Origin of the sequence: Thermovenabulum gondwanense, assembly GCF_001601575.1 — a bacterium.
Lineage (GTDB): Bacteria > Bacillota > Thermosediminibacteria > Thermosediminibacterales > Thermosediminibacteraceae > Thermovenabulum > Thermovenabulum gondwanense.
The window spans coordinates 115343-173013 of the sequence record NZ_LOHZ01000015.1 but is presented as its reverse complement, the minus strand read 5'-3'; the positions used below and the strand labels follow the sequence as shown (position 1 = coordinate 173013).

Genomic DNA, 57671 nt, shown 5'->3' with positions numbered 1-57671 from the left:
CATATCCATAATACATCCCAGTAAAAGCAATAAAATGTTAATTATAAATAAAATCACATATTTATTGTTGGAAATTGATAAAAGGGCTTTGGTCGCCAGGGCAGGGACCTTTAAATAAGCCAGCATCCACCCAAAAGCATTAGATGTAGCAATTAGAGCCATTACTATCGCAAGGGTTTTCAAACTTTTCATCAAGATATATCCCATTTTCGTTAAAGGTATATCTCTGTATACAAAAAATGTAATAAAAAACGCATATACGGCTGCTACTGCAGCTGCTTCCGTTGCTGTGTAAAAACCAGTGATTACGCCCCCAACCACTATGACCGCTGTAAAAAGTCCGAGAGCCGCATCCTTAGTAGCTGCTAATGCATCTCTCAACGACACCGGTTCCCCTGCAGGATACCCTCTTTTAACCGCGATAATGTATGAAAGGAGCATAAGGGCAAGCCCCAGTACAATACCCGGTATCATTCCAGCAAGAAACAATCTGCCTACCGACACACCACCGGCAACTAAGGAGTATATAATCATATTATGGCTTGGGGGTATCAAAATCCCCTGGGTAGATCCAGTAATCGTTACCGCCACGGAGTAATCCACATCATATCCTTTTTTCTTCATCATAGGGATTAATATCGAACCAATAGAAGAAGTATCGGCTACCGATGACCCGGAAATTCCACCAAAGAACATACTCGCCAGCACATTAACCAGAGCCAGGCCACCTCTAATTCTACCGACTATCACGTTTGAAAAGTTAATGAGCCTCTGAGATATGCCCCCTTCACCCATAATTTCTCCTGCAAGAATAAAAAATGGTATGGCCAGGAGCGAAAAGGAATTAATACCTCTTACCATTGCTTGTGCTAACATAGCCAAAGGTATGTTAAGGTATGCTGCAGTTATTACAGCAGAAATTCCCAAAGAAAAAGCTATAGGCACTCTTATTAGTATCAGGGCAGCAAAGCTTCCAATAAGTAACGTTATCGCTGGTGTGTTCACCGGGTGGCCTCCTTTCCATATATTTCTTTAATAAAGGATGAGACTAAGTAATAAATAATAGCAAAACCCGATATGGGTACCACCGCATATAAAAATGCCGAATTTATTTTAAGACCGGGCATGTAGTTGCCTGTAGCTACCTGGCTCATTCTAATGCCTTCTTTTATCATAAATATAGAAAAACCAAGAATTAAAATTTTACCAATCCAATTTAATATGTTTTTTAATTTATCCGATAAAAATTGATCTAAAATCGTAATGCTCAAGTGAAGATTATCCCTCACTCCAATAGCCATGCTTAAAAATCCAAACCAAACCATACAGAGCAGCGAAGCTTCTTCACCCCATGCAGGGGTTTTATGAAGAAAATACCTGGAAAATACTACCCAGCTAACGATAACGGTCATTAAAACTAAAAGACTCATACTTAATACCTCAATGATATAATTAATAAACCTATCCAGCTTTTTAAGCACCTACTCCCCTCCCCTGTCTTGCTCGAACGGGAGGGAAATTCCCCTCCCGCTTTTTTAAATTCTTATTTTGCAGCTTTGATCCTTTCAATCAAATCTTTGTAATCAGCGCCAAATTTATCATACAATGGTTTTACGGCATCCTGCCAGGGTTTCAAATCCGTTACTTCGGTTATTACATTTCCTTTTGCTTTAACAGCTTCTATAGCCTTTTTCTCGTATTCTTTCCAGGCTTTCCTTTGAACTTCTTCCGAAGCTCTCGCAGCTTCCTTGATTATCTTTTTATCTTCATCGCTTAATTTATCCCATACCACTTTGGAAGCTATTAAAACCTCAGGAGTTCTTGTATGATAATCCAATGTATAATATTTTGCAACTTCATAATGAGATGTGGAATAATAACTTGGCCAGTTATTTTCTGCTCCATCAATTACTCCCGTTTGTAATGCACTGTATACTTCTCCATAGGGCATTGGGGTTGCGGAAGCGCCTAAAGCTTCTACAAGAGATATCATAAGTTCTGATTGCTGCACCCTGATTTTTAAACCTTTTAAATCTGCTGGAGTTTTTACTTCTCGTTTGCTGTTATAAAAACTCCTGGCTCCCGAATCATAGTAGGCAAGACCTATCATCTTTGCATCTTTAAGCGTATCCAAAATTTCCTCCCCAATTGGTCCATCTAACACCTTCCAAAGATGTTCTTCATTGTCAAATAAATATGGAAGTGAAAGAACCCTCAAGGGCTTAGCAAAATCAGATAAGGGCTGTGCATTCACCCTCGCAAAATCTATTCCACCCATTTGTATTGCTTCAATTACACTTTTCTCGTCACCAAGCTGTCCACCGGCATAAACTTCAATCTTTATCCTTCCATTGGTTTTCTCTTCGACTATCCTGGCAAATTCTTTATCTCCGATAGTTGTGGGATAGTCTTCCGGTTGGTTTTCCGCAAGCCTGAAAACCATTTGAGGCTTATTTTGCTCTTGAGTTTGTTGATTGGCTGAATTACCCGTTTTTTGTCCACAACCAGCGAAAACAAAAACTAATAAAGTGAGGCAAAGTAAGACAACAATCTTCTTAGAAAAAAAGCGTGACATTTACAAAACCTCCTTTAAATTTTAATTTAGTGAAGAAAATAGAAAGATGATCGCAATAAAAATTTATTACTTATTTCATCACCTCCTTAAATTCCTTCACTTTGGATTTTTTTCCCTTTTGACTGTATAAAATCTACAATATCCGAATTAGATCTAAAAAGTTCTCTTAAAGCCAGTGCACAGGCTCCGATTACTCCGGAATTTTTCCCCAAGGAGGATACTTTTATGGATGTGGAAATTGCTATTTCTGGAAAAGCATGAGAATAAACCGTTTCCTTTATTACATCCATAAAAATTTCTACCACCTTTGACATCTTGCCGCCAATAAAAACGGTTTCCGGATTATAAAAGTTCACAATATTAGCTATTGCAAGGCCAACGTATTTTGCCATTTGCTTTAAAAGATCATGAGCGTAGGATCCCTCTATCATTGCACAATTTAAGATATCATTGGTTCCAACTTTACCCTTTTTTTCCCATATTTCCTTTAACGGATCATCGCTCTTAATAAGGGGAAGCTCGGAATTTACCCTTCGTAATATTGCAGGAATACCGCATATACTCTCAAGACAACCTCGATTTCCGCAATTGCATAACGGGCCATTTTCCATTATCACCATATGTCCTATTTCACCCGCATGACCCTGAAACCCCTGTAAAATGCGGTCCTCTAAAATTATGCCTGCACTAATACCTTCTCCGAGATTGATATATACAAGGTCTTTGTAAGATATCGCCCCCCCAAACCACCTTTCTGCAAGAGCTGAAGCATTAGAGTTATTTTCAACAAATACAGGCAAACCAATTTGTTTTTCAATAACTTCTCTTATTGGAAAATTATTCCATTTTGGTCCTAAGTTTACCGATCGTTTCACTATGCCCTCCTTTACGTTTAAAAGTCCCGGGAAAGCAATGCCTATACCCAAAAAAGTTTTCCCTTCGGATAAATCCCTTTCAATAATACTTTTTAAGGAGTTGATTAGCATGGGAATTCCCTCTTCGGGATCGGTCATATCTATTTCAACCGAACTAATTTCGCCGGGAACATTTTTTAAATCTCCAATCCCTATGGAAGTTTCAAATCGTGTTACTTCGATGCCGAGAACATACCCCGCTTCCGGATTAAACTTAATTTTTACCGGCCTTCGCCCCCCGCGAGATTTTGCCAGCCCCACTTCTTTTACAAGGCCAATTTCTAACAGTTCACGGATTATCCCGGTTATAGCAGGCGGTGTTAGGCCCGTTTTTTCCGCCAGCTCGTATCTCGAAATTACTTCATGCTGTTTAATAATGTTCAGAACTGTCATTCTATTTATTTTTTTAACGTATTTACTATTTCCCGGTATTTTTGACATGGTAATCACCCTTTATTGCAGTATTTGAAGACATTTTTATATAAATTATAGATACTTTTTTAACTTAATTAATTAACTATTGTAATATTCGATAAAACTTTTTAAAATCCTCTTTTTCTTTTAACAAAATTTTAATGGTTTAATATTAAATGAAGGTCGTAAAAAATTCATTTAAAAAAAATAAAACCACCTTTCGCAATAAAGCGATCGGTGGTTAAAATTTTTTCTGACATGGCTGGGGCGGCAGGATTCGAACCTACGATGCAGGATCCAAAGTCCCGTGCCTTACCGCTTGGCTACGCCCCAGTATTTAAAATGGGGTGGATAGTGGGACTTGAACCCACGACTTCCAGAGCCACAATCTGGCGTTCTGACCAGCTGAACTATATCCACCACAAAATGGCGCGCCCGAGGGGATTCGAACCTCTGACCCACGGATTAGAAGTCCGTTGCTCTATCCTGCTGAGCTACGGGCGCATTATTAATTTGGAGCGGGAAACGGGAATCGAACCCGCGACACCCAGCTTGGAAGGCTGGTGCTCTGCCAACTGAGCTATTCCCGCATAATTATGGTCGAGGCAGAGGGACTTGAACCCCCGACCCCATGGTCCCAAACCATGTGCGCTACCAACTGCGCTATGCCTCGAAGCCTTAAGGACAATGTATAGTATACAATAATTTTTTTTTTGAGTCAAGATACTACAAACCATCAATAAAATAAATTTTAGCTTTGACGATATATTTTTAGATCTCTATAATTTTTGATGTAATCTCTTCCCCTTGAATTTCTAACATACCGCAGGAAGGAGAAAATCCCCCTCTCGGCAAAGCGGGACTTCCGGGGTTTAAAAAAACAATATCGTCAATTTTTATATTTAACGTCTTGTGGGTATGTCCAAACACCACAGCATCTACTTTTAATTCTTTTGCCTTTTTTATTAGCATACCCAGATCTTCTTTAATATGAAAGTAATGTCCGTGAGTCAAAAAAATGCTTTTGTTTTGCAGTTTCAAAACTTTCTCGAATTCTCCTTCGGAAGTATAATATGAATCGCAGTTCCCCAAAACCCCTATAACTTCCTTTCCAAAAATTGCTTTTATGTACTCTACATCTTGATATAAATCTCCCGCGTGAAGTATTATATCCGAATCCTTTAGTTTATCCACAGCTTTTTCGATAGATTTAATATTTCCATGAGTATCACTTAATACCCCAATTCGCAAAGTATGTGCCCCCTTAATTTCTCAAGAGCATTACCTCTATGACTTATTTTATTTTTCTCTTCTTCATCCAGTTCAGCCAGGGTTTTACCTAATTCGGGTACATAAAAAACAGGATCATAACCAAATCCTTTGCTGCCGCAAGGGGTCAAAGTAATATAGCCTTTCAGTATTCCTTTTTCCGTAAAACATCTGCCATCAGGTAAAGCAAAACATAAACAGCACACAAATTGAGCCATTCTTTTCTCAAAAGGTATTCCTTCCAGTTCAAAAAGCAGCTTTTTTATATTTTCCTCCGATGTGGCATTTTCTCCAGCATACCTTGCTGTAAAAATACCCGGTCTTCCGTTAAGAGCCTCTACTTCCAGCCCTGAGTCGTCTCCAAGAGATGGTAATCCCGTCTTTCTGGCGGTCTCAAGAGCTTTTAACATTGCGTTTTCTTCGAAGGAGCTTCCCCTCTCATCAATTATAATACCGGGGAAATCCATTAAAGAAAGCAATTGCAAAGGCAAATCGGATAGCATTTTTTTAAATTCCTTAAATTTTCCCTTATTCGATGTAGCGATTACAAGCTTCATTTATTTTCAACCTCTTTATTTTCTATCTCGTTTAAAAGATCTTTTAACACATTTTTTTGTACCAATATAAGCTCATCTATTCCTTTTTTTGCCATATCCAAAAGTTGGTTTAAATCTTCTCTGGTAAACGGAAATGCTTCGCCCGTCCCCTGTATTTCCACAAACTGACCTTTTTCTGTCATAACAACATTCATATCTACCTGAGCCCTGGAATCTTCATCAAACTTCAAATCTAAAAGCTTCTCTCCTTCTACAATTCCTACACTTACTGCAGCTACAAAACTATCCACGGGGATAGAATTTATCATTTTCCTATCTTTTAAATGTTTCAAAGCATCCACAAGCGCAACAAAGGCTCCGGTTATTGAGGCAGTTCTGGTACCTCCATCCGCTTGAATAACATCGCAGTCAATCCAGATGGTCCTTTCTCCTAAGTCGTTTAAATTTACTACCGACCTTAGGGCTCTGCCTATTAGCCTCTGGATCTCCATCGTTCTTCCACTGGGCTTCAAGGTTTCTCTAACATTTCTAATTTCCGTAGCCCTTGGCAGCATCGAATATTCTGCTGTAATCCACCCTTGTCCCTTTCCTCGCAAAAAAGGAGGCACCTTATCATCCACCGTAGCAGTGCAAATGACCCTGGTATCACCGCATTCTATCAAAACAGATCCTTCAGCGTATTTGTTGTAATGACGAACAATTTTGACCGGTCTTATTTCATTATTCTTTCTGCCATCGGTTCTTACCAATATTACCCTTCCCTTCTCATGGTTATTATATTATTTTATATGCTTTCTGGATTTACATAAAGCGGTTTTAATATGGGAGTGTCCAAAACCGTGCCTTCTGAAAGCACCGTTTTCTCTCCCTCTACCTGGATTGTGACTCTATCCACCCCTTTAAAGGAAGTAAGGGTCAATACTATGGAATTAACCACCGCTTGTTCGTTTTCCAATCCCCCTCCGAAATTTTCAAGTTCCTTAGAAAAATTCGCTATAACTTCGCTGTCTTTCTTTTCAACGCTCAAAACCTTTGTATCCCTTGGTATAACCGATGATAACCCCATTTCAGGTTTTGGGCCTTTTATCAATTCTTGAAGAGCTGTCTTTAATAAATCATTTGAATTTTTTACATACCTTGTTACCGGGACGAAGTAACTAAAGGTGCCTTCTTTATTTGTTCCTCTAAAATACAGGGTAACTTTTTGCATGTTATTTATATTTTGCCCTTCCGATTCAAGATTAATATTTTCTCTTTGAAGCGGAGCATCTAATTTTGTTCCAAATGTACTCTTCTTTATACTTTTCCCTTCCACCATTAATTCCACTTTATTTATTGTGGGAAATTCGGTCAGGGTATAAACCAGAGAAAGTAAGGCAATTTTCTCTCCCATCTTATCCTTGAAATTTAAAAATTCTTTACTGAAATCCACCCTTGCCACACCGTCTTTTATGGTCATCCCCAGGATCCTCGTATTTTCAGGCAGAGTGGGTTTTAACCCCTTACCGGAAAGCTGCATCCTTATTTCTTCTCTGTCAATAAGATTTTCAATTGCAGCTTTGGCTATGCCCTCTACCCTTGGAATACTTTTGGTAACGGGAACCAGTAAGTTATTCTCGTTGACATAGTATAATACGGTTTTCCTTAAGTCCTCACTCTTCCCCTGGATTGCTTCCTCTTTATTGCTATCTTCCTTTTTAAAAAAAGTTAATATATTGCATCCCGTCAAACTGACTATCAAAAGGAAAATCAAAAGCCCTGCAATGAGTTTTTTAGGCATAAATCTACCTCCTCCAAAATATATCTAATTTTATATATATTTTGGAGAAGGATAAATATGATTTATTTATTCTGTTTAAAATAACCACCCTTTGCCGATTTGGTATCGAGAACCGTTATAAAAGCTGTATCGTCTTCTTCCTCGATCAGAGAAATTAATTTGGGCAGGTCTTTTCTTGCAGTGGAAATCATTAAAACCTCTCTAATCCCCTCTTTCCCCATACCATTTAGTGTTGTTACGCCGAATCCGCAGTTTCGTATTTTTTCACATAACCGTGACCTTTGAGTTATCACCTGAACAGTAGTGTATCCTAACGCTAATTTTTCTTCAATAAAACTGCCCACAAAATTTCCGGTGGCAAAGCCCAAAGCATAGGAAAGCAGATTTAAAGGATTATTTAACTTTCCTACCACCTGTGTTAATGCAGTTATGTAAATAATTACTTCAAAAAATCCGATGATTGCAGCCTGTAACCTATGACCTTTTACAATCATTATGGTCCTGATAGTAGCGAGGGAAACGTCTGCCACCCGGGCAAAAAATATAAATAAGTACCCTGCAATTGGTGACATTATAAGACCCCCCTTACTTAATCACAAGTATAATATCAAACCTCCTCTTGTCTGTCAATAAACTAAAAATTTGAGGATGCCTTTAAATATACCCTCCGCAGCTTTCTGCCTGAAATTTGGGTCCATCAAAAGGGAAAGGTCATTTGGGTTACTCATAAATGCGACTTCAATAATGCAGGAAGGCATATTTGTCTCTCTTATTACCACTAAAGCCGTCCTTTCAACAATGCCAAGATCTTTCAGGCCCAGAGCTTCCACCAAACTTTTTTGAATTACCTCTGCAAACCTCTTTTTTTCCATAGTAGGAAAGTACAGGGTCTGTATTCCCGAAGTCAGAGGGTTCAAACTGGAATTACAGTGGATACTTACGAACAAATCGGCATTTATTTCATTTGCCATACCAGCACGAGCGTACAAATTAACATATATATCACTTTCTCTCGTCATCAGTACTTTTGCGCCATTATCCTCCAATACCTTTTTTAATCTTAAAGCTATATCAAGATTTATATCTTTTTCATAAACACCCTGATATACGGCTCCGGGGTCATTCCCTCCATGTCCCGGGTCAATCACAATCGTTTTTCCAAAAAGTGATAAAGAAGAAAATTCAATAATGATTTTATTATCCAAAGTTAATATATTATGCTGAAGACCGTAATCACCCTTATAAATCCTCGCTTTAAGTTTATTGTTATTTACATCTTCCTCAAAAATTACGTTTCCTTTCATTCCGTTAAAAAAGGTAAAATCCTGTGTTTTTCCCCTGTATATTAAGTCGGTTTTATCCATTTCGATTACTAAGGTATTTCTTAAAACATCCTCATTTATAGAATATGCAGTTGTTTTATCGAGCCCAAAAATAACTTGAGTTTTTCCATCTTTGTTTTCTATGCTGACATCTAATAACTTTGCATTGTTTCTAAACTCTACAACCAGTCCTTCTTCCTCTTTTTTCACAAGGAAATTAAAGTCTCCTTTCATATCGAAAACTATTCTCGTTATATCCGGGTTTATGGAAAACTGGCTGGATCTAACGCTTGTTACAAAATTATCACCATCAATCCTGGGAATGTGGAAGGCCGGACGAGAATTATAAAGGTCCACCACCAGCCTGTAATCATTACTGTTTACCGACCCAAGGGTAAAGTATTTAAATTCAATGTTAGCCGGCACTTTAACAGTGAATTTTGAGCTTTCCGTACTTTTTGCGTACTCCAGTCCGTCAATTACAGTAAAAAACTTTAATTTTAATACGCCATCTTTTTCAAAGTATTCATTTAAAAACCCTTCTTTTTTTTCAAGAATAAGACGGATTCCTGCATCCGTGAAAGATATTTGTGCGTCTTTCAAAAACTTGCCGTTATATACATAAAAATTTTGATTTTCCTTAACCTTTGCGGTTAAATCCAGAATAATCGAATTTTCCTTTTCCTGAATTGAATATTCCGGAGGATTTTCCGCTTCAATATTTAAAACCCCTTCATTTTCGTCCCAGTAAATATTTTTTATCTCGTTGTTCTTTTTGTATATCCTGACAATCCTGTTTTGTCCATCCCAGATAACCTTTGCTTCAAAATTTTCCGCTATAAATCTTAACGGAACAAAAACTCTGTTACTTATTATCATTGGCGGAATTTGTAACTTTGTTTTTTTGCCACCCACATAAGCGTATAAATCGTTAACTTTTAAAATTATTGTGTTGTTTTTAAAAGAAAGGGTAATCTTTTTTGAAACGCTCTCGTAGTTTACCTTAGCTCCTAAATTTTCAGAAATCACCCTTAACGGAACCATTGTAGTATCTTTGTAAATAAACGGCATTACATCAGAAATCACCTTTTTATCATCAATAAAGACTTCTATTGAATTTTTAGACGGAGCTGCAAAAATTGGAGCTTTAATTAAAATAAATAACGCTAAGAGAATTATTACGATTTTTTTCGTCAATTTACTACCTCCTCAAAACCTTTTTAAAAATAAAATTCTATTTTTATTCCAATAAATCCTTTTAAAAACCAATTTTTAAAGTAAATGTAAATTTGATGTAATAAAAACAAAAATAAATAAAATTAAAAAATAAAAACCGGTTTAAACCGGTTTTTATTTTTTAATTTACGGAAGTTTTTTTATTATTTTTTCTTTTACTTCAAACCTCTTGCTCTTTTGTTTAATTAGCCTTTCCATTAGTTTATTTTCATTTATTTTATAACTTAAAGTAAATAAACTATCTATTAGATGTACATTTTCCACCATAATATGTGGTGGCACTTTAATCTCAATTGGTGCAAAATTCCAAATACCCTTTATTATAGTACCGCTCAATACATCAGCTACCTGCTGGGCATTTTCTTTCGGAACTGCTATTATCGCAATATCCACATTGTTTTCATTAATAACATAGGATAATTCCTCTAAATCATATACCGGAACTCCGTGAATTCTTAGCCCTGTCAATCTCGGGTTTATATCGAACATGGCAATTATTTTGAATCCGTGAGACTCAAAATCCTTATAATTTGCCAGTGCCTGTCCCAAATTACCTGCGCCGATTATAACCATCTTGTGTTCCGTATGCAGTCCCAAAATTTTTGCTACTTCATTGTATAATTGTTCCACATTATATCCATAACCCTGCTGTCCAAATTCTCCAAAATTATTCAAGTCCTGTCTTACCTGTGATGCAGTAAAACCCAGCATCTGCCCCAGTTCCTGGGAAGAAACTTTTTCCACATTATTTCTCAAAAGTTCCCCCAAGCATTTATGGTATTTGGGAAGTCTTCTTATAACGGCAAGGGAAATTTTCTTGATTTCTTCTTCCGCCATAATATCACCCAAAATTCTTATTTGCATTTGTTTTTGATATTATCATAAATTATTGATATTGTCAAAAATTTATTTTAATCATTGTTGAAATAAATTTTAAAAAAGGGGATTTCTCCCCTTATAAAATTTCACTATTTAAGCATTTTTTATTTTTTCTATTTCCTCTGCATATCTTGCTTCCCCGAACAACTTGTGCATCACATATACCACACCGAAGAATAGGGCTACGGTAATAACCCAAACCACAAAAGCATTTTTATAAAAACCTAAGATTAGAAAGCCAACAGCAGAACTTATTGCAGCGGTAAGCGCATATGGAAGCTGAGTATTTACGTGTTCTATATGAGGACAGGCTCCCCCGGTAGAAGACATTATTGTCGTATCGGAAATAGGAGAGCAGTGATCACCAAAAACACCACCGGATAAAACAGCAGCAATTACGGGGAGTAAATCAATTTTCATAGCAACTGCCAAAGGAACTACTATGGGGATCATTATTGCCCAGGTACCCCAGGATGTGCCCGTAGAAAAAGCTATAAATGCCGAAAGCACGAAAATAGTAAATGGGACAGCCCACGCAGGGAAGGTTTCCGACATAATACTTGAAACGTAAATACCTGTCCCCACTTCCTTACATATCGAACCAATGGTCCAGGCGAGCGAAAGAATGAAAAGAGCTACCATCATGGATTTTGCTCCTTGAATTACTGCTTCCATTGAATCCTTTAACCGGACAACTCCCCTAACCGAATAAAACACTGCGGTTAACAGCAATGTCAGCGAAGCACCCCATACAAGTGCAGTGGCAGAATCGCTGTTCATGACAGCGGTGAAAAATCCAGCTTTTCCATCAAAAAACCCACCGCTATAAGCCATGCATAATACTATTATTACAATCAGCCCCAATAGTGGTGCTACCATATCTATAGCAGAACCCTTTTCCGATTTTTCCAGGTTTTCAAACTCATCACCGGGCGGATTTTTCATGATCGAAGTGTCCCATAACCCGAGACCAGCAAGGGCTCTGTATTCGGACCTTGCCATGGGGCCGTACTCCAGATCGGTAAAAGAGGTCATAAGCACCATAAGAACAATAAGCCATGGATAAAAGTCATAGGGGATCATCTGCACGTATACCGTGTACGGATTGAGGTTAAGTTTAAACTGATCAAAAAGCGGAACCAGCAACGAAGCTACATAAGCCACCCATGTGGATATAGGTACCAGTGTACATACAGGAGCTGCAGTGGAATCTATTATAAAAGACAATTTGGCCCGGGAAACTTTGAATCTATCGGTTACCGGCCTTAAAGCGGTACCTACCGTCATGCAGTTGAAGTAGTCATCCATAAAAATTAATACCCCGAGGCACCAGGTAATAAATAAAGCTACACTCCTGCTTTTTATATGTTTTTCTGCCCATTTCCCAAAGGCTTGCGGACCGTTTGCCCTGGAAACCATACCTACCAGAGAGCCCAATAATGCGGTAAACAGTAATACCCTGAAATTCCACGATGGATCTCCGGCGGTATTAATAATGGTTTCCATTGCTTTCTTAAATGCTTCCCATATATTACCGCCTGTTAAAATTAAAGCACCGCTCATTATGCCTATAATTAAAGAACTCAACACCTCTTTTGTAATTATGGCAAGGCTTATAGCCAGCACTGGAGGTAAAAGAGATAATGCACCGTAATGTGCGGGTTTTTCTTCTTTCTGGCCCTCATCAGCCATAATAGGTAAAGTAAAAGCCAGTAAAAGTAAGATTATTAGTAAAATAATAATTCCTTTTTTTGTCAAGATTGATCCTCCCTTCAAAATAGTAAGTTATATATTATTTTAAAAATCTTTTAACACCTCCTTGGACAATATAATAGTAAACCATTTTTTAAAAAAGCAAATTTTATGCCATTTTATAACTTTGTTACAATTTTTACAATTCGTAGTTTATACAGCCGCGAAAATTAAAAAATTTTATCGTATGCCCATTTTTTTGCTTATTGCCAAATGTTATGCATTTATTTTATCAATTTATTTTAGTTTTGACAATATCAATTAATATATAAAAAAAACGCCCAATTCAGGGCGTTTTTGATATTTATATTATCAAATATTTTTAAAATAAAATTATTTCTTAAATAAAATGGTGGACGTGACGAGACTTGAACTCGTGACCCCCACAATGCCATTGTGGTGCTCTCCCAACTGAGCTACACGCCCACTGCTTTATAAGAATAGCATATAAAGCGATTTTTGTCAATATGGAGTGATATGGTGGGGAATTAGGGATTCGAACCCCAGACCTCTACGATGTGAGCGTAGCGCTCTAACCATCTGAGCTAATTCCCCACACTTTCAAAATGGTGGACGTGACGGGATTCGAACCCGTGACCCTCTGATTGCGAACCAGATGCTCTCCCAGCTGAGCCACACGCCCACAACTTCAACATTTTATATTATACATTACAAATTGAATAATTTCAATAACAAAACCATATTTTTTACTTTATCCTACCTATTCTATCCAAGGGCCATATTCTAAAGACAGCTTTTCCCACGATGTATTTTTTTGGCACGAACTTGTTGACCCAGAACCGGCTATCTTTTGAGTTATTTCTGTTGTCTCCCATCATAAAATAATACCCTTCTGGCACTTTGTAAGGACCAAAGTTTCCCACTATTGGTTCATTTAAGTAATCTTCTTTATATTCCTTTCCATTAATAAAAAGCACACCTTCTTTTATCTCAATGACATCTCCACCCAGTCCTATTAACCTTTTTACGAAGGTTTGAGATGGATCATCCGGATATTTAAACACTACTATATCGCCCCGCTGCAAAGGTTTAATACGATAAATGTATTTATTGACCAGTATTCTATCCCCAATATTTATAGTTGGTATCATCGATCCCGTTGGTACTATCATTGGTTCAATGATATAAGCCCTTATTGCTAAGGCAATTACTAATGCAATAGCAATGGATTTTATCCATTCCATTAACTCATTTTTTAACCTGTTTTCCATGCTACCACCTTTTCAATTTAGCTTTAACAAAAATACTTTTATATTATACCATAAAAATTTGCGTTTTGAATAATTTAAAAATACTCTATCAACGCGTTTTTAATTTCTCCGGAAATTAATTCCTGAAAATCTGAAGTTTTCAATAATTGGCGGTCCTGGGAATTGGTTATAAAACCTACCTCGATAATTACACCCGGAATCCTCGTGTTGCACAGAAGAAAAAGCGATGAATTGGGATAAGGAATTCTAAAAGGAACCCTTTGCCCGGAAGAAATGTAAGCTTTTTCTAAATGTTTTTGAAGGATTTCGGCCAATCGCCGGCTTTCATAACTTTCCCTGTAGTAAAATACCATTGGACCTCTGACATTAGGCGCGCCTTTTTCTGAATTAACGTGAATGCTTAAAAAGATATTTGCGCCGGAGTTATTAATGATTTCAGCTCTTTCAATCAAATCCCTTCTATGTCTTGAACTGCTCTTATTATTTCTGGCATCTAAGGATTCATCTTTAGTACGGGTCATTATAACCCTGGCTCCTTCTAATTCCAGGGCTCTTTTCAATTTTAAAGAAATTAAAAGATTAATATTTTTTTCAAGGGTACCATCCTTATGAAAAGCACCGCTATCAATACCCCCATGCCCCGGATCAATGACCACAACTTTTCCCGCCAAAGATTTTTTGATATGAAATACGCTCATTATTTGCGCTCTATGGAATTGAACGTAATAAATTAAAAAAATTATTAGAAGCATTAATAATATTTTTTTACCCTGCCCCTTTTTAATTAAATCTTTCATGAAATTCCTCCCCTGGTAACTCACTTTATAATAAAAAGATATTTACCGGGGAGTAATCTTATGATTTAAAATCAGCCTTTTTCTTCATTCCTTCCTCTTTTGGACGAAGCCAAAAGGCATACGAAATCTATTAGTGCTGCTAACAGCAAAGTGTCTTTTATACCGTAAATAAAGGCTAATTGGGTGATATTCGAACTACCGGGCATAATTCTGAGATGATAATTTTGCCTTATGGAAAGTAATCCTCCCGACAACGCCGTTCCCAAAACCATACCAGTATTGCGCATAGTAGCCAGCACCCCGGAAGCAACACCCTGTTTATCCCTGGGTGCGCTTCCCATAACCGAACTGTTATTGGGTGTTTGAAAAAGTCCATTTCCTATACCGAAAATTATTAATCTAATAATAACATCGGTGGCTTTAATATTTAATGGCATTTTCGAAAGAAACAAAAGGGCTAAGGTGCATATCCCTGCACCGGTGGTGCTCAGGATTAAGGACCCCAACCTATCGGATAAAATTCCGCTAATTGGCGCTACTAAAAGAACGGTTAAGGGAAAAGCCGTCATTATAATACCTATTTCCCTTGATGAAAAACCTGAACTTGAAAGATAAAAAGGCATTAAAAAGATCATCATATACTGAGCTGTAAAATTCAAAAGACAGCTCAGGTTGCTTGCCGCAAACATTCGGTTTTTGAAAAGGGCAAGATCCAGCATAGGATGGGAATAACTCTTTTCTCTTAACATAAAAAATATAAAAGAAAAGATTGCTAATAAAATTAAAATTACAGATTTTAATGAGCTTATTCCAAACTCCTGTCCTTTACTCAAAAGGGTGAGCGTAGAAAATAAAAATACGAAAGCTAAAAAGGCACCTTCAATATCGAAGGGCTCCTTTTTACTTCCTTCAAATACCGGTAATACATTGTAGGATAAAATCATCCCTGAGATGCCTATAGGAATGTTTATCAAAAAAATGGAACTGTGCCCGTAATAAGTAAGCAAAAAACCTCCCAGGGAAGGGCCAATGGCTAAGCCCACCGCAACAGACATTGCATTAAATCCTAAAGCTTTTCCCCTTTCATTTTTAGGAAAGATGTTAGTTATTATTGCAGGGGCCACCGCCATCATCATCCCCGCCCCTGCGGCCTGTAATGCCCTGAAAAGAATTAGAACATAAATGTTCCCTGCAAGACCGCAAAACAAGGAAGAAGCGGTAAAAATACCCATTCCCAAAATGTATAAGCTTTTATAACCCACCAAATCTCCCAGGCGTCCAAAGGTTAATAAAAGGCTGCTTAGTACCAATAAGTAAGACATAGAAACCCAGCTCACGGTTGTAACCGGAGCGTTAAACACCTTTGAAAAAGTAGGCATTGCGATATTTACCACACTTGCATCTATAGGTCCAAGCATACTTCCTATTAGTACCGCAAAAAGAATCCTGTATCTATTTTCCAATATTTTTGTGTTTTCCATTCGATCTCCTCCTCGTCATTGTGAAAAAGATATTTTTCTTATTTTCTTAATTTTCTTGATTTTTTATCTTATTCAGTATATATTTATATTAGAAAATAATATTTTTAAGAATTTTAATTACAATAAAAAAGATTATTATAATTTTCTTTATTTGCCAGCATTTATCTTTTTCGTGAAAGGAGGTATAAATTATGAAAGTTCCCGAGAAAAAAGATTTTACTCAGATAGCGGAATGTCCTTATTTAAAATGCGAAGAAACGTGTTACGGCATTGCATGTTATTGTTCACTGGAAGCTGCAGGGAATAAAGAAGCCTGTTCTTTTGAGGTAAAAAAAGCATGTGAAGAAGAACACCAATGCACCGTTTAATTTAGCGGTTTAATACCTTTTTTTACAATAAATTTTACAAGACCGTTATCCCTATATCGATGAACCCATGTGGGAATTTCTTTTACATCTTTTACATCTACCTTATTATCTTTTTTGTCTACCTCCAAAATTATTTTTAGTATTAAACCTTCATCGGTATAGGGGAATTTTTGTGCCGAAATCAAATTACCCAATGAATACCGTATGTATTTTTTTTGAACCCCATTGTTATTTTCGAATACCACAAATTCTCCGGGCTGAACCACATGGGGATGACTGCCCAGTACTATATCCGCACCTTGTTTTATTACCTTTTGGGATAAATCTTTTTGAAATCTCGAAGGTGTTCGCTGATATTCGTTTCCAAAATGAAAATATACAACTAAAACATCAACTTTTTTCTTTGATCTGCTTATATCATCCAGAATATTATTTTCATCAATTATATTTACCAGAAAAGGTTTTTTAACGGTTATCCCGTTGGTACCGTAGGTATAAGCCAAAAATCCAATTTTTACGTTTTTAACATCAATTATTCTCAAAATATCTTCTTGTTCATTTGAATTTGTACCAACGTTTATAAGACCTCTTTGTTTTAATACCTGAATGGTCCGCAAAACCCCTTCTTCTCCTCTATCCATAGAGTGATTATTAGAGGTTACAATAATATCAAATCCGGCGTTTTTTAAAGCATCGGCTATTTCATCGGGAGCATTAAAAAGGGGAAAACCGGTATATCTTCTTTCTTTACCTGCAAGGGTAGTCTCTAAATTCGCTATTGCTACATCTCCCGATAAGATATCTTCCCTTACCTCGTCAAAAAAATAATCAAAATTATACTTTTGAGTTTTTTCGTCATATCCGGAACGTATCTGGGGAACATGCATCATAACATCCCCCGCGGCAATTAAAGAAATTTCTACGGTTTTAGAAGTTTCTTGTATATCTTCTTCTGCTGGAACATTATTTTCCTTTTCTTTATCACTTACAGCAAAAACCGCCATTTCTTTAAAAATTCCTATCTTAAAATGCCACAATATAAAAAAAGAAAAAAACAATAAAACTGGTATTAAAATAATAATAAACTTATACGATCGCTTCATTTTCCGACCTCTCTTATAATAAATCTTCTCTTCCCATCTTTTTCAATTGCTCTACCACCTTTTTTACATCCTGGGCTTTTCTCTTGGGACATACGAGAATTGCATCCTGAGTTTCCACAACAATCATATCTTCCAATCCCACCGCAGCCACCATCCTGCCGTTAGAAAAAATGATGCTATTTTTTGTTTCTATTTCCACATGTTCTCCTCTGATTATATTACCGTTTTCATCAGGAGGAATGACACTCCCGAGGGAATCCCAGCTTCCCACATCACTCCATCCAAAATTGCAGGGAATTACAGCCACATCAAGGGCTCTTTCCATAATCCCGTAGTCTATAGAAATATCTGGGAGGTCTTTGTACACCTTCTCCAATTCCTGGTAACCCATATTGTTATAAAGCAAATCTATAATAGACTTTAATTTATAATAGATCCTGGGAAGGAATCTTTCAAAATTATTTAAAATTACCCGTGTTTTCCATACAAACATACCGCTGTTCCAGAGATAATCACCACTTTCAATATACTGCTTCGCCTTCTGTACGTCGGGTTTTTCAACAAATTCCTTCACTTCATAAGCCGTTTTTACTTCATTAATTTTTATAGGACTTTCTTTGTCGAATTTAATATAACCGTAACCCGTGGAAGGAAAAGTGGGATTAATTCCCATGGTTATTAGTTTATCCGAATTTTCAGCAATGCAAAAAGCAGCATCCAATACCTTCTGAAATTCATAAACATTTTTTATATAGTGATCCGAAGGAAATACTCCCATACAAGATTCCTTATCCCTTTTTTCAATTATCATTGATGCGTAGGCAATGCAAGCTGCTGTATTCCTGCCGAAAGGCTCTACCAGAATATTTTCTTCAGGAATTTCCTTCATCAGTACCTTTTTTAAAGTACTCTCCTGAGCCTTATTGGTAACAATAATTATTTGTTCCGGTGGTACCAAATCCATTATTCTTTTTATTGTATCATTTATCATGGTATCTTCGCCAGTAATATTTAAAAATTGTTTGGGTTTGGATTTTCTGCTCAGCGGCCAGAATCTCGTTCCTCCACCGCCGGCCATTATCACACCATATCTTTTCATAATATCCCCCCTGGATTATTTGAACGTTTTTATTATTTCCAATCTAAATTAATATTTATCTTTAATAATTAATATATCATAAAATTGAAAAAAGGCGGTAATATTTTCCGCCCAGTCATTTATTCGAAAATCTTTCTAATATTCTCTTTGAAAGGAGGATATATAATACCTTTTTCGGTAATAAAAGCGGTAATATTCTCATGGGGAGTAACATCAAAAGCAGGATTAAATACCTTAATCCCATCGGGAGCGGTTTTTTTTCCAAAACTTTGAGTAACCTCTAAAGGGTCTCTTTCTTCAATCGGTATTTCTTCTCCGCTTTCGGTGTTAAGGTCAATAGTTGGTGTTGGTGCCGCTACGTAAAAGGGTATCCCAAAGTATTTGGCTAAAATAGAAAGCCCTAAGGTGCCGATTTTATTTGCCGTATCTCCATTTGCCGCTACCCTGTCGCAGCCGACTATGACCGCATTAACCCATCCCTTTGACATTACACAGGCAGCCATATTATCGCAAATTAAAGTTACATCAACTCCGGCTTCTTTTAACTCCAACGCAGTCAAACGGGAACCCTGGTTTACCGGCCTGGTTTCATCGGCAAATACTTTTATTTTCCATCCCTTTTCGTACGCTAAGTAAATTGGAGCAGTCGCCGTACCGTATTTTGCGGTCGCTAACTGCCCCGCATTGCAGTGAGTTAGTACTCCGTATCCGTCCTTTAATAATTGCAAACCGTATTCTCCGATTTTCCTGCATATATTTTCATCTTCCCTGTGGATTTTTTGAGCTTCTTCTTTTACAAGGTCTTTAATCTCCCTGATGGGCCTATCCTTGGATTTTGCAATTCTGTTCATTATCCTGTTTAAAGCCCAGAACAGGTTTACAGCAGTAGGTCGCGAAGTGGAAAGGTATTCGGCTTTATTTTTCATATAGTTGTAAAAACTTTCAAAGCCATCCCCGGGAGCGCTTTTTGCCGCAAAATACATGGCATAAGCCGCTGCAATCCCTATCAGCGGTGCTCCTCTAACTTCCAGGGTCTTTATACTTTCCCATACTTCTTCGGGAGTACTTTTTTTATTATACAGTATTTTATCAGGCAGTTCCCTTTGATCCAGTAAAAATAAATTTTCCCCATCCCATTTTAACGGCAATAGTCCTTCTTTTGGCATAAAAATTCCCCCGTCATGATTTTTATGAATATTTTATCATGGCGGGGGATTTTAAACAAGTTTTATCCGATATTATATTTATGCAGCCTTTAATTTCATCCTTGAGGCAATTTTATCCACAATCAATGCTATGGCGTTATCTCCAGACACATTGCAGGCCGTGCCGAAGCTATCCTGAGTGAGGTAAAGGGCTATCATCAATGCAAGCTGGGCTTCTCCAAAACCGAGCATGCTCTGCAATATACCGAGTGCTGCCATAACAGCTCCGCCGGGAACGCCGGGAGCCGCAACCATAGTAACACCCAGCATTAAAATAAATCCAGCCATTTTGCCGAGAGTTACAGGCATGCCAGAAAGCATCATAACTGCTATTGAACAGGTGGTCAATGTAATTGTACTGCCCGAGAGATGAATCGTAGCACAAAGGGGCACTACAAATTCTCTAATACCTTCGGATACACCATTATTTTTGGCACATTCCAGATTTACCGGTATGGTAGCTGCCGAAGACTGAGTTCCGATAGCTGTTAGATATCCCGGTATCTGGTTTCTCAAAGCCATTATCATGCTCTTTCCACTGTAAAGGCTTGCCACAAAGAATTGAAACAAAATAATTGTAAGGTGCATAGCTATTATGAGAACGAAAACTTTTCCGAAAACGCTTAATATCCTCGCTACTTCTCCCGCATGAGTCATGTTGGCAAATATCCCCGCGATATGAACGGGCAAAAGTGGAATAATCAGCTTTTCAATAACCATCTGTACAATTTTCTGGAATTCGGAAACAACGTTGTATAAATTCTTTTCCTTCAATGAAGCCATACCTATTCCAAGGATGAATGCTATAACCAGAGCCGACATCACACCAAATAGAGGCGGTATCTCGATAGTGAAAAACGGCTTCAGGAGTTTTTCTTCGGGATTTGCCGCTGAAAAAGAAGATGAATAATGAATGAATTTCGGTAAAACATTTGTCGAAACTGTAAAAGCAAAAAAGCCAGAAATCAAAGTGGAAATATAAGCGATGACCGTAGTAATTGCAAGAAGTTTTCCTGCTCCATTGCCCAGCTCAGCAATACCCGGTGCTACAAAACCAACGATGATGAGAGGTATTGCGAAGCTCAAAAAATTACCGAAAATTGAGTTAAAGGTAGCAAAAAGTCTCACAACCGGTGCGGGCAAGAAAGCACCGATTAAAATACCAAGAATGATAGCAGCTATCAATCTCGGTAAAAGACCCAAATTAAAACTCTTCATCCGGTTTCCTCCCCCAAAACATAAAAATATAAACATTAAAATTATAATTATTATTGAATTACAATGGTATAATTATTTTCTTCCAGAATTGTTTTTAATTTACTCACATGTTCTTCATCCGCCGTTTCCAATTCCAGCTCTACCTTTGCATAACCGATTAGCACATCTTTTGATGACCTGTGATGAGTAACTGATAATACATTTGCTCCGGTTTCTGCAATCAATGCCAAAAGTTTTGATAATGTTCCGGGCCTGTCGGGAATAAAAGTATCAATAAATACTTTTCTTCCTCCTTTTACGAGGCCTTTATCTATTACCCTGGCGAGAATGTTTACGTCTATATTACCTCCGCTTATCACCGCCACTATTTTTTTGTTTTTATAATTATTTAATCTGTTTAATACGGCGGCGACGCTTACGGCACCGGCACCTTCTGAAACCACTTTTGCTCTTTCAAGCAGCAGTAATATGGCATTGGCAATTTCATCTTCATCCACCGTTACAATTTCATCCACATATTTTTGAATGATGCTGAAAGTTAAATCTCCCGGTGTTTTTACGGCAATTCCATCAGCGATGGTAGGAGCTCCTTCCACAGTAGTAATTTTTTTATGTGATATGGATTCTGCCATGGAAGGAACATTTTTGGTCTGCACCCCGATTATCTTTGTCTTGGGATTGATGCTTTTAACAGCAATGGAAATACCCGAAATAAGCCCACCACCGCCAATTGGAACCACTACAGCATCCACATCAAAAAAATCTTCCATTATTTCCAACCCTATTGTCCCCTGCCCCGCTATTACATAGGGGTCATTGAAGGGATGAATAAAAGTTGCCCCGGTTTCCTGCTGTATTTCTTTTGCTTTAGCATATGCCTCGTCGTATACGCTGCCATGAAGGACTACCTGGGCGCCGTAACTCTTGGTCGCCGATACTTTCGATAAAGGAGCATGTTTTGGCATTACTATCGTTGACTTAATACCGTATAAAGTGGCGCTGAGAGCAACGCCCTGGGCGTGATTGCCTGCTGATGAAGCAATTACTCCTTTTTGCTTCTCTTCGGGCGTCAAATGGGCAATCTTGTTATAGGCTCCTCGAATTTTGAAGGACCCGGTTTTCTGCAGATTTTCCATTTTCAAGTATATGGTATTCCCCGACATTTCGCTTAAAGTGGTGTTATGAACAAGACCGGTTTTATATGCTACATTTTTAATAATCGCCCGGGCGTCCTGAATTTCCCTCAAAGAAATTTCCATTTTTTTCACTCCTAAGGATCGATATTAAACATTACCTGTGAGCAATTACTTCGATTTCTATCAGGGCACCTTTTGGAAGCTTGCTAACTTCAATAGTAGACCTTGCGGGAGGATTTTCAGGGAAATATTTTCCATAGATTTCGTTCACTTTTGCAAAATTATTAATATCGGTGATAAAAATGGTGGATTTTACCACGTTTGAAAAATCCATCCCTGCAGCAGCCAGGATATTTTTAATATTTTCCATTACCCTTGTGGCCTGTGCTTCTATCCCTCCTTCCACCATTTCCCCGGTGGCAGGATCCAGAGCAATCTGGCCGGAAGCAAAAAGAAAGTCTCCCACCATCACTGCCTGGGAATAGGGGCCAATCGCTTTGGGTGCCTGATCGGTTTTAATAATCTTCTTTTCCATAAAAACACACTCCCTTTCTTTTAATTTTTATTTTTTATTTTTTTTATTAAAAAGATATTTATTCAAGCTTATTTAAGTATCTGTAAATTGTGTTTTCCGATGTTTTCAGCCTCTTTGCCACCTCTGTTACCGCTCCTTTTATTAAAAACACTCCCTTTTGGTTAAGCTTTTGGACAATGCTCATCTTCTCTTCCGGAGACATTCTTTCCGGAGGAATATCAACTTCTGAAATGGCTTTTTTAATCATCGTCTGCATTAAATCCTCTAAGGAAATTGTCAAATGCTCGTAAACTTCCGAATTATTCTCCACTCTCTCAGAATTTGCATTTTCTTTCTTTTCAAAATCATATTCTGCTTTTTTATCCCCATCCATTATAAAATTATTTAAAAATTCCCGGGCAATTAAAGCTCCGGTTAAATCCACGTTTATACACAGCATTCCGATTAAATTCCCATTCAGGTCTTTTATAAAATAGGTAGAAGACCTTAAAATCTTCCCATCTACTGTTTTTGCTGAATAATTCAAAAGATAATCTTTTGTGAGATACTCTTTATCGTTAAGCAATTTTATCCCCAGGTCGGTTAAAGGTCCTCCTACCTTTCTTCCGCTTATATGAGAGTTTTTGATCGCTATTATGGACGATTCCACATTGGATACATCGTGAAGAACAACTTCACAAAAGGGCCCTACTATCCCTGCGATAAAATCTACTAAAGGTATATAAGATTTTAATATTTCATTATTTGCCAAAATCATTCCCCCCTTTAATAATTAATTCAACATCTTTATAAAAATTCCTTCTTTCAATAAAAAAATTTTTTTATGTTAATATTTTGGCCTCATGCTTTTAACAATAATTAAACCCCTTAAAGCTCGACTCAAGCTTTGAAGGGGTTAAATTCATAATAAATTATAATTTATTACTGGAACCGAGAACATTTCTTATTTTATGCTTTACCATTTCTTTAATTGCTTCCCTGGCAGCACCTAAGTATTTTCTCGGGTCAAATTCCGATGGATTTTCTGCCAAATATTTTCTAATCATTGCCGTCATTGCAAGTCTTAAATCGGTATCAATGTTTATTTTACATATACCAAGGCTTGCTGCTTTTCTCAACATTTCCTCCGGAACTCCCTTTGCACTGTGGATACTGCCACCGTATTTATTGCAGGCCTCCACAAATTCAGGAAGGACCGTAGAAGCACCGTGCAGTACCAAAGGAAATCCCGGAAGCCTTTTCATTATTTCTTCCAGCCGTTTAAAATCTAAGTAAGGTTCACCCTTAAATTTATAAGCACCGTGGCTTGTCCCAATGGCAATTGCTAAGGAATCCACTCCTGTTCTTTCTACAAACTCTAAAGCCTGATCCGGATCCGTAAAGGTAGCTTCCCTTTCACCAACACTTATATTGTCTTCTACCCCGCCTATCCTTCCAAGTTCTGCCTCGACTACTACACCATGTTCATGGGCGTAATCCACTACCTTTTTTGTAAGGGTTATGTTTTCTTCAAAAGGAAGTTTTGAACCATCTATCATTACCGAGGTAAATCCATCATCAATGCACGCTTTGCAAATCTCAAAACTTTCACCGTGGTCGAGGTGCAAGACTACAGGCAACCCGGTATCTTCCACCGCGGCCTCTACCAATTTCTTTAAATAAACAGGTCTTGCGTACTTTCTTGCCCCTGCAGAAACCTGTAGAATAAGGGGAGAGTTTTCTTCCTTCGCTGCTTCTACAATTCCCTGAATAATTTCCATATTATTTACGTTAAAAGCACCTATTGCATACCCACCTTCATAGGCCTTTTTAAACAATTCTTTTGATGTTACCAGCGGCATTTTTTACCCTCCAATTTTTCATATTAATTCTTTAAAAATTATATAACATATTTATGAAAATGTGTATCATTTATTTTTTTATTATGTGAAATTATTTTATTTCCAATGCTATAATAATTATAAATAATTAAAAAAAGAATGGGGAGGGCCTATTTTGGCTTCCAATACGAAAGCCATAGTAGCAGGGATAGTTAAAAATATTCAAGATGAAGAAAGCATCGAAGAGTTGGAACTTCTTGCAAAAACCGCAGGGGCTGAGGTGGTTGCTAAAGTAGTTCAAAGAAAAACATCTTATGACTCTGCTTTTTACATCGGAAAAGGCAAGGCACAGGAAATCGCCGAAGTAGCAAAAGCCCTTGAAGCAAACGCGGTAATTTTTGATGATGATTTAACTCCTGTACAGATTAGAAATTTAGAAAATCTAATAGAGCTCCAAATAATCGATAGGACAACTCTTATTTTGGATATTTTCGCTCAAAGGGCAAAATCGAAAGAAGGTAAAATTCAGGTAGAGCTTGCACAACTTCAGCATTTATTACCCCGCCTTACGGGTAAAGGAATAGAACTTTCCAGATTCGGTGGCGGCATAGGAACAAGAGGGCCCGGCGAAACAAAATTAGAAACCGATAAAAGGCACATAAAAAGAAGAATTTCTTACCTAAAAAAGGAATTACAAAAAATAAAAGATAGCAGACACCTTCTAAGAAGTGCAAGAAAATTTCCTGTAATTAGCCTTGTTGGATATACAAACGCCGGAAAATCCACATTAATGAACGCTTTGACCAATGCAAAGGTTAGCAGCAACGACCGTCTCTTCGATACCCTGGATACCACCACCAGACTTTTAATACTACCCGACGGGAGAAAAGCATTGCTTTCGGATACGGTGGGTTTTATTAGAAAACTTCCCCACGAGATAGTGGAAGCTTTTAAAGCCACCTTGGAAGAAATAAAAGAAGCAGATTTGCTCTTGCTTGTGGCGGATGGATCCAGCAGGAATTTTGAGGAAGAAATAAATACCGTATTTAAGGTGCTTAAAGATATCCAGGCGGATAATAAACCGATCGTCATCGCTATTAATAAAGTAGATAAAATTAATTCTTCTTTTATACTCCCATTAAATTCAAAAAATACAGTGGAAATTTCTGCTTTATACAAAAAAAATTTGGATGAACTGCTTAAAAGGATTTGCGAAAACCTTTCAAAAACAAGAAAATTTGCTGAATTTCTTATCCCGTACGATAAGTTATCTATTGTTGATATTATTTATCAAAATGGCTTAATTTTCTCAAAGGAATCTTTGCCCGAAGGAGTAAAAATACAGGGAGAAATAGAAGAATTCGTAATTAATAAATATAAAAACTTTTTGATTTAATAAATAAAAAAAATTTTAGCCGAGCACTTGATATTTATACTTATTTCGTTTTATACTTTAATATAATAAAGTATTACCGGGAATTGTTTCCCCGATTTTTTTATTTTTCGGAGGTGGACAAATTATAATGGAAATACTTGTTACCTTAGACACGGTTAAAAACTACGGTGAAAATAAAATCATTAAACTTCCACCCGGTACCCTTGTAACAAAAGAAGCCAGTATTTATGCTGCAGCACACGGTTTAAAAATTTATATAGGTGATGAACCTTTAGAAGCTCCAACCCCTTTTAACGGGACTTTAGCACAAAAAGCAGTAATTTCTGTAATCGGAGAAGATAGAATAGGTATTATAGCCGGAATATCCGAAGTCCTTGCATCAAATAACATCAACATTCTCGACATTACACAGACCTCTATTGAAGGCCTTTTTACGATGATAATGGTAGTGGATATTTCAAAAAGCGTCGTTAGTTTTGAAGAGTTAAAAAAATTACTCGCCGAACGGGGAAATTTCCTTTCCGTAAGGGTAGATGCTCAAAGGGAAGAAGTATTTCGATACATGCACAGGATTTAGGAGGAAAAAATTATGAGTTTTACGAGGGATGAAATTATAGAGACAATAAGGATGGTGCAGGCAGAAAATTTAGATATAAGGACTATTACCTTAGGGATAAGCATTAGAGATTGTTGTGACTTTGACATTAATACTGTTGCCAAAAAAATCTACGAAAAGATAATGAAAACCGCTGAAAAATTGGTACCCGTCGCGCGGCAGTTAGAAGCAGAATTTGGAATTCCGATTGTAAATAAAAGGATTTCGGTTACTCCCATTTCTATCATAGCCGAATCCTGCTTTCAAAAAGACCTTATGCCGCTGGCAAAAGCGATGGACAAAGCTGCAAAAGACTTAGGCATTGACTTTATTGGAGGTTTTTCGGCACTTGTTCATAAAGGTTTTACCCGGGGAGATATAAATCTATTAAACTCCATTCCCGAAGCCCTTTCTCTTACAGAAAGGGTATGTTCTTCGGTTAACGTAGCTTCCAGCAGAGCAGGTATTAATATGGATGCCGTACTTGCCATGGGAAATATTATCAAAAAGACCGCCGAGCTAACGGCTGAAAAAGATGGTATAGGCTGTGCAAAACTTGTGGTATTCGCAAATGCGGTGGAAGATAACCCATTTATGGCCGGTGCTTTTCACGGTATCGGAGAACCGGAAGCATCCATTAATATTGGGATCAGCGGACCAGGGGTTGTAAATACGGTATTAAGGCGTATGGGCGAAAAGGCGGATTTTGGGGAAATAGCCGAAGCAGTAAAAAGAACGGCTTTTAAAATAACCCGTGCGGGTGAATTGATCGGTCGGGAAGCGTCCAAAAGACTGGGGATCCCCCTCGGAATAATAGACCTTTCCCTTGCTCCCACGCCGGCAATGGGTGATAGTATAGCAAACATCCTGGAAGCCATGGGCCTTGAACGTTGCGGTGCTCCAGGAACTACTGCTGCCTTAGCCCTTTTGAATGACGCTGTTAAAAAAGGAGGTGCAATGGCTGCCTCTTATGTAGGAGGACTTTCGGGAGCTTTTATCCCCGTAAGCGAGGATGCGGGCATGGTAAAGGCAGTGGAAGAAGGCGCTCTTACCCTTGAAAAGCTTGAAGCAATGACCTCGGTATGTTCGGTAGGACTTGATATGATTGCGATTCCGGGAGACACCCCTGCAGAGACCATTTCTGCCATTATTGCCGATGAAATGGCAATAGGGGTAATAAACAAAAAAACTACCGCTGTTCGCATCATTCCTGCCCCCGGTAAAAAAGCTGGTGACAGGGTAGAATTTGGAGGCCTTTTAGGAAGGGCTCCCGTCATGCCTGTTAACAAATATGATTCATCCCTTTTTGTTAAGCGAGGCGGCAGGATCCCTCCGCCAATCCAAAGTCTGACCAATTAAAAAATAAAAATGCCCGGAAGCGCTTTTTGCACCGGGCATTTTTATTTTTAAAATTTTATCATCGTTAGTTTACATTAAAGATTTCACTCATCGATATACCAACTTATATATACATAACTTAAGTGTTACCGATTATATTAGCTTTCACAATATCATGTTTAAGATTTTTAAAATAATTGTTGGTTTTTATTTAATTTTATTTATGTTATGCTTAATTAATTTAATATTTGTATTGATTTTTTTAATATTTATAGTATAATTATTTTTGGAGGTGGTAATTTGAGGGAAGTAATAGGTAAATGCCCCGTTTGCAATGAAGGGCTTGTAATAACAAAATTGTCCTGTCCGAATTGTCATACTCAAATAGAAGGTAAATTTACCCTGTGCAAATTCTGCTATCTTACCCAGGATCAAAAGAATTTTTTAGAGGCTTTTGTAAAATGCCGCGGAAACTTAAAAGAGCTGGAAAAAGAACTCAATATATCGTATCCCACAATAAAAAGCAGATTAGAGAACCTACGGTCTGCTTTAGGATTTAGGGAAGAGACCGATTTTGCTGATGAAAACTACATTGATAGCAGGGAAGTCCTCGAAAAGCTTTCAAAGGGAGAAATATCCGTTGAAGAAGCAAAAAAACTGTTACGAAAAATAAAACAATAGGGGGTTTTGTTTATGAATGATGAGAAAATAAAAATCCTTGAAATGCTGGAATCCGGAAAAATTTCTGCAAAAGAAGCGGCTGACCTTTTAGAAGCATTGGAAGAAAGAAAAACTATAGATATAAAAAGAGGAGATAAGCCCGCATGGCTTAGAATTAAAGTTTACGACGAAATAACTGGAAAATCAAAGGTAAATGTTAATCTACCCTATACGCTCATAAATTTTGCATTAAAATTTATCCCAAAAGAGCAGTTTAATAATGATAAGATCGACTTTGATGAAATTTTTAACGCCATTAAACAGGGAGCTCAAGGTAAACTAATTGATGTTGTTGACGATGAAAAGGGAGAACATATAGAAATATATATAGAATGATTTTAAACAAAACTCCTTCACCTTATTTCAGGCGAAGGAGCTTTTATATTATTTAAAATACTCGGGGTAAAGCTGCTTTAAATAATTTTGATCATATATAACCCTCGTAAGATGTTCTTCCATTAATTCCTCTGCTTTTTTTTCATTTCTTTCTTTAATTGCTTTTAAAATATTTTTATGGTCATTTACCGTCCTTTGCATGTCCATTACTGCAAAGTTTAGAATCCTAATCCTATCAAAGTGCGACATCATACTTCTAATGAGGTTAAAGGTTAATTCCTTTTTGCACGCTTTAAAAATTATCTCGTGAAACTTATTATCCAAAATTAGCAGCTCTTTATAATCTCTACGTTTTACTGCCAATTCCTGCAATCTAACATTATCTTCCAAAAACATCAAGTAATCTTCAGTAATTAATCCACATGCTAATTTTATTACAGCCTTTTCCAGAATGCTTCTGGCGAAACGAGATTCTTCTACCAAATCCAGGTCTATTTTGGAAATATATGTCCCTTTTTGAGGATATATTTCCACAAGAGATGCTTTGGATAATTCTATAAAGGCTTCTCTCACCGGCGTACGACTTACGTCCAGCAAAGATGCTATTTCACTTTCACTTACCTGCTGCCCCGGCTTCAAATTTAAATAAATTATGTTATGATTTAAAACCCTTATTACAAATTCTCGGGCATTTTCTTTTGGATACCTTTTAAGAATCTCCAACATTTTAGCCCTGCTTTCATAGGTTTTTATTAATCAAATATCTTTTTTCCTCCAGGTTTTCTCCAATGCCTCCCATAAACCCTGTAAATATACAGCCCCCAAGGCTCTATCGTATAGACCATAACCCGGACGTCCTGTTTCTCCCCATATCATTCTCCCGTGGTCCGGTCGGATGTATCCGGTAAACCCGCTTTCGTAAAAAGCTTTCATAATTTCAAACATATCAAACGACCCACACCTGGATAAATGAGCACTTTCATAGAAGTCTTTATCCGATTCAAACTTAAGATTTCTTACATGGGCAAAATGAACCCTGCCTTCCTTCACAAATTCCCTTATTATTGATGGAATATCATTTTCTCTATTTGCACCAAGAGAACCCGTACAAAGAGTTATTCCATTATAAGGACTATTATTTAACTCAAGGAATTTTCTTATATTGTTTCTATTAGTAATAACCCTGGGTAGGCCAAAAATCGGCCATGGAGGATCATCCGGATGTATTGCCATTTTTATATCGTACTTTTCCGCATAGGGAATTATAACATCCAAAAAATATTTCATATTGCTCCAGTATTGCTCCTCGTTAATATTTTTGTACTTCTCCAAGGTCTCCGAAATCTCTTTTAATCTTTCCGGCTCCCACCCGGGTAATTCCACTTCTTCTGAGTGTTCAGTAAATCTTTCAGCAAAGTTTTTAGGTTGTATTTTTAACACTACATCATGTTTATAAGCCATAGTTTTAGAGCCATCTTCTAAAACCCTCTCAAGTTCCGTCCTTAACCAATCAAAAACCGGCATAAAATTATAACATATAACTTTTACTCCAATTTCTGATAGATTTTTCATCGTTATTATGTAATTTTCAATATATCTATCCCTGTCTTTTTCTCCTAATTTAATGCTTTCATGAACATTTACGCTTTCTATTACTTCCAAACTGAGCCCATATTTTTCCACTTCTTCCTTCAGAGCTTTTACTCTTTCTTTGGGCCAAACTTCCCCTACCGGAATATCCATCAATGTTGCTACAACACCCGTTACCCCCGGAATTTGTCGAATGTACTCAAGGGGAATTTTATCAAATCCCTTTCCGAACCATCTAAATGCCATTTTCATTGGTCATTTCCCTCCAATTCGGTAAATTCTTTTAGCGTCCTCCTTACAGCGCCAACTCCACTAACTAATTTTTCAAATATTTGCTCTACTTTTGAAGCCATACCATAGTCATAAAGATTTATTCCGAAAATTTTCTCATCGGATAATATCGGTTGTAAAATTTCTGTAAAAGGCCCTTTTTCCCCAAGAGAAATTTTCTTCATATGCCTTTGCAATTCGGTAAGCATGGGGTCGGGGCTTGGAATAAATTCTTTCCCTTCGTCATCTATACCCATTAAATATCTAAGCCAGCCAGCAAAAAATAGAGGAATGTAGGTTAAACTCTTTAAATCCTTATTTAAACGAACGTAAGCTTTCAAAGTTTCTCCAAAGCGCACCGGTATTTTTTGAGATGTATCACAGGCTATCCTTTGAGGAGTATCAGGTACAAAGGGATTGGGCAATCTTTTTTCAATAACTTCCTTTATAAAGTCCCCGGGGTTAATAATTCCCGGATCTATCACCGTCGGAAGGCCTTCTTCATAGCCAATTTTTTCTACAAGTATCTTTAAATTTTCGTCTTGCATTTCCTCGTAAATAAATGAATAATTTAAGAGACATCCGAAAATTGCTAAAACCGTATGAAGAGGATTAAGGCATGTACAGACCTTCATTTTTTCTGCTTTTTCTACCGTTTCCCTATCGGTGAAAAATACTCCCACTTCTTCTAAGGGTGGTCTTCCATTAGGAAAATTATCTTCAATGACAAGATATTCAGTTGGTTCAGCATTTACAAAACAGGAAACATACGTATTTTTACTGGTTTTATAAATTTCTATATCTTCCAATCCATCGGCTTTAAGTAAATCCATGACTTTTTCCGAGGGTCGCGGTGTTATCTTATCGATCATACTCCAGGGAAAGGATACCGTCTTTGAGTCACATAAATAATCTATAAAACCTTTTTCTATCTTTCCTTTTTCCATCCATTTTTCAGCGAAAAACTTCACTGCCTCATGAAGTTTTGTTCCGTTATGGGCAATATTATCCATACTTACCAGTGCTATAGGCAATTCACCGGCTAAATATCTTTTATAGCATAAATAAGCTATGGTCCCCATTACACTTTTAGGTTTTTCAGGAAAATTTTCTATATCGCCTAGTACGTCTTGAAAATACTCTCCTTTTGCATTTTTTAATGCATAACCCTTTTCCGTAATTGTAAAGGATGCTATCTGCAAGGAGGGAGATATAAAAATTCTTTCTATTTCATCCATGTTCTCCTTAACACTTAATGCACTTACTATGCTTGCAATTACGCTTTTTTCAATTTTCCCATCCTCTTTCAAAGTTACTAATATGCTTAAATTTTCATACGGCAAATATACCTTTTTTATTACTTCATCATCATATGGAGCACAGGCTATGATACCTTTATCGCTTAATCCTTTATTTAAAAGATTTTGCTGAAGGGAAGCCAAAAAAGCCCTGAATATATTTCCTGCGCCAAAATGAATCCATACGGGTTCTTTTAAAGTGTTTTCTCGTACCTTTTGCACATCAAATTGGGGTAGTTTATATCCTTTTTCTTCCCAAATTTCCCTTTTTTTAAGTGAATCAAGACTTAATCTCATGCTCAACACCCACTGCTTTAAGATTTTTTTAATTATTTTTACTAATATACTACCATGTAAGTATATTTTAGTCAATAAAAAAATAAGTAATAAATATTTCTTTTATTAAACCAACAAAAGTTTAATTCTTTATATTATAATATTGGAATAAGTTAAATAAAAGAGTAATAAATGACAAGGAGGATTTTCATGGATAATCCTATAATCAATACAAAAGAAGTTTTGAACAATAGAAAAAAAATTCAGGTATTGATTGCTTTATTTTCCGTATACCTTTTCTGGGGCGGAACTTACCTGGGAATAAAGTTCGCTATTGAAACAATCCCACCGTTTATAATGGCTGGAAGCCGATTTTTAGTGGCAGGCCTTATTTTATATTTCTGGTCACTTTTATCAGGTTATAAAAATCCTACGAAAAAACAGTGGTTCAGTGCGGGAATAATCGGTGCACAGCTTTTATTATTCGGAAATGGATTTGTTGTATTGGCCGAACAGCTTGTTCCATCAGGAATTGCTGCTACTATGATAGCAACCGTGCCCTTGTGGATTATTTTATTAGAATGGCTGTGGAAAAAGCAAAAAAGTCCAAACAAAGGCGTTATTCTGGGAATAATTTTGGGTTTTGCCGGTATTTTGCTTCTTGTGACAAACTCTTCGGGTACGCCAGATAAAAATAATGTTAACCCTGTTGGTGTAGCATTATTGTTGTTTGCTTCTTTTTCATGGTCCCTGGGTTCATTATCTTCAAGAACCGTAGATCAGCCTCGGTCCCCATTATTGTTTACTGCAATGCAGATGATTGTGGGTGGAATTCTACTTTTCCTGGGTTCATTATTAAAGGGCGAATGGGTTCACTTTAGCATCGTTAATTTGTCCTTACGGTCTTTTTTATCACTACTTTATTTAATAATTTTTGGTTCAATTGTAGCCTATAACGCGTATATGTGGCTCTTAAAAAATACTGATTCTGCACTGGTATCTACCTATGCTTTTGTAAATCCCATTGTAGCCGTATTTATTGGTTGGCTTATAGCTGGTGAACAACTTACAGTAAATATATTAATAGCCACAGTAATAATCATTTTAAGTGTTATTATAATTACCATATTTAGAAACCGTAATTAAAAAACATTATCCTTTGTATGTCTATTAATATAGCTCACAATATTTCTAAGTGTAGTATAGAGATAAATGTAATAAATACAAAAAACCCCTTATAAAGAGTATCTTTATAAGGGGTTTATATTCTATAAATTGGTATAAAATTGGTAGCCCTAAGGGGACTCGAACCCCTGTTTCCGCCGTGAGAGGGCAGACGGAAAAATTTGCTAATCCCATTCTTTCAACCCTTGAACTGTCTCGGTTTCAAGGGTTGTTTTTTGTCTGAAATTCAGGGTTTCCGGATTAACCCCTTTGTTTATTCTATTCGACACTTCTTATCAAATTCCTGCTCAAGTGGATGAGTTTTTTAAAAACGGCTTTATTTTTGAATCCTCATGTTTTTCCCCTATAACCCGTAATCCCTTCTTCCGTGCCAACTTCACGTATTCCTCTGCACTTATCTTCCCCCGAAGGAAAGCCTTATACAATCTTTGGGCCTCTTTCTCTTGGGAGGGGTCATATTTTTTAGCCTTTTTCCTGCACTCAGGCGAACAATACACTTGCCTATAGTCTTGCGTGGGGGACTCTGCCACAAAGAGACTTCCGCAAGTTTTACAGAACTGGGCCGGAATATCATTTTGCACGCAATACAGTATATCGGCCCATACGAGAGGGAGAATCCAGCGGCTTGAATAACGGTATCCGATAGAACGGCTGTAATTTTTGATAAAGAACAAATCTTTAATAACGTATGGCGTGCCTTCTATTTCGATTGGCCTAGTTATTGGCTTTTTGGGAGGCTTTGAATACGGAACTATCTCGGTTGAAAATTCTTTTTGCCGAATCATAAGACAATACCTCAAAAACTCCATTGAATCAGACACAAACATCCGGTAAGGCGAAAAGTCTATATCCGAAGCGGGTAAAATATAGTCCCCTCTATCATGGGCGGTATTGCTTGCGAATAGCAAGAAACGCTTTTTCGGTGAAAGTTTAGAATATTTCTCGTGTAATTCTTTAGGTGCATTTTCAGGGAGAAAAGGGACTTTCTTATTGACCGGTGCTTGTAACCACAATTTAATTGCCTTCCGGATAGCTTGGATTTCCGCCTTATAACTTTCTTCCGCCGTTTTTCCTTCAATCTCAACCGGTGGGCCTAAAACCTCAAGGCCTATTTCCTCACCAATCAATCCACTGACAAACTCTTGGGGCGTTGCACTTTGCAGGAGCATTGCTGTGAGGTCTAATAGGTGCAATTTCAAAATTGAACTCCCTGTAGTAATAATTTCCGTGCCTTCTATGCTGTCCATCCCTTCCAAATCTTCAACAACGAAAAAAGCCTTCCTGCTTTTCTTCTCCAACGGCAAATAAATACTAAATTTTTTTCCAGAAACGTAAGTAGTAGACATAAAATTTTCAATCCTTTCTGACATTGATTCTTTTAGCTTTTCTTTATTGTCCAGAAAGTGCTATCATTTGCATTTTATATCAAACCTTTGATAAAGTCAAGAAGGGGAGGTGGAAATCGGCAATGGTAAGCAATTTGCGACTACTTCGAACCCGAAAAGGCCTGACTATTCGGGAAGTCTCCAAAATGCTTGGGATACCGGAAACCGAGCTATGTCGAATTGAAAAGGGGCAAGCCTATATTCCCCCAAAATGGAGACCAAAAATTGCTGACTTCTTCGGCGTCCCAATCTCCGAAATCTGCGATATTACTACCGGCTGGCCTGTCTTGGTAGACATAAAAATGCCGAAGCTCGTAAGGAAAAACATCTCCAAATAAAAAAAAGCCCTGAGAAGGGCTGTAAACGGAGGCGATATGATGGTCTTCAAGGTAGCTACGCCACAAGGAATTAAACGCATTGGCGAAGTTAAAGGGAACACCCTCATTAAACACGTCCAACGTTCAAAACATTTCCACCGCCGTTTCAAAGCATGGGGGATTCAAGCCGAGGCCATCCCTCGCCTTGAACGGCTGAGAGTGAAGCATATTTGCCTTGAGGTGCAGGATACCGGAGAAATTTTAATCGTGCCTCTCGAGGTTTTAAAGGCCCATGGATTCGCCTTTGACTTCGGCCATGGAAAGCAAATATTCTTGCGAGAAGAATACTGGAAAACCATCAATAACCGGCAATTGAGTTTATTTTAAGGATTGTGTAAGTAACTCGGAATACTAAAATATCAATTTCGATTTTAACACAAAAAAAACAAAGCAATCAAGAGAACAACTCTTTGGGCGTTCTATTTAGACGGAAATTTCTCGTAGGAGGAGAGCAAATGCCTATTACTGAATCTTCTCTGGTTAATTTCGCTTTGGAATACGCAAATATGGGGATGAAGGTAATTCCCATACCTTTGAAACAGAAAGCCCCTCTCATGAAAGAATGGCAAAAGCTACGTCTCACGGAGGAAGAAATCAGGCAACTATTCTCAAAGCCCTCGAACATCGGCATATTGCTCGGCGAACCTTCCGGTTGGCTAGTGGACATTGACCTCGACGACCCATTGGCCGTAAAACTGGCCCCTTACTTCCTGCCATTCACCGAAGCAGTCTTCGGCCGGGATTCAAAGCCTTGTTCTCATTGGTTGTATATCTGCTTTGGTGCAAAGACGACAAAATGGCAAGGCATTGATGGAGAAATGATTGTGGAGTTACGTTCTACCGGTTGCCAAACAGTATTTCCGCCTTCAATCCACCCCTCTGGCGAAACTATCACGTGGTATAAGGAAGGGCGACCCATCCAAATAAGCAGGGATGAACTTGAAAAGGCTTGTTCAAGGCTTGCAAGTGCTGTTTTGCTTGCCAAATATTGGCCCTCTCAAGGCACAAGACAGGATACGGCTTTGGCCCTTGCAGGTGGCCTGATTCGCCTCGGATTTAACGAAGAAGAAGCGGAAAGATTCATTGAGGCTGTAACCGTAGGAGCTGGAGACGAGGAAAGCAAGTCGAGGGTTAGGACGGTGCTTTACACTGCGAGAAAAGCAGGGAGCTCACCAACAACCGGTTGGAAGCGATTGAGTGAACTCGTTGGCGAGGAAGTAGTCTCCAAAGTCCTGGCATGGCTCGGATGGAAGAAGCAGGAGGAAGTTTTTGAAGACCCTCCAAAGAAGGAGAAAGAAAGGGAATCTCAGGCCCAAAGCCTTGTTAACCTTGCCTTATCCTCCGGCGTGGAACTCTTCCATACCCCCGACGGCAACGCTTATGCTACCGTGCCGGTTAATGGCCATAAGGAAACTTGGCCCGTATCCTCAAGGGGGAGCGGGCCTTTCCGGAACTGGCTAAGGAGGATATTCTTCGAGAAACACGGCAAGCCCCCCGGAAGTCAAGCCCTGCAAGACGCAATAGGAGTGTTAGAGGCAAAAGCTCAATTCGATGGCCCCGAATATCCGGTTTTCACGAGGATTGCGGAACATGACGGCAAAATATACATTGACCTTGCCAATGACACTTGGGAAGCGGTAGAAATATCACCGGTGGGCTGGAGGGTAATAAGCGACTGCCCGGTAAAATTCCGGCGTTCTAAAGGCATGTTGCCACTTCCCCACCCCGAAAGCGGAGGGCGTTTAGAAGAACTAAAACGGTTTCTGAACATCCCCGATGAGGATTCTTGGCGGTTGATGGTGGCGTGGCTTTTGGCGTCCTTGCGTCCAAAAGGGCCTTACCCTGTGTTGTTATTGCAGGGCGAGCAAGGGAGTGCAAAGTCAACCACGTCGAAGGCACTACGGGCATTAATAGACCCGAATACTGCCCCCTTGAGGACATGCCCAAAGGACGAACGGGATTTAATGATAACGGCAACGAATTCATGGGCCGTTAGCTTTGATAATTTAAGCGGTATTCCTGTATGGCTGTCTGACGCACTTTGTCGCCTTGCAACCGGTGGAGGATTCTCGACAAGGACGCTTTACGAAAACGACGAAGAAACTATATTCTCGGCCTGCCGTCCCATCATCGCCAACGGCATTGATGAGATAGCCTCAAGGCATGACCTTTTAGACAGGGCCATAATCATTCACTTACCACCCATACCGGAGGAAAATCGAAAGGACGAGGCCCAATTTTGGGCCGAATTCGAGAAAGCAAGGCCCAAAATTTTTGGGGCACTTCTCGACGCTGTTAGTGCAGGACTACGGAATATTGATAGTGTTCACCTCGACAAATTACCGAGAATGGCTGACTTTGCGAAATGGATAACCGCCTGTGAGGAAGCATTACCTTGGCCCTCGGGTGGATTTATGGAAGCGTATATGGGCAACCGAGAAGAAGCAATAGAGGTGGCCCTTGAGGGTGACATTGTGGCGGTGGCGGTAAAGAACTTACTCGAGGAAAGAGAAATATGGGAAGGCACGGCAAGTGAACTTTTAGAAGCGTTAGAAGTGTTTATTGACGATACAACGAAAAGAAGCGTCGCTTGGCCGAAGAACCCTAGGAATTTAGGGAATAGGTTGCGTAGGGTTGCGACATTTTTGAGGCAGGCTGGCATTGAAGTGGAGTTTTTACGAGAGGGACACGACCGACGGAGATTAATTAGATTAAAGAGGGAAAACGTTGTCCGCAATGTCCGCAACGTCCGCAATGACCTTCAAAGCTTTGAAAATACTGGGCTTGAGGTGCGGACGATATGCGGACAACGTGCGGACAATGCGGACGAAGTGCGGACAAAAAACGAAAATTCGTTGTCCGCAACGGAAACCTTGAAAGACAAGGGATTGATGGATGCATACAACAAAGCGGACAATGCGGACGATAAAATCCCCATTCAATCTAATGACATGCAAAACCACCTTTGGGATATTCTCCTTAAACTTGCAAAAGAGAACCACCCCGGAGCGTACGAACCGCTAAAGACCCTCCGCATAGCTGGAGTGACGTTGAGGAAATCGGGAAAAGGTTGGGGATTCAAAGCTAAAATAGGCGACCTATTTAACACAAAGCAAGACTTTGACGACTGGATTAGGCAGTATGTCACACCGCATAAACAGGCAATTAAAGACTTATTCGATAAGCTGGAAGAAGAAATAAATAATGTTAACTCCACTCCGGAGGTATGGGAATTATGATAACTCCTGAGGCCATCGTCGAGGAACTGGAGAGAAAGGGTGTAAAAATCACCGTCGCCGGGGACAAGCTACGGCTTGAGGCCCCGGCTGGCGTCCTCACTCCATCGCTGAAGGAACTCATAGCACGCAATAAGGCCCAAATCATCGAATGGCTAATGAATCCTACTACCGATTGCGGTGGCAAGGTGGTAAGGCTGTACCGTGCAAGACCGGAGTGCATGAAAGCCGGATACTGCTTGCGGTTTACGAATGATTGTGGCCTATTTCCTCTTACTTGGCGGTGGGGATGGTGCAGGGAAAGGGTAAGTATGGCAAGGCCCCAGAGAAAAGCACGGGGAGGGTAAGAAATTTTCACCCTTTACCCTGCTGACCCGCCGGGCCCTCGCTTGCGTGAAAAAATCCCTTATGAAAGTTAGGGTTGTCGGCATTACCGACGAGGCTTAAAAACGGAAACGGAAGTCAAATTTTTCGCTCTATCGCTAGGAAAATTTCAGGCGTCGCAAGACCCGTGTCTTTGCCCATCGTATAAGAACCTACCCTTGCTACCGGAGGGGATAGCAAATCTCTACGACGCCAAAGTGGAGACCGGCGAGCGGGGTAACGAAACCACGACCGCAAGTTTCACTGATTTTTTGGAATTTGCCACTTCTGCCTTGAATTTGCTTGCTTTCGCTGTTTTTTCACCCCTCCCCCCGGTGCTATAAAGACGGACACGCTGGAGACCGGGTGGGCCACCTCCAAAAACCCCGAAATGAACTTCTACACGAAGGGGGTTGAAAATGCTACGCACATTAAGGCCCATTGTTAAACGGATTGAGTATTACCTTTTCAATTACCCCACCTTGAAGGAGGAAATCGCAAAAGCGAAGGAAGACATATTTTCTCTCAAGGGCTACTGGCCCGACAGACCACCGGGGAAGAATCTTTCCAACCCTACCGAAAGGGCAGTAACTTTATACGAATCGAAGTATAGCGAAGCCGAAAAGTGGCTGGAGTGCATAGACAGGGCCTTGCGTATAGTAGAGGAAGAAGACCCTTCAAAGAAAAGACTGGCAGAACTGCGATATATAGAGGGCAAGAAGATTGAGGAAATAGCCGGGGAACTGCACATTGACCTTACGACCTGCTGGCGTTGGAGAGATGAATTTCTTACCCTTGTGGCCCTGCTTGCGGTAGAGGAAAGACTTATAAGCATTGAAAGGAGGCAGGAAACATGAGAAACCTACTTCAATTCGCTTTCTCGACCGCAAGGTATTCAATAGCACTTCTCAAATTCGGTGTTAGGATGTTGCAAAGGGCCTTTCGAGGTGATGAATATTGATACCTACCCACATTAAGCGTTTCTGCAAGGACGTATTAAGGCAATATCCCCTTATGAAGAAGGAACTTGCCACCCTTGAAGAAGAACGCAAGGCGGTTGCAGGTGCTATACCTTCTTCATGGCCTGCGGAAGTGAGAGTAAAGGCAATAGGCGACAGGACGGCCAATCAGGCTTTCCGGTTACTCAGGCTTGAAGAACGCTGGAGACAGGTTAAATTTTACGTTGAAGCGGTAGAAGATTTATTAGCATACCTCGACGAAGAAAAGCGAAAGCTTGTAGAAATGCACTTCTTCAATGAACTGCCACCGTGGAAAGTGGCTGAGGAACTCCACATTTGCGATAGGAAATTCTATCGCTTGCAGGCTGAAATTCTCGTGTTACTGGCCCATAGGCTGGGATTGTGACTCATTTTCCACCCCATGAACCGACTGCAAAATACTGCACTTACCAGAATTTGTATTGTCAAGGTTTGCTTATTCCCTTACACTGCGAACTTGTTAGGATTGCCTCTATGAATACGGAAACTTAACGCCATAGTGGTAGTATTCTCTGCTACTATGGAGCTGTTTATACCCAAAAGCGAAAGTTTATAGCCTTCTTTTGCGGATATGCTGTTAAGTTTAAACTTTGTCCTTACAAATGACTAGCGTCAACTTTAAGACTGCAATTGTAACTTTTACCGCATACCTTGACAATATCGGGACTGGATTACACATTGAACTGCAATATTTTGCAGTCGGATTGGGGACTGCAAATTTTTGCAGTTTGCCCTTTCCCCTTTGGCCTATCGCTTAAGATTGTGACCGGAATTGAATTCCGCACATAGAACCTTAACAACCTTAACACTCAGGCAGAGAACCTTAACAACCTTAACAGGAAAGGAAGCGTAACAACCGTAACACTGGCCTTATTAAGCGTAACAGTTTAACACGAACAAGGCGAACATTGGCAAAAATAAGGCGAACGTTGTCAACCGTGACATTGGCAGGGATTAGCTTGACACCTTGACAGAAAGGAGCACAAAAGGAGCGAAAAAGGAGCACATTTTTAGGGTATCCCCATTTTACGGATGCCTTCCTGCCTCGGGAAGTCATTTGCTAAGAAATACTAAGACTGCAAAGGGTATTCCAACTTGGAACATCCTTGTGGCTTAGTAAAACTTAGGATAAATGGGACAAAGCGGGACAAGATGAAACGATGGGACATTAGTCACTAGACTAAAAGCGGAAACTTGCGTCCGCATTGTCCGCAACGTCCGCACTCTTGCGTTGGGAAAGAAGGCAAAAGAAAGGCAAAAAGAAGGCAAAAGAGAGAAAAGCGAGAGAGAAAAGGGAGAGGAAATAACACCCTCAGGGGAAGGGTAGCAAAAGGGTTGCAAGAGGGTTGCAAAACGAACAAAACAGGCACAAAAGGGTAGCAAAACGACAGAGAAACGACAGAAAAACCGAAGCAAGAGAGAAGCAAAAGGGAAGCAATTGAAACGACCTCGGGAAACTCGAGGCCATAGTAACAGGCCCAAAATTGGACTCGTAGGGCCTTGCGTTAAAGGCACGAGGCTCATGGCTCGCTTGAGGAAAACGCAAAATATCGCAAAGATTCACACCCCATAAGGGCCTGTGGAAAACAAATGTAAAACTTAAGGAAGGCAAAAAGAAGGCAAAACAGAGGCAATTTGCGGTTTTTGCGAGGTTGAAGAAAGGCCATTGCCTAAACAAGTTTTAACATAGGCAAAAGCAGGATACCGAAACATAGCGAACAGAAGCATTGAATAAGGCCATTGATGACCTCCAAACAGCGTATAAAAAGCTTACAAAAAGCTGATTGATAGCGGAATACACGGGAACAGAAAACCCACGTAAAAACGGACATTTTCGGACGTTGTAAGTCAATTTAAGTCAATTTTTCAAGCGAACCTAACGAACCGAACCATAGATAAAAAAGGGCCGGGATGAATTATACCACCCCGGCACTTGACTTACACCAGCTTTCTCGGTGCTCTCTTGCCCATCTGCTGTAACTTCTGCACGGGAGAAGCCTTCTCGTGGATTTCCTTAATATCGTCCTGCGAAAGCCTGACGTAACGCCTTGTCATAGTCAAATCAGTATGACCTAAAATTCTTTGAAGGCTGAACGGGTCACCGCCTGCTTTGAGGAACTCGATGGCGAAAGTATGACGCAAACCGTAGGGAGTGACTTTTATTCCTGCTTTGTTGCAGTAATCCCTCATCCTTCTGTCCCAATGCTGGCGACAAAGCGGGAGACCGTTTTCTGTTGCAAATAAAGGCACATCATCATCCCACCAATCGGGGCGTAACTTTAAGAACCTTGCAAGCTGTTGAACGGTGAAAGGAGTAATTACAAGCGTGCGTCCTACCCTTGTCTTTGATACTTCGGGCCTTATCCGTATTTCTCTCGATTCAAGGTTTAAATCCGACACCTTGACTTGAAACAACTCTCCGGGCCTTGCTCCGGTATCTATCTGCACTAACATAAGGCAATAGTCCCTTAACCCTGCATAACTCTTTTTATTGGGCTGTTCGAGTAGCTTTTTAACTTCCTCCAGTGAAATATGCCTGATATTGTTTATATCTTCCTTGGCTTTCTTTATCCCTTCCGTTGGATTGGCTGGGAGATACCCTTGACTTACACACCACGAAAAGAAGGCCCTGAGGTATTTTAGGCGGGTGTTTCTTGTAGCAGGTGCGACTTCTTCGCTAAAGTATTTGAATATTGCTTTACGGAGGGAATTGTAATCGTGCACATCGGGGAATTTTTCAAGAAAACGGTTGATGTGATAAGTGTAGTCTTCGAGGGTGCGGGGTGCGAGTCCACTCGCTGACTTAAAAAGCAGGAATTCGTCCCTTGCTAACTGCAAATCCATGACTTTGGGGTTGAGTTTAGCAATTTTGGCCATGAAAAAACCCCCTTTCAGAGTTTCCGGACTCTTTGAGGGGGGTTAATCCGTAGAACCCTTGATTTATAAGCTTTGGTAGCCCTAAGGGGACTCGAACCCCTGTTTCCGCCGTGAGAGGGCGGCGTCCTGGACCGCTAGACGATAGGGCCATAAATGATTTGGCTGCGGGACTAGGATTCGAACCTAGACAGCATGATCCAGAGTCATGAGTGCTACCGTTACACCATCCCGCAGCATTGCAAAAAATATATTAGCACAATATTTATTTTAAGTCAATAGGTATCGTTTTATTCTGTGTTTTTATTCTATGATAATGTCATATTAAAATTTCTCTGTGAAAATGTCAATTTAACTATGTGAAATCTCCACCAGCCTGCAAAAGGAGCAAATTTCAGTTGTGGTTACCTGTCCGCAAATTTTGCATTCCTTTAAATCCAGTTCCTCTCTTACGTCCTGAAAATGTTTTCTGCCCTTTTCCAAAAAATTTATTAAAAACCTTTGCTTTGTGCCAGGGCTTTTCTCTTCCAATTTATTTAAAACTTCTTTGTATAAAATGGAACTTGCGCCGACCGCATGGGGACATTCATCGTGAATAAATTTTATCCCGTTAAATAAAATATACGACAAATTCTCCCGCTCGGTGAGGGTAAAAAGCGGCTTTACCTTTTTTACCAATTTTGGGTGAGTGCTGGGCAGCACCGGAGCCTGCCTTGCCAAGTAGCCTTCCTGCCAGTTTAAAGTATTTCCCAGCAAAGTTGCCGCTTCATCATCTAAATTATGTCCTGTCGCTACGGTAGTAAAACCACCATCCAAAGCAACTTTATTAAAGAGGTATCTTTTTATTGTACCGCATATGGAACACGGACTTCTTTTTAGTTTTTTTGAGATTTTTCCTATTTCCAATCCATACTCTTTTTTAATATTTTTTATTATTAACGGCAATTTTCTTTCTTCAGCATAATTCTCAACTATTTCCTGGGACCTGTTCGAGTAATCTCCAATACCCAAATTAATATACATAGCGGTTACATCATACCCGTTTTTATTCAGAACATCCCATAAAGCCATGCTGTCTTTTCCGCCGGAAACAACTACCAGGATCTTTTCTCCCTTTTTGAACATTTTTTCTCTCTTTATATTTTTATCGACCTGGTTGTAATAATAATGCAAAAAGCAGTTTTCACAGAAAGCAGCATTATGTCTTTCAATGTATATTACTGCCTTATCTTTGCATCTCCTGCATCGCATATTATTCCCCCTCATCATCCTCCCGATATAGCCGATAAAACTTCCACGGTGTCCTCATCTTTTATCAACTCATCGGGCGTTACCATTTTACCGTTTTTCAATACCACATGGGATTCTAAACTAAAATTCAATTCCTGGGCTAACTGTTTTACTGTTTTATTTCCTGACAATTCTATCTCTTTTTTAAAAGGCGTATAAAAAATAATTTTCATAGATGTTTAATTCCCCCTAAAAACCTTTTTGATATTCCCTGAAAGCTTTTTCTACTTCTCTCTGAGCATCTCTTCTTTTTATATCCTCCCTTTTGTCGTACAATGTCTTTCCTTTGGCAAGTGCCAACTCTACCTTTATTTTCCCTCTTTCGTTAACATATAATTTCAACGGGATAAGAGTAAGCCCCTTTTCCTTGACAAGTCCGTAAAGCCTCATTATTTCTCTTTTATGCATTAAAAGTTTCCTTGGCCTCAAAGGGTCCTTATTAAAAATATTGCCCTTTTCATAAGGGCTTACGTGCATATTGTATATAAAAATTTCTCCGTTTTCAACCCTCGCAAAGCTGTCCTTTAAATTTGCCTTCCCTTCCCTTATGGATTTAACCTCCGTACCCGCCAATGCAATTCCCGCTTCATAAGTTTCCAATATATGGTAATCATGATAAGCCTTTCTATTTGTCACCAGGTCCCTGTACGCCTTAGGCAAAAGTATTCCCCCTTTACAGCTCATTTTCAATGACATCCACCAGTGCAAAATCTATCTGTCTTTCCATCTTGTCCACTTTTATCACTCTTACCCTGACTTTATCTCCAATTTTAAATTCTCTTTTTGTCCTTTCTCCCCTTAATGTCAATGTCCTTTCATCAAATATATAATAATCATCCTCTAAATTGCTTACATGCACCAGTCCTTCCACGGTATTTTCCAATTCCACAAAAAATCCAAAAGATGTGGTGCTCGAAATTATCCCGTTAAACTCCTCCCCTATTCTATCTTCCATATATTCTACCATTTTCAGCTCAACCGTTTCCCTTTCCGCATCATCCGCAATTCTTTCCCTTTCGGAAGATAATTTTGCTACCTTGCCCAGAATTTTACTTAATTGTTCCTGCCTTTTCTCGGTAATACCGCCTTCCAGCTGTTCCCTTAAAATTCTGTGAATTATTAGGTCCGGATACCTTCTAATGGGAGATGTGAAATGTGTATAAAAACTGGTTGCAAGGCCAAAATGGCCAACATTTTCATCACTGTAACGGGCACGTTTTAAAGATCTTAAAAGTACTGTATTCACTACCTTCTCTTCCGGTTTACCTTTTACTTCCTCCAGAACCCTTTGCAGCGCTTTGGGTTTAAGATTTCTAATACCCTTTATTTTATAACCAAGATGATCGAGAAACTCCTGAAGAGAAAAAATTTTTTCCATATCCGGAACCTCGTGAATTCTATAAACGAAAGGTATCTTGAGCCAGAATATATGTTCTGCTATTACTTCATTTGCCGCCAGCATAAATTCTTCTATCATTTTGTGAGAGGTTCTTCTTTCTTCTCTAACAATAGCAACCGGTTTTCCGTTTTCGTCTAATTTAACCTTGGCTTCTTCTAAATTGAAATCAAGGCTGCCCCTATCAAATCTCTTTTTATTTAAAATTGCGGCAAGCTCCGCCATTAATTTGAAATCCTCTACCAGATATTCATATCTTTTAATTACTTCTTCATCCTGGTCCTCCAGTATTCTATTTACCTCGTCGTAGGTCATCCTTTCACAGCTTCTAATTACACTTGGGGTTATATTGTATTTTTTTACTTCTCCCTTTTCATCAAAGTCAATTATAACACTGATTGTTAATCTGTCCACTTTTGGATTTAGACTGCAAATACCGTTGGAAAGCTTGGGAGGTAGCATGGGAATTACCCTGTCCACCAGATATACGCTGCAGCCTCTTTTCATGGCCTCGATATCAAGAGGGGTCTTTTCTTTTACATAGTAACTGACATCGGCAATATGAACTCCCAGCCTGTAACCTCCGGGAATCCTTTCCACGGAAACTGCATCGTCAAAATCCTTGGCATCCTCCCCATCTATGGTTACTATCTTATGTCCCCTTAAATCCAGCCTGCCCTTTATATCTTCTTCAGTGACATAATCGGGAATACTCTCAATCTGCTTTAATACCTTTTTGGGAAATTCTAAAGGTAAATCGTATTTTTTTATTATTGAAAGAATATCCACACCTTTTTCTTCTGCGTAGCCGAGCACCTCGACGATACTTCCTTCAGGATTTCTCCTTCCTTCAGGCCATTTGGTGAGGCTCACCACTACCTTTTGCCCGGATTTAGCACCCTTTAACTCATCTTTTGGAATTATTACATCGTAAAAAAATCTTTTATCATCGGGAGACACATAGGCCACATGCTTTTGTATTTCTAAGGTTCCGACGATCTTTTTATTTGCTCTTTTTAAAATTCTTATTACTTCCCCTTCCATGCGTCCCCCGGCAGGTTTATATGTGGGCCTAACTATTACCCTGTCGTTATGGGTAGCACCGTGCAGATTCTCAAGGCTAATATATATATCTTCCTTTTCTGGGTCATCAGGAATTAAAAAGGCATACCCTCCCCGATGTCCCTCAAGTCTACCCACAACGAGGTTCATCCTTTCGGGAAGGCCGTATTTACCCCTTCTATTTTTTACCACAAGCCCCTCTTTCTCCATGTACATCAAGGTTTTGAGAAATATATCCGCTTCTTTCATTTCAAGACCTAAGCTGTGCAATAGTTCCGCTTCAGACATCGGTTTGTATTCCATTTTTTTCATTAGTTCCAGGATTTTTTCCTGAAGGTTCATTTATCATGCCTCCCCGTAAATATAAATATTAAAGTCCCAGTTCTTGATGGATTTCCTTCATTGCCTCCAGAGCAAGAGTTATGAATTCTTCCAGCGAAAGATTAATTTCTTTACATGCTAAAATTTTTTCTCTACTGGCACCTTTAGCGAAAGTCTTTTCGTAAAATCTATTAATTACAAATTGTGTATCAATTGACGCAAGCTTTTTATCCGGATGAATTAAAGCACTTGCAACAATGAGGCCGGTAATTGGATCTACAGCAAACATAGCTTTATCAAGTAAGGTTTCCCTTTTAATTCCGTGGTCTTCATTATGGGCTTCTATGGCGTGGGCTATTTCTTCCCCCAGTCCCCATTCCCTGGCCAGTTTTCCTCCAACAAGGCTGTGCTTTGACATATCATCCTTTACCATATCGTAATCCACATCGTGAAGTAATCCCGTTAAACCCCATTTATCCTCATCTTCACCGAAATGCCTTGCAAGCCTTCTCATTACTGCCTCTGCGGCAATCATATGTTTTACCAGGTTTTTGTTTGAGACCTTTTCTTTAACTATTTTTAACGCTTCTTCCCTTGTCAATTTCGGTCACTCCTTTTTATATTTTTACCAGATATATTTTCAATTATTGTACAAGTTTTGCCAGGATTTTTCAAGAAAAAGACTTATATCAATATTTTAATACCTATTGCTGCCAGTAAACCCATTAATCCCCCAAAATAAAAAGGGGCACTTGGTCCAAAAAGATTCCACAGCATCCCTGCTAAAAACGATGCCGGGAAAAGCCCAATTCCTACCAGTGTGGCATGTAACCCTATCATAGTACCCCTTACTTGCTCGGGTGCTACTTCCGAAATAAAGGCTTTTTCAACTCCTTCAGTAAATGCCATATAAAGTCCGTATATACCGAAAAGTACCCAAATGGTAACCGGCATTTTTGCCAATGCAAATCCAAAATAAACTATTCCATAAGCTAAATATCCCATTACTATCATACGTTTTCTTCCTATTTTGTCGGAAATTATCCCCGCCGGGTAAGAAAGAATATCGTAAACTATATTGTAAATCAGATATAGTAATATCACTGTTTTATCGTTAAACCCCACATTTTTTGCCTTCAAAAGCAAAAACTGGTTGGATGAATTGCCCAGTGTGAAAATAAACATGATTATCAAGAACATTTTCAATCTGTTATCTAATTTATTCCACTCAAGGGATAATTTTTTCGATTTCATCCCTCTTTCTCCCTTTTCTCGAATAAAAAATAAAGCCATTACCCCGAGAAGAGCGGGTATTAAAGATGCCAAAAAAATTTTATTATAATTTATACCGGGTGCACTTATTAAAATATAGGCTGTTAATACCCCTATTACCGCTCCCAGGGTATCCATTGCCCTGTGAAGTCCGAAGGCTTTACCGAGTTCCTCCTTTTTTGCCGATTCTGCGATTAAGGCATCTCTCGGGGCGGTTCTTATCCCCTTCCCAAATCTATCTAAAATCCTTGCCGTTAATACCATTGGCCAGGAAAATGATAAATAAAGGATTACCTTGCCGACGGTAGATATTCCGTAACCAGAAATGGCAAAAGCCTTTCTTTGCTTAACTTTATCCGAATAATACCCCGAAAAAACCTTAAGTAAACTGGCGATGCTTTCAGCAATTCCTTCTATAGTTCCTACGATTAACGGTGTGGCTCCCAATCGTGTGGTTAAATATATTGGAAGAAGAGGATATACCATTTCGGTGCTTATGTCCGTTAATAAACTGGTTAATCCGAGCACTATCACATTCCACATACTAAGCCATCCCTTCCCTTTGATATATCTTATTGGAAAATTCTTTCAAAGCATTTTCACATTCTTCTATAATTCTCAAAGCCGAATCCCTTTTAGGAGCATTGAAAAAATCTCTTTTATTGATTTTTTCATGCCACCTTTTTAATTTGTCAAGTTCCTCATCGTTTTCCTCTAACTCGGCAAACGTAAAATTTTCTCTTTCTGTCTCCTTTTGTATTTCTTTTAAAAAGTCCTCACATTTGTCAATGAGTTCCTGGTATTCCTCATCCCTTTGCTTATTAAAATTGGCTATAAGCATATTACTGTCTTTATCGGAAATATTATGTACTGTAAAAGCATAGGATTCTCCCCCGTTATTTCGAATATCCAGGGCAATTTGAAGAATTTCTTTTCCCGCTTCCTCAAAGTAAGGCATTATCGCCACCGACTGTTGAATATAAAAGGCTCCCATATCTTTAAGCTTTCGCCATACTTTTACCCTCTGGGTAGAAGGTTCTTTCGGGACCTTATAAACAAACAGTAACCACTCTTTTGTTTGATCTTCTTTCATCCATTCCCCTCCTTGTAAATATAATTTGCAACATTTGTTTTTAAATATTGTAACATTTGTTTCATTTTAATGCAACTTTTTTTTTTTACTTTTTTTCTTGCAGGAAAAAAAATACTGTAATAGAATATATATCAATATAACAGAATATATGAAAGGAGGGTTTTTCATGACATCTTTGAAACAGATTTATAAATGCGAAATATGCGGTAATATTGTGGAAGTAGTTCATACCGGTAAAGGACAGCTGGTTTGCTGCGGAAAGCCGATGAACCTTTTAGTTGAAAATACCGTGGACGCAAGCAAGGAAAAACACGTACCGGTCATAGAAAAAATCGAAGGTGGCTTTAAAGTAAAAGTTGGCAGTGTTCCACACCCTATGGAGGAAAAGCATTTCATAGAATGGATAGAGCTCATCACCGATAAAGGAATTTTAAGAGAATTTCTTGCACCGGGACAGGCTCCTGAAGCAGTTTTTTGCACCGATGCGGACAAAGTAACCGCAAGGGAATACTGCAATATCCATGGACTCTGGTCTGCAAAAAACGAAGAATAAAAAAGTGGGTTTTATAACCCACTTTTTTATTTCTTATTAATAGTTTTCAGCAAGCCTTTCGTAAAAAGCCCTGGGGTGATCACAGGCCGGGCACTTCTCCGGCGGTTCGGGACCTTCATGTATGTATCCGCAATTCCTGCAACGCCATTTAATTGGTGTTTCGTTTTTAAAAATGCTGCCTTCTTTTAACCTCTGCAGCAGTTTTCTGTACCTTTCCTCATGAGCCTTTTCCACTTCCGCAACTTTCTCAAAATGTTCAGCAATTTCAATAAACCCTTCTTCTCTGGCTACCTTTGCAAATTCCTTATACATACTTGTCCATTCGTAGTTTTCTCCGCCTGCAGCTTCTTCAAGATTTTTCTCCGTATCTTTAATTAACCCCAAATACTTCGCCCATACCTTTGCATGCTCTTTTTCGTTCTCGGCAGTTTCTAAAAATATAGAAGCAATTTGCTCGTATCCCTCTTTTTTAGCTACCGATGCAAAATAGGTGTACTTGTTCCTTGCCTGGGATTCTCCGGCAAAGGCTTCCAGTAAATTTTTCTCAGTCCTTGAACCTTTTAATTCCATTTTATCCCTCCTTATTACTTTCTTATTTCATATATTTACATATATCGATAAAAATGTCAATTCGTGCATTGTTAAAAATTAATCTTTATTTGCAAAAAACTTCAATATCTCCATCGGTAATGGGAAAATGATAGTGGAATTCTTTTCTACAGCAATTTCAGAAAGGGTTTGCAATTGTCTTAGCTGTAAAGCTCCGTAATTTTGTGCAATGATCTTTGCGGCTTCCGATAACTTTTCTGCAGCCTGGAGTTCCCCTTCCGCCCTAATGATTTTAGCCCTTCTTTCCCTTTCCGCCTCGGCCTGCTTTGCCATAGCGCGTTTCATTTCTTCCGGCAATTCAATGGATTTTATTTCCGTTGCGGTTACTTTTACGCCCCAGGGATCCGTAGCTCTATCCAGCTCCTCTCTCAACATTTCATTTAGTTCCTGCCTTTTTGCCAGTATTTCGTCTAAATCGTATTTCCCCAATATTGCTCTTAGAATCGTCTGGGCAAGTAAACTGGTAGCATTGAAGTAATTTTGTACTTTTAATACTGCAAGTTCAGGTTGAAATACGTTAAAATAAACTACCGCATCGATATTTACGGGTATATTGTCCTTTGTTATAATCTCCTGTCTTGGAACATCAATCGTAGCTGTCCTTAAATCTACTATAAGCATCCTGTCAATCCCAAATGGCATAATTACATTAATGCCCGGTCCAACAACATATGCAAATTTTCCAAATCTCAGTAAAACCCCTCTTTGATATTCATTAACAATTTTAACGGTATTTGCCATTAACGAAATCAATATAAAAAACAATATTATTGAAAACACCAGGTTCCCTGCAAAAATTGAAGCACCAAGAATAACTGCCGAGACTGCAGAGGTTAAAACTATTACTGAAGTTCTTTTAGAATTTAGTGAAAATAAAACCCATGCAACACAAAAAAGTGCTTGAATTATTATTACAATAAAGTTAACGGTATTTAGAAACGCCCAGATATTAAGCACCATCTCTCGCACACCTCCATCCTTTAAACTTAATATACACCATTTTGCCAATTATTTCAAACTATTTTTCCTATTGCCCTTTGATTTCATTATTATAGTACACATCTTAAATATTTTTAATAACAAAAACCCTGCACAAAAAGTGCAGGGTTTTTGTTATTACATGAAAAGGGGTGCAAAAACCAGCGCCACAATAGTCATAAGTTTTATTAAGATGTTTAATGAAGGACCGGAAGTATCCTTGAAAGGATCTCCTACCGTATCACCTACTACCGCTGCTGCATGGGTAGGTGTACCTTTGCCTCCGTAGTTTCCTTCTTCAATATATTTTTTGGCATTGTCCCATGCCCCACCGGAGTTTGCCATTTGTATAGCTATCATTACTCCGGTTACCAGTGCACCGGCTAAGAGCCCTCCCAAGGCTTCCTTCCCAAAAATGAACCCTATTAGCAAGGGAACTGCTACTGCCATAAGACCGGGAATAATCATTTCTTTCAGGGCCGCTCTTGTACTTATGTCAACACACCTGGCATAATCGGGTTTAGCTTTTTCTTCCATTATTCCCGGGATTTCTTTAAATTGACGGCGCACTTCTTCTATCATTTGATAGGCAGCCTTACCAACAGCTTCCATTGTCATAGCGGAGAATAAGTAAGGAAGCATACCACCAATTAAAAGCCCTACAATTACTTCCGCATTTAAAAGGTTTATGCCTTCTCTTAATCCCGCTGCAGAAGTATACGCCGAGAAAAGAGCAAGTGCTGTTAAAGCTGCGGATCCAATGGCAAATCCTTTACCCATAGCTGCGGTTGTATTCCCTACAGCATCCAGCTTATCGGTAATTTTTCTTACGGATGGATCAAGTTCTGCCATTTCAGCAATTCCACCCGCGTTATCTGCTATCGGACCGTAGGCGTCTACCGCTACCGTCATGCCTGTCGTTGAAAGCATGCCGATTGCCGCCAAGGCAATACCGTAAAGCCCCGCTAATTTATAGGAAAGAATAACCGAAAGGGCAATGAAGATAACCGGTAATGCTGTACTTTTCATACCTACTGCAAGACCGGTAATAATATTTGTCGCAGGACCGGTTTGGGACGCTTTTGCAATCTCTTTTACCGAAGAATAACTCGAAGAGGTATATATTTCCGTCAAAAGGCCTATAATTGTACCCACCACTATACCTGATGCTGTTGCATAAAAAGCGTTTATCTCTCCTAATATGTATTTACTCAAGAAAAAGCTCGAGATAATCACAAGAATCGCGCTGGCAAATGTTCCATTTCGTAAGGCTTTCTGAGGATCGCTGCCTTCACCCGTTCTTACGAATAATGTGCCAATAATTGAGCTGATGATACCTGCAGCAGCTATTATAAGCGGGAAAATAATACCCTTTAGACCGTAGGGTTGTCCTGTTGTGGTGCTCACTGCAACGGCACCAATAGCCATTCCTGAAACTATGGAACCTACATAGGATTCAAAAAGATCTGCTCCCATTCCCGCTACGTCGCCAACGTTATCGCCCACGTTGTCCGCAATTACGGCAGGGTTTCTGGGGTCATCCTCCGGAATCCCAGCTTCAACTTTACCCACAAGGTCCGCTCCTACGTCCGCTGCTTTTGTGTATATTCCGCCGCCTACCCTTGCAAAAAGGGCGATCGAACTTGCTCCCAGTGCAAATCCGTTTATAACTTCAAAACTTTTTACATCCGACGGATTTCCAAAGAGGTAATACATTATCCCAAGTCCGAGAAGCCCGAGGCCGACAACGGACATTCCCATAACCGCCCCACCTGAAAAAGCAATGCTCAAGGCTTTGTTTTGGCCTTCCTGGGCGGCATTAGCCGTCCTTACATTAGCGCGGGTAGCCACATTCATGCCAATAAAACCTGCAAGCACCGATGCAATTGAACCGGTAATGTAGCATACCGCCGTATTCCAGCTTATGAAAAATCCTATTATCAAAAACATTGCTGCGACAAAAATCAAAAGAGTCTTATATTCTCTAAAGAGAAACGCCATTGCGCCTTCATGAATCGCATCTGAAATTTCCTGCATCCTTTGGTTGCCGGCAGGACTTTTTACCACCTTCATAGCAAGGAAAAACGCAAATATCAATGCTACTATCCCTGCTATGGGCGCCAGTGCTATTAAGTTTTCCATTGTAATGCTCCCTCCAAAATATATGTTATTTTGTAAATAATATCATCATTACTATTGATAGAATCAAAAACAGGGCAGCAAGAATCTCGGTGAATTTAGCAAGCTTTTCTTCTATACCCTTTTTCTTGCCGAAAAAAAGTTCTGCTCCTCCACCGATTACCCCTGAAAGACCCGCACTTTTACCGGGCTGTAAAAGGACAGTAACAATAAGTCCAATGCAAATTAGCATATAGATAATTGATACAGCAATTTTTAGTGCCGACATCTTTGCACCCCCTATATTTTAATTAACGAAAGTTATTTTATCACAATGTGCAAAAAAACTCAATATTTTACAGTTTTTAAACCTGCCTCTATTGGTAAAATAAATGTTTTCTAAGTTTATCAGTATTATTTCTAAAATTCATGTATTTTATAATTATCAATGTTAAATAAAAAAGGCCTCATATGTTTTATATATATACCTGAGGCCTTTTTAATCCCATGAAATTGCTTTCTTATTTTATATTATAAAAGGCTTTCATTCCCGGAAATTCTGCAGCAATCCCGAGCTCTTCTTCAATTCTTAAAAGCTGATTGTATTTTGCAACCCTATCGGTCCTCGAAGGTGCTCCTGTTTTAATTTGCCCGGCATTTACCGCAACTACCAGGTCTGATATCGTTGTATCCTCAGTTTCGCCGGATCTATGGGATATTATAGCGGTATAACCCGCACGTTCAGCCATTTTTATAGCATTTAAAGTTTCCGTAAGAGTACCGATTTGATTGAGTTTTATAAGTATCGAATTTGCAACCCCGAGCCTTATCCCTCTCTCTAACCTTTCAGTATTTGTTACAAAAATGTCGTCTCCCACCAGCTGAATTTTGTTTCCGAGAGCCTGGGTTAGCATTTGCCATCCTTCCCAGTCTTCCTCAGCCATACCGTCTTCAATAGATATAATGGGGTATTTTTCTACCAACCTTACGTAATATTCCACCATTCCCGCTGAATCGTATTCAAGACCTTCTCCCTTTAATTGATATTTTCCATCTTTATAAAACTCCGTAGCAGCAGGATCGAGGGCTATAAAAATATCTTCTCCGGGGACATAGCCCGCTTTTTCTACGGCTTCTAATATAACCTTTATAGCTTCTTCATTGGAAGAAAGATTGGGTGCAAAGCCTCCTTCATCCCCTACAGCCGTATTTAATCCTTTATCAGCCAATACCTTTTTTAAAGTATGAAAGGTTTCCGATCCCATTCTTAGAGCCTGGGCAAAGCTTTTTGCACCTACAGGCATTATCATGAATTCCTGCAGGTCCACATTGTTATCCGCATGCTTACCGCCATTTAAAATATTCATCATAGGTACGGGCAAAATTTTTGCATTTACTCCACCTATATATCTATAAAAACTTATCCCCAGATAATCGGCCGCAGCTTTGGCACAGGCTAAGGATACGCCGAGTACTGCATTTGCCCCAAGTTTTCCCTTGTTGGGAGTTCCGTCAAGATCGATTAATAAACTATCTATATTCACCTGGTCAAGCGCATCCATTCCTATGATTTCCCGGGCAATAATGCTGTTCACATTTTCCACAGCTTTCAATACGCCTTTTCCTTGAAATCTCTTAGGATCCTTGTCCCTTAATTCAACTGCTTCAAACTGTCCTGTAGAAGCTCCCGATGGTATTGCAGCCCTTCCAAAACTGCCGTCTTCCAGAACCACTTCAACTTCTATTGTTGGATTTCCTCTGGAGTCCAGTATCTCTCTTGCATAAACATCAACGATAGTTGACATAAAGATCCCCTTTCTTTACAAAATTTATTCTAAAATTAAATTTTGACCCGTCATTTCCTGGGGTTTATCCAAACCTAAAAGGTAAAGCATTGTGGGAGCCACATCCGCAAGTATACCCCTTCTCAGTCTATATGCTTTATCATCTATTATTATAAACGGTACAGGATCACCGGTGTGGGCGGTGTATGGTTCGCCGGTCTCCGGGTCCTTCATCCTTTCCACATTTCCGTGATCAGCAGTGATTATGGTAATGCCCCCAGTTTTTTTAACCGCATCTACCACCCTGCCCAAACAATCATCCACCGCTTCCACCGCTTTTACCGCCGCATCAAAAACTCCGGTGTGACCGACCATATCGGGGTTTGCAAAGTTTAAAATTATTACATCGTAGTAATTTCTATTTATTTGACGGATTACTTCCTCCGTTACTTCATAGGCGCTCATTTCCGGTTTCATATCGTAAGTCGGAACTTTTGGAGACGGGATAAGTATTCTATCCTCTCCGGGAAAAGCTTTTTCCATTCCTCCGTTAAAAAAGAAAGTAACATGGGCATATTTTTCCGTTTCGGCAATTCTCAGCTGCTTAAATCCCGCTTTAGATATTACTTCTCCAAAGATATTATTCAGGGATTGTGGTTTGTATACCACATTAGCGTTTTTCACCTTTTCATCGTACTGCGTCATTGTAACGTAATATACCTTTAAAAAACCTTTCCTCCTAATAAAACAATCAAAATCCTCATCGCAAAAGGCATAGGTAAGCTGCCTTGCCCTGTCCGGCCTAAAGTTAAAAAATATAATTGAATCCCCGTCGTTTATTGTAGCAACAGGTGATTTATCATCCTTTAAAATAACGGTGGGTATGACAAACTCATCGGTTTCTCCTCTTTCGTAAGCCATTTCAAGGGCATCCATAGCGCTACCGGCGTAAATACCTTCTCCTAAGACCATTGCATCATAAGCTTTTTGAGTTCTATCCCATCTTTTGTCCCTGTCCATCGCATAGTATCTACCAGAAATGGTCGCTATCTTTCCGGTTCCTAATTCCCTCATCTTTTCTTCTAATTGCTCTATATAAATTCTAGCACAGGCAGGTGGGACATCCCGTCCATCCAAAAAAGCGTGAATATAAACCCTTTCCACCTGGTGTTCCCTGGCTAATCGAAGGAGTGCGAAAAGATGCTCCATATGGCTGTGGACGCCGCCATCGGACAGTAAACCCATTAAATGTAAGGAGCTATTATTTACCTTTACATTTTCCACTGCTTTCAATAAAACTTCATTCTTAAAAAATTCGCCCTTTTTTATATCCTCACTTATCCGGGTAAGTTCCTGATATACTATTCTTCCGGCACCCAAATTTAAATGTCCCACTTCCGAATTCCCCATTTGCCCTTCCGGAAGACCTACAGCTAAACCGCTGGCTTCTAAAATTGTACCGGAGTATTCTTTAAAAAATCTATCGAAATTGGGTGTATTTGCCCTGGCTATTGCATTTACTTCTACTCTGTCATCAAGTCCCCATCCATCCAGGATTACCAGTACCAAAGGTTTTTTCCTCACAATTATTCAACTCCCTGTTCTTTGTAAGCACATATTTTGTAAAAACTCTGCGGATCCACGCTGGCACCGCCTACTAAAACCCCATCTATATCCCGTTCCTGCATCAGCGCTTTGATATTATCCGGTTTTACACTACCTCCATATAGGATTCTTATATTCTCTGCAATATTTTTATTGTAAAGGGTTTCTATTTCCTTTCTAATACTTTTTATAACTTCCTGGGCATCTTCAGGGGTAGCAACCTTTCCCGTGCCAATAGCCCAGATTGGCTCATAAGCAAAAACTATCTCTTCTCCGCTTAAAAGCTCTACATCCGCTAATGCTTTACGAACTTGAGGCAAAACTACTTTTAAAGTTAGATTCTCTTCCCTTTGTTTCAAATTTTCTCCAACACAAATAACCGGCTTTATACCGTGCTTTAAAACTGCCCGTACCTTTTTATTTACCGTTTCATCGGATTCTGCAAAATGCTGCCTTCTTTCGGAATGACCTATAATCACGTACTCGCAGGGTATTTCCTTAAGCATGTTCGGTGAAATTTCACCTGTAAAAGCGCCCTTTTCCTCCCAGTGCACATTTTGAGCTCCAATCTTTATTTTAGTTCCCGCAGTTTTCTTAGCAGCCTCCCATAGGCTTGTAAAAGGAGGGAAAATTGCAATTTCTACTCCTTCTAAGTTTTCTA

General features: G+C 39.1%; 57 protein-coding genes, 10 tRNA genes and 1 pseudogene (2 of these 68 running past the window's edge). 16 read left to right on the top strand and 52 right to left on the bottom strand.

The window, feature by feature from the left end:
• From ATZ99_RS01155 to ATZ99_RS01045, 23 genes are all read right to left on the bottom strand, one after another.
• Positions 1 to 1005, bottom strand: partial view of a TRAP transporter large permease gene (locus ATZ99_RS01155; protein ID WP_068747404.1) — the 5' portion only. It extends 288 nt beyond the left edge of the window; the window shows 1005 of its 1293 coding nt (coding positions 1–1005); its start codon is at positions 1003 to 1005; the stop codon falls past the left edge of the window.
• Entirely contained in the window at positions 1002 to 1481 is a 480-nt protein-coding gene (locus ATZ99_RS01150; protein WP_068747403.1) for a TRAP transporter small permease, read from the bottom strand. Before ATZ99_RS01150 ends, ATZ99_RS01155 begins: the two co-directional genes overlap by 4 nt.
• A 62-nt stretch (positions 1482 to 1543) precedes the next feature.
• Positions 1544 to 2575, bottom strand: coding sequence for a TRAP transporter substrate-binding protein (locus ATZ99_RS01145; RefSeq protein WP_068747402.1), 1032 nt, complete (start codon positions 2573 to 2575; stop codon positions 1544 to 1546).
• Between the two features lie 86 nt (positions 2576 to 2661).
• Entirely contained in the window at positions 2662 to 3930 is a 1269-nt protein-coding gene (locus ATZ99_RS01140; RefSeq protein WP_068747401.1) for an ROK family transcriptional regulator, read from the bottom strand.
• A 232-nt stretch (positions 3931 to 4162) separates the two neighbouring features.
• A tRNA-Gln gene (locus tag ATZ99_RS01135) sits at positions 4163 to 4236 on the bottom strand.
• A gap of 10 nt (positions 4237 to 4246) precedes the next feature.
• Positions 4247 to 4323 (bottom strand) — tRNA-His (locus ATZ99_RS01130).
• Between the two features lie 7 nt (positions 4324 to 4330).
• Positions 4331 to 4407, bottom strand: a tRNA-Arg gene (locus ATZ99_RS01125).
• Positions 4408 to 4417: 10 nt separating this feature from the next.
• Positions 4418 to 4493, bottom strand: a tRNA-Gly gene (locus ATZ99_RS01120).
• A gap of 7 nt (positions 4494 to 4500) precedes the next feature.
• Positions 4501 to 4576 (bottom strand) — tRNA-Pro (locus ATZ99_RS01115).
• Positions 4577 to 4674: 98 nt separating this feature from the next.
• Positions 4675 to 5154 (bottom strand): metallophosphoesterase family protein, encoded by a 480-nt coding sequence (locus ATZ99_RS01110; RefSeq protein ID WP_068747400.1) that lies wholly within the window; start codon positions 5152 to 5154, stop codon positions 4675 to 4677.
• A complete protein-coding gene (locus tag ATZ99_RS01105) occupies positions 5136 to 5729 on the bottom strand; it encodes an XTP/dITP diphosphatase (RefSeq protein WP_068747399.1) in 594 nt (197 codons plus the stop codon). The genes ATZ99_RS01110 and ATZ99_RS01105 overlap by 19 nt, the downstream gene beginning before the upstream one ends.
• Entirely contained in the window at positions 5726 to 6478 is a 753-nt protein-coding gene (gene rph / locus ATZ99_RS01100; protein WP_068747398.1) for a ribonuclease PH, read from the bottom strand. The genes ATZ99_RS01105 and rph overlap by 4 nt, the downstream gene beginning before the upstream one ends.
• Before the next feature lie 35 nt (positions 6479 to 6513).
• Complete coding sequence (locus ATZ99_RS01095; protein WP_068747397.1) at positions 6514 to 7509, bottom strand: GerMN domain-containing protein; 996 nt, start codon at positions 7507 to 7509, stop codon at positions 6514 to 6516.
• 62 nt (positions 7510 to 7571) lie between these two features.
• Positions 7572 to 8081: a DUF2179 domain-containing protein gene (locus ATZ99_RS01090; protein ID WP_187694802.1), complete on the bottom strand. Its 510-nt coding sequence runs from the start codon at positions 8079 to 8081 to the stop codon at positions 7572 to 7574.
• 54 nt (positions 8082 to 8135) lie between these two features.
• Complete coding sequence (locus ATZ99_RS01085; RefSeq protein WP_068747395.1) at positions 8136 to 10028, bottom strand: N-acetylmuramoyl-L-alanine amidase family protein; 1893 nt, start codon at positions 10026 to 10028, stop codon at positions 8136 to 8138.
• Positions 10029 to 10193: 165 nt separating this feature from the next.
• Positions 10194 to 10904: a redox-sensing transcriptional repressor Rex gene (locus tag ATZ99_RS01080; protein ID WP_068747394.1), complete on the bottom strand. Its 711-nt coding sequence runs from the start codon at positions 10902 to 10904 to the stop codon at positions 10194 to 10196.
• Between the two features lie 135 nt (positions 10905 to 11039).
• Positions 11040 to 12704, bottom strand: coding sequence for a Na+/H+ antiporter NhaC family protein (locus ATZ99_RS01075; protein ID WP_068747393.1), 1665 nt, complete (start codon positions 12702 to 12704; stop codon positions 11040 to 11042).
• A gap of 344 nt (positions 12705 to 13048) precedes the next feature.
• Positions 13049 to 13124: transfer RNA gene (locus ATZ99_RS01070), tRNA-Ala, on the bottom strand.
• Between the two features lie 52 nt (positions 13125 to 13176).
• Positions 13177 to 13253 (bottom strand) — tRNA-Val (locus ATZ99_RS01065).
• A gap of 12 nt (positions 13254 to 13265) precedes the next feature.
• Positions 13266 to 13341: transfer RNA gene (locus tag ATZ99_RS01060), tRNA-Ala, on the bottom strand.
• Positions 13342 to 13405: 64 nt separating this feature from the next.
• On the bottom strand, positions 13406 to 13930 hold the full coding sequence (lepB, locus tag ATZ99_RS01055; RefSeq protein ID WP_068747392.1) for a signal peptidase I: 525 nt from the start codon (positions 13928 to 13930) through the stop codon (positions 13406 to 13408).
• A gap of 74 nt (positions 13931 to 14004) precedes the next feature.
• Positions 14005 to 14727, bottom strand: a complete 723-nt coding sequence (locus tag ATZ99_RS01050; RefSeq protein ID WP_068747391.1) for an N-acetylmuramoyl-L-alanine amidase family protein — start codon at positions 14725 to 14727, stop codon at positions 14005 to 14007.
• 71 nt (positions 14728 to 14798) lie between these two features.
• The gene (locus ATZ99_RS01045) at positions 14799 to 16208 is read right to left on the bottom strand and encodes an MFS transporter (protein ID WP_068747390.1); all 1410 of its coding nucleotides are present in this window, start codon (positions 16206 to 16208) and stop codon (positions 14799 to 14801) included.
• A 191-nt stretch (positions 16209 to 16399) separates the two neighbouring features.
• On the opposite strand from ATZ99_RS01045, the gene ATZ99_RS11755 reads away from it, so the two are divergent.
• A complete protein-coding gene (locus ATZ99_RS11755; RefSeq protein ID WP_157074679.1) occupies positions 16400 to 16576 on the top strand; it encodes a hypothetical protein in 177 nt (58 codons plus the stop codon).
• Here the strand turns inward: ATZ99_RS11755 and ATZ99_RS01040 are convergent.
• The 8 genes from ATZ99_RS01040 to fba form a co-directional block, all read right to left on the bottom strand.
• Positions 16573 to 17679, bottom strand: a complete 1107-nt coding sequence (locus ATZ99_RS01040) for a CapA family protein (RefSeq protein ID WP_068747389.1) — start codon at positions 17677 to 17679, stop codon at positions 16573 to 16575. The two genes, ATZ99_RS11755 and ATZ99_RS01040, sit on opposite strands and share 4 nt — an antisense overlap.
• Positions 17680 to 17692: 13 nt before the next feature.
• The gene (locus ATZ99_RS01035) at positions 17693 to 18778 is read right to left on the bottom strand and encodes a mannose-1-phosphate guanylyltransferase (RefSeq protein ID WP_068747388.1); all 1086 of its coding nucleotides are present in this window, start codon (positions 18776 to 18778) and stop codon (positions 17693 to 17695) included.
• 119 nt (positions 18779 to 18897) lie between these two features.
• The gene (gene mtnA, locus ATZ99_RS01030; RefSeq protein ID WP_068747387.1) at positions 18898 to 19944 is read right to left on the bottom strand and encodes an S-methyl-5-thioribose-1-phosphate isomerase; all 1047 of its coding nucleotides are present in this window, start codon (positions 19942 to 19944) and stop codon (positions 18898 to 18900) included.
• Positions 19945 to 20022: 78 nt separating this feature from the next.
• Positions 20023 to 21201, bottom strand: coding sequence for a dicarboxylate/amino acid:cation symporter (locus ATZ99_RS01025; RefSeq protein ID WP_068747386.1), 1179 nt, complete (start codon positions 21199 to 21201; stop codon positions 20023 to 20025).
• 50 nt (positions 21202 to 21251) lie between these two features.
• Positions 21252 to 22460 (bottom strand): threonine ammonia-lyase, encoded by a 1209-nt coding sequence (ilvA, locus tag ATZ99_RS01020; protein WP_068747385.1) that lies wholly within the window; start codon positions 22458 to 22460, stop codon positions 21252 to 21254.
• Positions 22461 to 22491: 31 nt separating this feature from the next.
• Positions 22492 to 22872 carry a RidA family protein gene (locus ATZ99_RS01015; RefSeq protein WP_068747384.1) on the bottom strand — a complete coding sequence of 127 codons (381 nt, stop codon included), beginning with the start codon at positions 22870 to 22872 and terminating at the stop codon, positions 22492 to 22494.
• A 58-nt stretch (positions 22873 to 22930) separates the two neighbouring features.
• Complete coding sequence (locus ATZ99_RS01010) at positions 22931 to 23623, bottom strand: helix-turn-helix transcriptional regulator (protein ID WP_245641268.1); 693 nt, start codon at positions 23621 to 23623, stop codon at positions 22931 to 22933.
• A 160-nt stretch (positions 23624 to 23783) separates the two neighbouring features.
• Entirely contained in the window at positions 23784 to 24713 is a 930-nt protein-coding gene (gene fba / locus ATZ99_RS01005) for a class II fructose-1,6-bisphosphate aldolase (protein ID WP_068747382.1), read from the bottom strand.
• A gap of 154 nt (positions 24714 to 24867) precedes the next feature.
• On the opposite strand from fba, the gene hflX reads away from it, so the two are divergent.
• From hflX to ATZ99_RS00980, 5 genes are all read left to right on the top strand, one after another.
• Positions 24868 to 26088 carry a GTPase HflX gene (gene hflX, locus ATZ99_RS01000; RefSeq protein ID WP_245641267.1) on the top strand — a complete coding sequence of 407 codons (1221 nt, stop codon included), beginning with the start codon at positions 24868 to 24870 and terminating at the stop codon, positions 26086 to 26088.
• 256 nt (positions 26089 to 26344) lie between these two features.
• Positions 26345 to 26665, top strand: coding sequence for an ACT domain-containing protein (locus tag ATZ99_RS00995; protein WP_068747448.1), 321 nt, complete (start codon positions 26345 to 26347; stop codon positions 26663 to 26665).
• 12 nt (positions 26666 to 26677) lie between these two features.
• Positions 26678 to 28042, top strand: a complete 1365-nt coding sequence (locus tag ATZ99_RS00990; protein ID WP_068747380.1) for a PFL family protein — start codon at positions 26678 to 26680, stop codon at positions 28040 to 28042.
• 279 nt (positions 28043 to 28321) lie between these two features.
• Positions 28322 to 28702, top strand: coding sequence for a DUF2089 domain-containing protein (locus ATZ99_RS00985; protein ID WP_068747379.1), 381 nt, complete (start codon positions 28322 to 28324; stop codon positions 28700 to 28702).
• 12 nt (positions 28703 to 28714) lie between these two features.
• Complete coding sequence (locus ATZ99_RS00980; protein WP_068747378.1) at positions 28715 to 29077, top strand: SHOCT-like domain-containing protein; 363 nt, start codon at positions 28715 to 28717, stop codon at positions 29075 to 29077.
• A gap of 48 nt (positions 29078 to 29125) precedes the next feature.
• On the opposite strand, the gene ATZ99_RS00975 is transcribed toward ATZ99_RS00980, so the two are convergent.
• From ATZ99_RS00975 to ATZ99_RS00965, 3 genes are read right to left on the bottom strand one after another with little or no spacing between them, the layout of a single operon-like run.
• Positions 29126 to 29803 (bottom strand): GntR family transcriptional regulator, encoded by a 678-nt coding sequence (locus tag ATZ99_RS00975; protein WP_068747377.1) that lies wholly within the window; start codon positions 29801 to 29803, stop codon positions 29126 to 29128.
• Between the two features lie 30 nt (positions 29804 to 29833).
• Positions 29834 to 30919: a mannonate dehydratase gene (gene uxuA / locus ATZ99_RS00970; protein ID WP_068747376.1), complete on the bottom strand. Its 1086-nt coding sequence runs from the start codon at positions 30917 to 30919 to the stop codon at positions 29834 to 29836.
• Positions 30916 to 32532 (bottom strand): mannitol dehydrogenase family protein, encoded by a 1617-nt coding sequence (locus ATZ99_RS00965; RefSeq protein WP_068747375.1) that lies wholly within the window; start codon positions 32530 to 32532, stop codon positions 30916 to 30918. The genes uxuA and ATZ99_RS00965 overlap by 4 nt, the downstream gene beginning before the upstream one ends.
• Positions 32533 to 32721: 189 nt before the next feature.
• Between ATZ99_RS00965 and yedA the strand changes: the two genes are divergently transcribed.
• Complete coding sequence (gene yedA, locus ATZ99_RS00960) at positions 32722 to 33657, top strand: drug/metabolite exporter YedA (RefSeq protein ID WP_083947279.1); 936 nt, start codon at positions 32722 to 32724, stop codon at positions 33655 to 33657.
• 326 nt (positions 33658 to 33983) lie between these two features.
• Here the strand turns inward: yedA and ATZ99_RS00955 are convergent, their stop codons facing one another.
• A complete protein-coding gene (locus ATZ99_RS00955; protein ID WP_066353595.1) occupies positions 33984 to 35042 on the bottom strand; it encodes a hypothetical protein in 1059 nt (352 codons plus the stop codon).
• A 122-nt stretch (positions 35043 to 35164) separates the two neighbouring features.
• Here ATZ99_RS00955 and ATZ99_RS12350 point away from each other — a divergent pair, with 122 nt between their 5' ends.
• The 8 genes and pseudogenes from ATZ99_RS12350 (at position 35165) to ATZ99_RS00925 (ending at position 40422) form a co-directional block, all read left to right on the top strand.
• The gene (locus ATZ99_RS12350) at positions 35165 to 35419 is read left to right on the top strand and encodes a helix-turn-helix domain-containing protein (protein WP_068747374.1); all 255 of its coding nucleotides are present in this window, start codon (positions 35165 to 35167) and stop codon (positions 35417 to 35419) included.
• A 36-nt stretch (positions 35420 to 35455) separates the two neighbouring features.
• Entirely contained in the window at positions 35456 to 35785 is a 330-nt protein-coding gene (locus ATZ99_RS00945) for a hypothetical protein (RefSeq protein WP_157074678.1), read from the top strand.
• Between the two features lie 128 nt (positions 35786 to 35913).
• Positions 35914 to 36369 (top strand): annotated as a pseudogene (locus tag ATZ99_RS12345) (bifunctional DNA primase/polymerase); the annotation flags it as partial.
• A gap of 358 nt (positions 36370 to 36727) precedes the next feature.
• Entirely contained in the window at positions 36728 to 36919 is a 192-nt protein-coding gene (locus ATZ99_RS12075; RefSeq protein ID WP_245641266.1) for a hypothetical protein, read from the top strand.
• 65 nt (positions 36920 to 36984) lie between these two features.
• Positions 36985 to 38697, top strand: coding sequence for a hypothetical protein (locus tag ATZ99_RS12070; protein WP_245641265.1), 1713 nt, complete (start codon positions 36985 to 36987; stop codon positions 38695 to 38697).
• Positions 38694 to 39041 (top strand): TubC N-terminal docking domain-related protein, encoded by a 348-nt coding sequence (locus tag ATZ99_RS00935; protein ID WP_066353591.1) that lies wholly within the window; start codon positions 38694 to 38696, stop codon positions 39039 to 39041. Before ATZ99_RS12070 ends, ATZ99_RS00935 begins: the two co-directional genes overlap by 4 nt.
• Positions 39042 to 39476: 435 nt before the next feature.
• Positions 39477 to 39914: a hypothetical protein gene (locus ATZ99_RS00930; protein WP_066353589.1), complete on the top strand. Its 438-nt coding sequence runs from the start codon at positions 39477 to 39479 to the stop codon at positions 39912 to 39914.
• A gap of 100 nt (positions 39915 to 40014) precedes the next feature.
• Positions 40015 to 40422 (top strand): hypothetical protein, encoded by a 408-nt coding sequence (locus tag ATZ99_RS00925; RefSeq protein WP_066353587.1) that lies wholly within the window; start codon positions 40015 to 40017, stop codon positions 40420 to 40422.
• Between the two features lie 1571 nt (positions 40423 to 41993).
• On the opposite strand, the gene ATZ99_RS00920 is transcribed toward ATZ99_RS00925, so the two are convergent.
• The 10 genes from ATZ99_RS00920 to ATZ99_RS00875 all read right to left on the bottom strand — a co-directional run bounded on the left by ATZ99_RS00920 (position 41994) and on the right by ATZ99_RS00875 (position 49363).
• Complete coding sequence (locus ATZ99_RS00920) at positions 41994 to 42779, bottom strand: tyrosine-type recombinase/integrase (protein ID WP_342669096.1); 786 nt, start codon at positions 42777 to 42779, stop codon at positions 41994 to 41996.
• A 226-nt stretch (positions 42780 to 43005) separates the two neighbouring features.
• A tRNA-Glu gene (locus ATZ99_RS00915) sits at positions 43006 to 43081 on the bottom strand.
• A gap of 10 nt (positions 43082 to 43091) precedes the next feature.
• Positions 43092 to 43165, bottom strand: a tRNA-Gln gene (locus ATZ99_RS00910).
• 115 nt (positions 43166 to 43280) lie between these two features.
• Positions 43281 to 44180 carry a PP-loop family protein gene (locus ATZ99_RS00905; RefSeq protein ID WP_068747373.1) on the bottom strand — a complete coding sequence of 300 codons (900 nt, stop codon included), beginning with the start codon at positions 44178 to 44180 and terminating at the stop codon, positions 43281 to 43283.
• A gap of 14 nt (positions 44181 to 44194) precedes the next feature.
• Positions 44195 to 44392 carry a MoaD/ThiS family protein gene (locus tag ATZ99_RS00900; protein ID WP_068747372.1) on the bottom strand — a complete coding sequence of 66 codons (198 nt, stop codon included), beginning with the start codon at positions 44390 to 44392 and terminating at the stop codon, positions 44195 to 44197.
• Positions 44393 to 44408: 16 nt separating this feature from the next.
• Positions 44409 to 44879, bottom strand: a complete 471-nt coding sequence (gene smpB, locus ATZ99_RS00895; RefSeq protein WP_083947288.1) for an SsrA-binding protein SmpB — start codon at positions 44877 to 44879, stop codon at positions 44409 to 44411.
• Between the two features lie 13 nt (positions 44880 to 44892).
• Positions 44893 to 47019: a ribonuclease R gene (gene rnr, locus ATZ99_RS00890; RefSeq protein ID WP_068747371.1), complete on the bottom strand. Its 2127-nt coding sequence runs from the start codon at positions 47017 to 47019 to the stop codon at positions 44893 to 44895.
• A 28-nt stretch (positions 47020 to 47047) separates the two neighbouring features.
• Positions 47048 to 47599, bottom strand: coding sequence for an HD domain-containing protein (locus ATZ99_RS00885; protein ID WP_068747370.1), 552 nt, complete (start codon positions 47597 to 47599; stop codon positions 47048 to 47050).
• An 83-nt stretch (positions 47600 to 47682) separates the two neighbouring features.
• The gene (locus ATZ99_RS00880) at positions 47683 to 48813 is read right to left on the bottom strand and encodes an MFS transporter (protein ID WP_068747369.1); all 1131 of its coding nucleotides are present in this window, start codon (positions 48811 to 48813) and stop codon (positions 47683 to 47685) included.
• 1 nt (position 48814) lies between these two features.
• Complete coding sequence (locus ATZ99_RS00875) at positions 48815 to 49363, bottom strand: Chromate resistance protein ChrB (RefSeq protein WP_068747368.1); 549 nt, start codon at positions 49361 to 49363, stop codon at positions 48815 to 48817.
• A gap of 166 nt (positions 49364 to 49529) precedes the next feature.
• On the opposite strand from ATZ99_RS00875, the gene ATZ99_RS00870 reads away from it, so the two are divergent.
• Positions 49530 to 49916, top strand: a complete 387-nt coding sequence (locus ATZ99_RS00870; protein WP_068747367.1) for a desulfoferrodoxin — start codon at positions 49530 to 49532, stop codon at positions 49914 to 49916.
• A gap of 36 nt (positions 49917 to 49952) precedes the next feature.
• On the opposite strand, the gene rbr is transcribed toward ATZ99_RS00870, so the two are convergent.
• The 7 genes from rbr to tpiA all read right to left on the bottom strand — a co-directional run.
• On the bottom strand, positions 49953 to 50486 hold the full coding sequence (rbr, locus tag ATZ99_RS00865) for a rubrerythrin (RefSeq protein WP_068747366.1): 534 nt from the start codon (positions 50484 to 50486) through the stop codon (positions 49953 to 49955).
• A 78-nt stretch (positions 50487 to 50564) separates the two neighbouring features.
• The gene (locus ATZ99_RS00860; RefSeq protein WP_068747365.1) at positions 50565 to 51485 is read right to left on the bottom strand and encodes a slipin family protein; all 921 of its coding nucleotides are present in this window, start codon (positions 51483 to 51485) and stop codon (positions 50565 to 50567) included.
• Positions 51486 to 51641: 156 nt separating this feature from the next.
• Positions 51642 to 53645 (bottom strand): sodium-translocating pyrophosphatase, encoded by a 2004-nt coding sequence (locus ATZ99_RS00855; protein WP_068747364.1) that lies wholly within the window; start codon positions 53643 to 53645, stop codon positions 51642 to 51644.
• A 25-nt stretch (positions 53646 to 53670) separates the two neighbouring features.
• The gene (gene secG / locus ATZ99_RS00850) at positions 53671 to 53910 is read right to left on the bottom strand and encodes a preprotein translocase subunit SecG (RefSeq protein ID WP_068747363.1); all 240 of its coding nucleotides are present in this window, start codon (positions 53908 to 53910) and stop codon (positions 53671 to 53673) included.
• A gap of 232 nt (positions 53911 to 54142) precedes the next feature.
• Entirely contained in the window at positions 54143 to 55426 is a 1284-nt protein-coding gene (gene eno / locus ATZ99_RS00845) for a phosphopyruvate hydratase (protein ID WP_068747362.1), read from the bottom strand.
• Between the two features lie 24 nt (positions 55427 to 55450).
• Positions 55451 to 56989 (bottom strand): 2,3-bisphosphoglycerate-independent phosphoglycerate mutase, encoded by a 1539-nt coding sequence (gene gpmI, locus ATZ99_RS00840; protein ID WP_068747361.1) that lies wholly within the window; start codon positions 56987 to 56989, stop codon positions 55451 to 55453.
• A gap of 2 nt (positions 56990 to 56991) precedes the next feature.
• Positions 56992 to 57671: the 3' portion of a triose-phosphate isomerase gene (gene tpiA, locus ATZ99_RS00835; RefSeq protein ID WP_068747360.1), read on the bottom strand. 88 nt of this gene lie beyond the right edge of the window; the window shows 680 of its 768 coding nt (coding positions 89–768); the start codon falls outside the window, past its right edge — the gene reads right to left on this strand; it ends in the stop codon at positions 56992 to 56994.

Excerpts from the sequence above, each read along its gene's own strand:
- rnr (WP_068747371.1), bottom strand. The coding sequence starts at position 47,019 with ATGAACCTTCAGGAAAAAATCCTGGAACTAATGAAAAAAATGGAATAC.
- ATZ99_RS00945 (WP_157074678.1), top strand. The coding sequence starts at position 35,456 with ATGATGGTCTTCAAGGTAGCTACGCCACAAGGAATTAAACGCATTGGC.
- ATZ99_RS00975 (WP_068747377.1), bottom strand. The coding sequence starts at position 29,803 with ATGTTGGAGATTCTTAAAAGGTATCCAAAAGAAAATGCCCGAGAATTT.
- ATZ99_RS00900 (WP_068747372.1), bottom strand. The coding sequence starts at position 44,392 with ATGAAAATTATTTTTTATACGCCTTTTAAAAAAGAGATAGAATTGTCA.
- ATZ99_RS01080 (WP_068747394.1), bottom strand. The coding sequence starts at position 10,904 with ATGGCGGAAGAAGAAATCAAGAAAATTTCCCTTGCCGTTATAAGAAGA.
- secG (WP_068747363.1), bottom strand. The coding sequence starts at position 53,910 with ATGTCGGCACTAAAAATTGCTGTATCAATTATCTATATGCTAATTTGC.
- ATZ99_RS00905 (WP_068747373.1), bottom strand. The coding sequence starts at position 44,180 with ATGCGATGCAGGAGATGCAAAGATAAGGCAGTAATATACATTGAAAGA.
- rbr (WP_068747366.1), bottom strand. The coding sequence starts at position 50,486 with ATGGAATTAAAAGGTTCAAGGACTGAGAAAAATTTACTGGAAGCCTTT.
- ATZ99_RS00930 (WP_066353589.1), top strand. The coding sequence starts at position 39,477 with ATGCTACGCACATTAAGGCCCATTGTTAAACGGATTGAGTATTACCTT.
- ATZ99_RS00855 (WP_068747364.1), bottom strand. The coding sequence starts at position 53,645 with ATGGAAAACTTAATAGCACTGGCGCCCATAGCAGGGATAGTAGCATTG.
- ATZ99_RS00875 (WP_068747368.1), bottom strand. The coding sequence starts at position 49,363 with ATGAAAGAAGATCAAACAAAAGAGTGGTTACTGTTTGTTTATAAGGTC.
- ilvA (WP_068747385.1), bottom strand. The coding sequence starts at position 22,460 with ATGGAAATTTCTTTGAGGGAAATTCAGGACGCCCGGGCGATTATTAAA.
- ATZ99_RS12350 (WP_068747374.1), top strand. The coding sequence starts at position 35,165 with ATGGTAAGCAATTTGCGACTACTTCGAACCCGAAAAGGCCTGACTATT.
- ATZ99_RS00860 (WP_068747365.1), bottom strand. The coding sequence starts at position 51,485 with ATGGTGCTTAATATCTGGGCGTTTCTAAATACCGTTAACTTTATTGTA.
- ATZ99_RS01025 (WP_068747386.1), bottom strand. The coding sequence starts at position 21,201 with ATGAAGAGTTTTAATTTGGGTCTTTTACCGAGATTGATAGCTGCTATC.
- fba (WP_068747382.1), bottom strand. The coding sequence starts at position 24,713 with ATGCCGCTGGTAACATCAAAAGAATTGTTTAAAAAGGCCTATGAAGGT.
- ATZ99_RS01045 (WP_068747390.1), bottom strand. The coding sequence starts at position 16,208 with ATGGAAAACACAAAAATATTGGAAAATAGATACAGGATTCTTTTTGCG.
- ATZ99_RS01050 (WP_068747391.1), bottom strand. The coding sequence starts at position 14,727 with ATGAAAGATTTAATTAAAAAGGGGCAGGGTAAAAAAATATTATTAATG.
- ATZ99_RS01035 (WP_068747388.1), bottom strand. The coding sequence starts at position 18,778 with ATGAAAAGATATGGTGTGATAATGGCCGGCGGTGGAGGAACGAGATTC.
- ATZ99_RS00880 (WP_068747369.1), bottom strand. The coding sequence starts at position 48,813 with ATGTGGAATGTGATAGTGCTCGGATTAACCAGTTTATTAACGGACATA.
- ATZ99_RS01090 (WP_187694802.1), bottom strand. The coding sequence starts at position 8,081 with ATGTCACCAATTGCAGGGTACTTATTTATATTTTTTGCCCGGGTGGCA.
- ATZ99_RS00965 (WP_068747375.1), bottom strand. The coding sequence starts at position 32,532 with ATGAGATTAAGTCTTGATTCACTTAAAAAAAGGGAAATTTGGGAAGAA.
- ATZ99_RS00990 (WP_068747380.1), top strand. The coding sequence starts at position 26,678 with ATGAGTTTTACGAGGGATGAAATTATAGAGACAATAAGGATGGTGCAG.
- ATZ99_RS01015 (WP_068747384.1), bottom strand. The coding sequence starts at position 22,872 with ATGGAAAAGAAGATTATTAAAACCGATCAGGCACCCAAAGCGATTGGC.
- ATZ99_RS01145 (WP_068747402.1), bottom strand. The coding sequence starts at position 2,575 with ATGTCACGCTTTTTTTCTAAGAAGATTGTTGTCTTACTTTGCCTCACT.
- lepB (WP_068747392.1), bottom strand. The coding sequence starts at position 13,930 with ATGGAAAACAGGTTAAAAAATGAGTTAATGGAATGGATAAAATCCATT.
- ATZ99_RS01040 (WP_068747389.1), bottom strand. The coding sequence starts at position 17,679 with ATGAAGCGATCGTATAAGTTTATTATTATTTTAATACCAGTTTTATTG.
- ATZ99_RS11755 (WP_157074679.1), top strand. The coding sequence starts at position 16,400 with ATGAAAGTTCCCGAGAAAAAAGATTTTACTCAGATAGCGGAATGTCCT.
- ATZ99_RS01095 (WP_068747397.1), bottom strand. The coding sequence starts at position 7,509 with ATGCCTAAAAAACTCATTGCAGGGCTTTTGATTTTCCTTTTGATAGTC.
- ATZ99_RS01140 (WP_068747401.1), bottom strand. The coding sequence starts at position 3,930 with ATGTCAAAAATACCGGGAAATAGTAAATACGTTAAAAAAATAAATAGA.
- uxuA (WP_068747376.1), bottom strand. The coding sequence starts at position 30,919 with ATGAAAATGGCATTTAGATGGTTCGGAAAGGGATTTGATAAAATTCCC.
- ATZ99_RS00935 (WP_066353591.1), top strand. The coding sequence starts at position 38,694 with ATGATAACTCCTGAGGCCATCGTCGAGGAACTGGAGAGAAAGGGTGTA.
- ATZ99_RS00980 (WP_068747378.1), top strand. The coding sequence starts at position 28,715 with ATGAATGATGAGAAAATAAAAATCCTTGAAATGCTGGAATCCGGAAAA.
- eno (WP_068747362.1), bottom strand. The coding sequence starts at position 55,426 with ATGTCAACTATCGTTGATGTTTATGCAAGAGAGATACTGGACTCCAGA.
- mtnA (WP_068747387.1), bottom strand. The coding sequence starts at position 19,944 with ATGCCAAAAGAAGGACTATTGCCGTTAAAATGGGATGGGGAAAATTTA.
- ATZ99_RS01105 (WP_068747399.1), bottom strand. The coding sequence starts at position 5,729 with ATGAAGCTTGTAATCGCTACATCGAATAAGGGAAAATTTAAGGAATTT.
- ATZ99_RS00870 (WP_068747367.1), top strand. The coding sequence starts at position 49,530 with ATGACATCTTTGAAACAGATTTATAAATGCGAAATATGCGGTAATATT.
- ATZ99_RS00955 (WP_066353595.1), bottom strand. The coding sequence starts at position 35,042 with ATGTCTACTACTTACGTTTCTGGAAAAAAATTTAGTATTTATTTGCCG.
- yedA (WP_083947279.1), top strand. The coding sequence starts at position 32,722 with ATGGATAATCCTATAATCAATACAAAAGAAGTTTTGAACAATAGAAAA.